Origin of the sequence: Pseudomonas sp. RC10-4-2 (assembly GCF_050433085.1) — a bacterium.
Taxonomy (GTDB): domain Bacteria; phylum Pseudomonadota; class Gammaproteobacteria; order Pseudomonadales; family Pseudomonadaceae; genus Pseudomonas; species Pseudomonas aeruginosa.
This window is the reverse complement of sequence record NZ_JBNPXX010000002.1, coordinates 1,008,352-1,064,176: the sequence shown is the minus strand read 5'-3', so window position 1 is coordinate 1,064,176 and position 55,825 is coordinate 1,008,352. Positions and strand designations below refer to the sequence as shown.

The 55,825-nt window shown below is 66.1% G+C and carries 54 protein-coding genes and 3 tRNA genes (2 of these 57 running past the window's edge); 15 read left to right on the top strand and 42 right to left on the bottom strand.

The annotated features are described in order from the left end of the window. Together FHW81_RS12855 and FHW81_RS12850 are read left to right on the top strand one after the other, a co-directional pair. A protein-coding gene (locus FHW81_RS12855) for a virulence factor family protein (protein WP_023084941.1) crosses the window boundary here: on the top strand, positions 1-1,126 show its 3' portion. 158 nt of this gene lie to the left of the window's left edge; only the last 1,126 of its 1,284 coding nucleotides appear in the window; the start codon falls outside the window, past its left edge; the stop codon is at positions 1,124-1,126. A 160-nt stretch (positions 1,127-1,286) separates the two neighbouring features. Then, positions 1,287-1,835 carry a cytochrome b gene (locus FHW81_RS12850; protein WP_003112597.1) on the top strand — a complete coding sequence of 183 codons (549 nt, stop codon included), beginning with the start codon at positions 1,287-1,289 and terminating at the stop codon, positions 1,833-1,835. A 54-nt stretch (positions 1,836-1,889) separates the two neighbouring features. Here the strand turns inward: FHW81_RS12850 and FHW81_RS12845 are convergent, their stop codons facing one another. Further along, entirely contained in the window at positions 1,890-3,794 is a 1,905-nt protein-coding gene (locus tag FHW81_RS12845; protein ID WP_003104754.1) for a potassium transporter Kup, read from the bottom strand. A gap of 246 nt (positions 3,795-4,040) precedes the next feature. On the opposite strand from FHW81_RS12845, the gene rimO reads away from it, so the two are divergent. From rimO to FHW81_RS12830, 3 genes are all read left to right on the top strand, one after another. Continuing rightward, positions 4,041-5,363 (top strand): 30S ribosomal protein S12 methylthiotransferase RimO, encoded by a 1,323-nt coding sequence (rimO, locus tag FHW81_RS12840; protein ID WP_003086001.1) that lies wholly within the window; start codon positions 4,041-4,043, stop codon positions 5,361-5,363. A 61-nt stretch (positions 5,364-5,424) separates the two neighbouring features. Next, positions 5,425-5,886 carry a DUF1456 family protein gene (locus tag FHW81_RS12835; protein ID WP_003104756.1) on the top strand — a complete coding sequence of 154 codons (462 nt, stop codon included), beginning with the start codon at positions 5,425-5,427 and terminating at the stop codon, positions 5,884-5,886. After that, positions 5,879-6,271 carry a hypothetical protein gene (locus tag FHW81_RS12830; RefSeq protein WP_070698501.1) on the top strand — a complete coding sequence of 131 codons (393 nt, stop codon included), beginning with the start codon at positions 5,879-5,881 and terminating at the stop codon, positions 6,269-6,271. Before FHW81_RS12835 ends, FHW81_RS12830 begins: the two co-directional genes overlap by 8 nt. 49 nt (positions 6,272-6,320) lie before the next feature. Here the strand turns inward: FHW81_RS12830 and mgtE are convergent, their stop codons facing one another. Beyond that, the gene (gene mgtE, locus FHW81_RS12825) at positions 6,321-7,769 is read right to left on the bottom strand and encodes a magnesium transporter (RefSeq protein ID WP_003085996.1); all 1,449 of its coding nucleotides are present in this window, start codon (positions 7,767-7,769) and stop codon (positions 6,321-6,323) included. A 326-nt stretch (positions 7,770-8,095) separates the two neighbouring features. Here mgtE and FHW81_RS12820 point away from each other — a divergent pair, with 326 nt between their 5' ends. Then, positions 8,096-8,611, top strand: coding sequence for a DUF4124 domain-containing protein (locus tag FHW81_RS12820; RefSeq protein WP_003163163.1), 516 nt, complete (start codon positions 8,096-8,098; stop codon positions 8,609-8,611). Between the two features lie 45 nt (positions 8,612-8,656). Here FHW81_RS12820 and FHW81_RS12815 read toward each other — a convergent pair whose 3' ends face one another. The 5 genes from FHW81_RS12815 to FHW81_RS12795 form a co-directional block, all read right to left on the bottom strand. Continuing rightward, the gene (locus tag FHW81_RS12815) at positions 8,657-9,109 is read right to left on the bottom strand and encodes a hypothetical protein (protein ID WP_003159666.1); all 453 of its coding nucleotides are present in this window, start codon (positions 9,107-9,109) and stop codon (positions 8,657-8,659) included. 52 nt (positions 9,110-9,161) lie between these two features. Next, the gene (locus tag FHW81_RS12810; RefSeq protein ID WP_016263812.1) at positions 9,162-9,665 is read right to left on the bottom strand and encodes a phage neck terminator protein; all 504 of its coding nucleotides are present in this window, start codon (positions 9,663-9,665) and stop codon (positions 9,162-9,164) included. 91 nt (positions 9,666-9,756) lie between these two features. After that, the gene (locus FHW81_RS12805; protein WP_003085989.1) at positions 9,757-10,032 is read right to left on the bottom strand and encodes a phage holin family protein; all 276 of its coding nucleotides are present in this window, start codon (positions 10,030-10,032) and stop codon (positions 9,757-9,759) included. After that, a complete protein-coding gene (locus FHW81_RS12800; protein ID WP_003085986.1) occupies positions 10,025-10,399 on the bottom strand; it encodes a phage holin family protein in 375 nt (124 codons plus the stop codon). The genes FHW81_RS12805 and FHW81_RS12800 overlap by 8 nt, the downstream gene beginning before the upstream one ends. Before the next feature lie 164 nt (positions 10,400-10,563). Next, positions 10,564-11,094 carry a hypothetical protein gene (locus FHW81_RS12795; RefSeq protein ID WP_003085984.1) on the bottom strand — a complete coding sequence of 177 codons (531 nt, stop codon included), beginning with the start codon at positions 11,092-11,094 and terminating at the stop codon, positions 10,564-10,566. 170 nt (positions 11,095-11,264) lie between these two features. On the opposite strand from FHW81_RS12795, the gene alpR reads away from it, so the two are divergent. Beyond that, a complete protein-coding gene (gene alpR / locus FHW81_RS12790) occupies positions 11,265-11,978 on the top strand; it encodes a transcriptional regulator AlpR (RefSeq protein WP_003085982.1) in 714 nt (237 codons plus the stop codon). Between the two features lie 97 nt (positions 11,979-12,075). On the opposite strand, the gene FHW81_RS12785 is transcribed toward alpR, so the two are convergent. From FHW81_RS12785 to aruC, 14 genes are all read right to left on the bottom strand, one after another. Beyond that, positions 12,076-12,152 (bottom strand) — tRNA-Arg (locus FHW81_RS12785). A gap of 111 nt (positions 12,153-12,263) precedes the next feature. Beyond that, positions 12,264-12,340 (bottom strand) — tRNA-Arg (locus FHW81_RS12780). Positions 12,341-12,457: 117 nt separating this feature from the next. Further along, positions 12,458-12,548 (bottom strand) — tRNA-Ser (locus FHW81_RS12775). Positions 12,549-12,609: 61 nt separating this feature from the next. After that, positions 12,610-12,795 carry a carbon storage regulator CsrA gene (gene csrA / locus FHW81_RS12770; RefSeq protein WP_003085981.1) on the bottom strand — a complete coding sequence of 62 codons (186 nt, stop codon included), beginning with the start codon at positions 12,793-12,795 and terminating at the stop codon, positions 12,610-12,612. Between the two features lie 184 nt (positions 12,796-12,979). Next, positions 12,980-14,218, bottom strand: a complete 1,239-nt coding sequence (locus FHW81_RS12765; RefSeq protein ID WP_003085971.1) for an aspartate kinase — start codon at positions 14,216-14,218, stop codon at positions 12,980-12,982. A 147-nt stretch (positions 14,219-14,365) separates the two neighbouring features. Continuing rightward, complete coding sequence (gene alaS, locus FHW81_RS12760; RefSeq protein ID WP_003112602.1) at positions 14,366-16,990, bottom strand: alanine--tRNA ligase; 2,625 nt, start codon at positions 16,988-16,990, stop codon at positions 14,366-14,368. A gap of 121 nt (positions 16,991-17,111) precedes the next feature. Then, the gene (gene ltaE / locus FHW81_RS12755; RefSeq protein ID WP_003120729.1) at positions 17,112-18,116 is read right to left on the bottom strand and encodes a low-specificity L-threonine aldolase; all 1,005 of its coding nucleotides are present in this window, start codon (positions 18,114-18,116) and stop codon (positions 17,112-17,114) included. 144 nt (positions 18,117-18,260) lie between these two features. Further along, the gene (gene astE, locus FHW81_RS12750) at positions 18,261-19,259 is read right to left on the bottom strand and encodes a succinylglutamate desuccinylase (protein WP_003112605.1); all 999 of its coding nucleotides are present in this window, start codon (positions 19,257-19,259) and stop codon (positions 18,261-18,263) included. A 13-nt stretch (positions 19,260-19,272) separates the two neighbouring features. Continuing rightward, on the bottom strand, positions 19,273-19,563 hold the full coding sequence (locus FHW81_RS12745; RefSeq protein ID WP_003085959.1) for a hypothetical protein: 291 nt from the start codon (positions 19,561-19,563) through the stop codon (positions 19,273-19,275). Positions 19,564-19,576: 13 nt separating this feature from the next. Then, positions 19,577-20,923: an N-succinylarginine dihydrolase gene (gene astB / locus FHW81_RS12740; RefSeq protein WP_003085956.1), complete on the bottom strand. Its 1,347-nt coding sequence runs from the start codon at positions 20,921-20,923 to the stop codon at positions 19,577-19,579. Next, positions 20,920-22,386, bottom strand: a complete 1,467-nt coding sequence (gene astD, locus FHW81_RS12735) for a succinylglutamate-semialdehyde dehydrogenase (protein ID WP_003123236.1) — start codon at positions 22,384-22,386, stop codon at positions 20,920-20,922. The genes astB and astD overlap by 4 nt, the downstream gene beginning before the upstream one ends. A 42-nt stretch (positions 22,387-22,428) precedes the next feature. After that, entirely contained in the window at positions 22,429-23,451 is a 1,023-nt protein-coding gene (gene astA, locus FHW81_RS12730; protein WP_003112607.1) for an arginine N-succinyltransferase, read from the bottom strand. Positions 23,452-23,462: 11 nt separating this feature from the next. Beyond that, a complete protein-coding gene (gene aruF / locus FHW81_RS12725; RefSeq protein ID WP_003085950.1) occupies positions 23,463-24,479 on the bottom strand; it encodes an arginine/ornithine succinyltransferase subunit alpha in 1,017 nt (338 codons plus the stop codon). A gap of 198 nt (positions 24,480-24,677) precedes the next feature. Further along, positions 24,678-25,898, bottom strand: coding sequence for a bifunctional succinylornithine transaminase/acetylornithine aminotransferase (aruC, locus tag FHW81_RS12720; RefSeq protein WP_003112608.1), 1,221 nt, complete (start codon positions 25,896-25,898; stop codon positions 24,678-24,680). 166 nt (positions 25,899-26,064) lie between these two features. On the opposite strand from aruC, the gene FHW81_RS12715 reads away from it, so the two are divergent. After that, a complete protein-coding gene (locus FHW81_RS12715) occupies positions 26,065-26,388 on the top strand; it encodes a hypothetical protein (RefSeq protein WP_003123239.1) in 324 nt (107 codons plus the stop codon). A gap of 20 nt (positions 26,389-26,408) precedes the next feature. Here the strand turns inward: FHW81_RS12715 and argR are convergent, their stop codons facing one another. The 16 genes from argR to FHW81_RS12635 form a co-directional block, all read right to left on the bottom strand. Further along, on the bottom strand, positions 26,409-27,398 hold the full coding sequence (gene argR / locus FHW81_RS12710; protein WP_003085944.1) for a transcriptional regulator ArgR: 990 nt from the start codon (positions 27,396-27,398) through the stop codon (positions 26,409-26,411). A gap of 32 nt (positions 27,399-27,430) precedes the next feature. Further along, on the bottom strand, positions 27,431-28,195 hold the full coding sequence (aotP, locus tag FHW81_RS12705; protein WP_003085940.1) for an arginine/ornithine transport ATP-binding protein AotP: 765 nt from the start codon (positions 28,193-28,195) through the stop codon (positions 27,431-27,433). 18 nt (positions 28,196-28,213) lie between these two features. Then, positions 28,214-29,326, bottom strand: coding sequence for a M14 family metallopeptidase (locus FHW81_RS12700; protein ID WP_003112610.1), 1,113 nt, complete (start codon positions 29,324-29,326; stop codon positions 28,214-28,216). Between the two features lie 13 nt (positions 29,327-29,339). Next, positions 29,340-30,038, bottom strand: coding sequence for an ABC transporter permease (locus FHW81_RS12695; protein ID WP_003085936.1), 699 nt, complete (start codon positions 30,036-30,038; stop codon positions 29,340-29,342). Between the two features lie 16 nt (positions 30,039-30,054). After that, positions 30,055-30,744 carry an ABC transporter permease gene (locus FHW81_RS12690; protein WP_003085934.1) on the bottom strand — a complete coding sequence of 230 codons (690 nt, stop codon included), beginning with the start codon at positions 30,742-30,744 and terminating at the stop codon, positions 30,055-30,057. Between the two features lie 118 nt (positions 30,745-30,862). Beyond that, positions 30,863-31,642: an ABC transporter substrate-binding protein gene (locus FHW81_RS12685; protein WP_003085932.1), complete on the bottom strand. Its 780-nt coding sequence runs from the start codon at positions 31,640-31,642 to the stop codon at positions 30,863-30,865. A 540-nt stretch (positions 31,643-32,182) separates the two neighbouring features. Further along, positions 32,183-34,138 carry an acetate--CoA ligase gene (gene acs, locus FHW81_RS12680; protein WP_003110260.1) on the bottom strand — a complete coding sequence of 652 codons (1,956 nt, stop codon included), beginning with the start codon at positions 34,136-34,138 and terminating at the stop codon, positions 32,183-32,185. Positions 34,139-34,319: 181 nt separating this feature from the next. Beyond that, a complete protein-coding gene (dctM, locus tag FHW81_RS12675) occupies positions 34,320-35,603 on the bottom strand; it encodes a C4-dicarboxylate TRAP transporter large permease protein DctM (RefSeq protein ID WP_003085927.1) in 1,284 nt (427 codons plus the stop codon). Further along, positions 35,600-36,238, bottom strand: coding sequence for a TRAP transporter small permease (locus FHW81_RS12670; protein WP_003114245.1), 639 nt, complete (start codon positions 36,236-36,238; stop codon positions 35,600-35,602). Before FHW81_RS12670 ends, dctM begins: the two co-directional genes overlap by 4 nt. Positions 36,239-36,286: 48 nt before the next feature. Continuing rightward, positions 36,287-37,282, bottom strand: coding sequence for a TRAP transporter substrate-binding protein (locus FHW81_RS12665; RefSeq protein WP_003117123.1), 996 nt, complete (start codon positions 37,280-37,282; stop codon positions 36,287-36,289). A 113-nt stretch (positions 37,283-37,395) separates the two neighbouring features. Further along, complete coding sequence (locus FHW81_RS12660) at positions 37,396-38,223, bottom strand: HpcH/HpaI aldolase/citrate lyase family protein (protein WP_003123245.1); 828 nt, start codon at positions 38,221-38,223, stop codon at positions 37,396-37,398. A gap of 10 nt (positions 38,224-38,233) precedes the next feature. Beyond that, positions 38,234-39,436: a CaiB/BaiF CoA transferase family protein gene (locus FHW81_RS12655; protein WP_023084556.1), complete on the bottom strand. Its 1,203-nt coding sequence runs from the start codon at positions 39,434-39,436 to the stop codon at positions 38,234-38,236. Between the two features lie 55 nt (positions 39,437-39,491). Continuing rightward, positions 39,492-40,844, bottom strand: a complete 1,353-nt coding sequence (locus FHW81_RS12650; protein WP_070698499.1) for an MmgE/PrpD family protein — start codon at positions 40,842-40,844, stop codon at positions 39,492-39,494. 38 nt (positions 40,845-40,882) lie between these two features. Beyond that, a complete protein-coding gene (locus FHW81_RS12645; protein WP_003085915.1) occupies positions 40,883-41,263 on the bottom strand; it encodes a VOC family protein in 381 nt (126 codons plus the stop codon). A 14-nt stretch (positions 41,264-41,277) separates the two neighbouring features. Further along, on the bottom strand, positions 41,278-42,438 hold the full coding sequence (locus FHW81_RS12640) for an acyl-CoA dehydrogenase family protein (RefSeq protein ID WP_003085913.1): 1,161 nt from the start codon (positions 42,436-42,438) through the stop codon (positions 41,278-41,280). A gap of 45 nt (positions 42,439-42,483) precedes the next feature. Then, the gene (locus tag FHW81_RS12635) at positions 42,484-43,311 is read right to left on the bottom strand and encodes an FAS1-like dehydratase domain-containing protein (RefSeq protein WP_003085910.1); all 828 of its coding nucleotides are present in this window, start codon (positions 43,309-43,311) and stop codon (positions 42,484-42,486) included. Between the two features lie 116 nt (positions 43,312-43,427). Between FHW81_RS12635 and FHW81_RS12630 the strand changes: the two genes are divergently transcribed. Next, a complete protein-coding gene (locus tag FHW81_RS12630) occupies positions 43,428-44,324 on the top strand; it encodes a LysR substrate-binding domain-containing protein (RefSeq protein ID WP_003085908.1) in 897 nt (298 codons plus the stop codon). 133 nt (positions 44,325-44,457) lie between these two features. On the opposite strand, the gene FHW81_RS12625 is transcribed toward FHW81_RS12630, so the two are convergent. Continuing rightward, positions 44,458-45,402 (bottom strand): LysR family transcriptional regulator, encoded by a 945-nt coding sequence (locus FHW81_RS12625; RefSeq protein WP_003105984.1) that lies wholly within the window; start codon positions 45,400-45,402, stop codon positions 44,458-44,460. Between the two features lie 219 nt (positions 45,403-45,621). Between FHW81_RS12625 and FHW81_RS12620 the strand changes: the two genes are divergently transcribed. Both FHW81_RS12620 and FHW81_RS12615 read left to right on the top strand, forming a co-directional pair. Then, positions 45,622-47,817, top strand: coding sequence for an FUSC family protein (locus tag FHW81_RS12620; protein ID WP_003105982.1), 2,196 nt, complete (start codon positions 45,622-45,624; stop codon positions 47,815-47,817). Between the two features lie 268 nt (positions 47,818-48,085). Then, a complete protein-coding gene (locus tag FHW81_RS12615) occupies positions 48,086-48,352 on the top strand; it encodes a DUF2790 domain-containing protein (RefSeq protein ID WP_003085904.1) in 267 nt (88 codons plus the stop codon). 217 nt (positions 48,353-48,569) lie between these two features. Here the strand turns inward: FHW81_RS12615 and FHW81_RS12610 are convergent, their stop codons facing one another. Continuing rightward, on the bottom strand, positions 48,570-50,129 hold the full coding sequence (locus FHW81_RS12610) for a sigma-54-dependent transcriptional regulator (RefSeq protein WP_121417789.1): 1,560 nt from the start codon (positions 50,127-50,129) through the stop codon (positions 48,570-48,572). A 283-nt stretch (positions 50,130-50,412) separates the two neighbouring features. Between FHW81_RS12610 and phhA the strand changes: the two genes are divergently transcribed. The 4 genes from phhA (at position 50,413) to pbpG (ending at position 54,183) form a co-directional block, all read left to right on the top strand. Next, positions 50,413-51,201: a phenylalanine 4-monooxygenase gene (gene phhA, locus FHW81_RS12605; protein WP_003105977.1), complete on the top strand. Its 789-nt coding sequence runs from the start codon at positions 50,413-50,415 to the stop codon at positions 51,199-51,201. Between the two features lie 104 nt (positions 51,202-51,305). Next, the gene (locus tag FHW81_RS12600) at positions 51,306-51,662 is read left to right on the top strand and encodes a 4a-hydroxytetrahydrobiopterin dehydratase (RefSeq protein ID WP_003085898.1); all 357 of its coding nucleotides are present in this window, start codon (positions 51,306-51,308) and stop codon (positions 51,660-51,662) included. Then, on the top strand, positions 51,659-52,858 hold the full coding sequence (locus FHW81_RS12595) for an amino acid aminotransferase (RefSeq protein WP_003145636.1): 1,200 nt from the start codon (positions 51,659-51,661) through the stop codon (positions 52,856-52,858). The genes FHW81_RS12600 and FHW81_RS12595 overlap by 4 nt, the downstream gene beginning before the upstream one ends. Before the next feature lie 392 nt (positions 52,859-53,250). Further along, entirely contained in the window at positions 53,251-54,183 is a 933-nt protein-coding gene (gene pbpG / locus FHW81_RS12590; RefSeq protein WP_003114239.1) for a D-alanyl-D-alanine endopeptidase, read from the top strand. Between the two features lie 22 nt (positions 54,184-54,205). Here the strand turns inward: pbpG and arfB are convergent, their stop codons facing one another. From arfB to FHW81_RS12575, 3 genes are all read right to left on the bottom strand, one after another. Continuing rightward, a complete protein-coding gene (gene arfB, locus FHW81_RS12585) occupies positions 54,206-54,619 on the bottom strand; it encodes an alternative ribosome rescue aminoacyl-tRNA hydrolase ArfB (protein WP_003105972.1) in 414 nt (137 codons plus the stop codon). A gap of 120 nt (positions 54,620-54,739) precedes the next feature. Continuing rightward, complete coding sequence (locus tag FHW81_RS12580) at positions 54,740-55,123, bottom strand: lysozyme inhibitor (protein WP_003085889.1); 384 nt, start codon at positions 55,121-55,123, stop codon at positions 54,740-54,742. A gap of 152 nt (positions 55,124-55,275) precedes the next feature. Further along, positions 55,276-55,825: the 3' end of an amino acid permease gene (locus tag FHW81_RS12575; RefSeq protein ID WP_003085884.1), read on the bottom strand. It continues 869 nt past the right edge of the window; only the last 550 of its 1,419 coding nucleotides appear in the window; its start codon lies beyond the right edge, outside the window; the stop codon is at positions 55,276-55,278.

Genomic DNA, 55,825 nt, shown 5'->3' with positions numbered 1-55,825 from the left:
CGAGAAGCCGCGCTCGCGGGTGGTGGTGATCGCCGCCCCCGAACAGCAATTGAACGACGCCCAGATGCTGAACCTGGCTCACGACAGCGCCGCCCGGGTGATCCAGTACTTCCCTCCGGAAAACGGCGATTGCAGGGCGCAGCAGTCCCGGCTCGAAGCGGTCATTGCCCGCCTCGGCGGCAAGCCGAACCTGGTCGCCGGCATCGGCCCGGGCTCGACCACCGCCTGGCGCTGGCTCGCCAGCCAGGACGACGACAAGGCCAAGGCGCTCTCGGTCGGCTTCGACATTGCCCTGGCCGAGCGCGACTGCGACGCCCCGCTGCCGCACCAGGCGTCGCACGGCCAGTGGCTGCTGGCCTGGAACGACAACCCGGACGACGACACCGCAGTCTTCGTCCGCAAGCAGTCGAGCGCGGAAACCAGCATCAGCGACTACGACACCCCGCTGTCCGACGTGCTCGCCCATCAGTTGCGCCTGCAACTGCAAGGCAACGCCGAGGCCCTGCCGGTACTCGAGGTCCCCGCGGCGAAACCCTCGGACATCGTCACCCTGTTCTATTCCGGCGACGGCGGCTGGCGCGACCTGGACAAGGACTCTGCCGAGCATATGGCCAGCATGGGCTACCCGGTGGTCGGCATCGACACCCTGCGCTACTACTGGCAACACAAGAGCCCGGAACAGAGCGCCGCCGACCTCTCCAAGCTGATGCAACACTACCGCGAGAAGTGGGGCGCGAAACGTTTCGTCCTGGCCGGCTACTCGTTCGGCGCTGACATCCTGCCGGCGATCTACAACCGCCTGCCCGGAAAGGACCAGCAGCAAGTGAAAGCCATGCTGCTGCTGGCGCTGGCGCGGACCGGCAGCTTCGAGATCGAAGTGGAAGGCTGGCTGGGCAAGGCCGGCGAGGAAGCCGCCACCGGCCCGGAAATGGCCAGGTTGCCGGCAGCCAAGGTGTTCTGCATCTATGGCGCCGAAGAAAAGGACGAAAGCGGCTGTACCCAATCCCAGGCCGTCGGCGAGAAGCTCGAACTGCCGGGCGGCCACCACTTCGACGAGGACTACCTGTCCCTGGCGAAGAAGATGCTCCAGGCCATCCGCGACCGCGAGAACGCTCCCGACGCCTGATCGCGATCAAGCTCTCCCCGCTCCGCCCTTCTTGTCCCCGGCCGGCGCCAGCTAGACTGAGCCTGCCGGGGGCATTCAGGCTGGCTTCAGCGGAGCCGCCGAGAATACCGGCCGACCCGCCGCAGAGCGGGCTCCCGAGAGCCGAAGAGAAGGAACCGTGATGAGCTGGAAAAACACCGAATCCCGTTATGGGAGCCTGACCATTGCCCTGCACTGGCTGACCCTGCTGCTGATCGCCGGGGTCTACGCCTGTATCGAACTGAAGGGCAATTTCCCCAAGGGCAGCGAAACCCGCGAACTGCTCAAGCAATGGCACTTCATGCTTGGCCTGAGCGTTTTCCTGCTGGTCTGGTTGCGCCTGCTGGTGCGCCTGGCCACCCCTACCCCGCGCATAGAGCCCGCCATCCCCGCCTGGCAGGCGACGCTGGCCAGGCTGATGCACTACGCCCTCTACCTGATGATGATCGGCCTGCCCTTCGCCGGCTGGCTGATCCTCAGCGCCGCCGGCAAGCCGATACCCTTCTTCGGCCTGGAGCTACCGCCGCTGGTCGACAAGAACCCCGACCTCGCCGGGCAAATCAAGGAATGGCACGAAACCATCGGCAACGCCGGTTATTTCCTGATCGGCCTGCACGCCGCCGCGGCGCTCTTCCATCACTTCGTCAGCCGCGACAACACCCTGGTACGGATGCTGCCGCAACGGCGCTGAGAAACGCGCAAAAAAACGCGCCCAATCGGGCGCGCTTTTTTGCAGCGGAGCGGATCAGATCTCGACCTGGGTTCCCAACTCGATCACCCGGTTGAGCGGCAGGTTGAAATAGCGCAGGTTGCCGTTGGCGTTCTTCAGCAGGAAGGCGAACAACCCCTCGCGCCAGCGCGCCATGCCGATGCGCTTGGATGGAATCACCGTCTCCCGGCTGAGGAAGTAGGTGGTGCGCATCGGGCTGAAGTCCAGTTCGTTGAGATGGCACAGGCGCAAGGCAGCCGGGATGTCTGGCTCTTCCATGAAGCCGAAGTGCAGGATCACCCGGAAGAACCCGTCGCCATAGGCCTCGACCTCGAAACGGCGATCCGGCGAAACCCGTGGGCTGTCTTCGTTGACCACGGTGAGCAGCACCACCTGCTCGTGCAGCACCTGGTTGTGCAACAGGTTGTGCAGCAGCGCGTGAGGCACCGCGTCGGTACGCGCGGTAAGGAACACCGCGGTCCCCTGGACCCGGTGCGGCGGCTGCACGCGCATGCTGGAAATGAACACCGAGAGCGGCAGCGAGCCCTCGTCGAGACGCTCCACCAGCAGTTGGCGGCCACGCTTCCAGGTGGACATCAGGATGAAGATGACGATACCCGCGATGACCGGGAAGGCGCCGCCCTGGATCACCTTGGGCAGGTTGGCGGCGAAGAACAGGCTGTCCACCGCGAGCATCACGCAGAAGAACGGGACGCCCAGCCACAGCGGCCATTTCCACAGGCGCCAGATCACCACGCCCATCAGCAGGGTGGTGATCAGCATGGTTCCGGTCACCGCCACGCCGTAGGCAGCCGCCAGCGACGCCGAGGACTCGAAGCCGAGCACCAGCAGGACCACGCCGACCATCAGCGCCCAATTCACCCCGCCGATGTAGATCTGCCCCTGCTCGTGGCTGGAAGTGTGCTGGATGGTCATCCGCGGCACGTAGCCGAGCTGGATCGCCTGGCGGGTCAGGGAGAAGGCGCCGGAGATCACCGCCTGGGAGGCGATCACCGTGGCCAGGGTGGACAGCGCCACCATCGGCAGCAGCGCCCAGCCCGGCGCCAGCAGGTAGAAGGGGTTGCGCGCCGCCTCGGCGTTGGAAAGGATGGTCGCGCCCTGGCCGAAGTAGTTCAGCACCAGCGCCGGCAGCACCAGCAGGAACCAGGCACGGGCGATCGGCTTGCGACCGAAGTGGCCCATGTCGGCGTACAGCGCCTCGGCGCCGGTCAGCGCCAGTACGGTGGCGCCGAGGATGGCGACACCGATGCCGGGATGCGAGCTGAAGAAACGCACGGCCCATACAGGGTTCATCGCCTGCAGCACTTCCGGCTGCTGGATCACCCCGTAGACGCCCAGCGCCGCCAGGGCGCCGAACCAGAGCACCATGACCGGGCCGAACAGGATGCCGATCCGCGCGGTGCCGTGCTTCTGGATCAGGAACAGGCCGATCAGCACGATAAGCGCCAGCGGTACCGTCCAGTGCTCCAGGCCGTCGAAGGCGATCTCCAGCCCTTCTACCGCCGACAGTACCGAGATCGCCGGGGTGATCATGCTGTCGCCGTAGAACAGCGCCGCGCCGATCAGGCCGGCAACCACCACGAAGGTCTGCAGCCTGCCGAACGGCGCCGCCGCCCGGCGCGCCAGGGCCGACAGCGCCATCACCCCGCCCTCGCCCTGGTTGTCGGCACGCAGGACGAAGATCACGTACTTGATGGAAACGACCCAGACCAGCGACCAGAAGATCAGCGACAGCACGCCAAGGACGCCATCGTGGTTGGCCTGCACCCCGTAGCCGCCGATGAAGACCTCTTTCAGGGTATACAAGGGACTGGTGCCGATATCCCCATAGCAGACTCCAACCGCCCCGACCATCAGGCCGATGGCAGAGCTGGAATGCCCCTCCGACGTCTCCTCGGCACGCGTCGCTGCATCACTCATGAAACGCTTTCCCCCGGAAAAATTCGGCAAATGCTGCGCCCATGCCGTCCGCGATGCAAGCGCCGAGGCCACGGACTGCTATGACTATAGAAGGCCGGGGAGCCGATTGCCGAGCGCCCGCGGTGAGTTTTTCCAGGGCCGGAAAAGAGCTGCACGGGAGACTGGAAAAGCCGCGGCGCTGCCGCTAGAATTGCGCACTTTTTGATCAGAGGCGCCAGCAAGCGCGCCCGCCTACCGAGGTTAGCCATGTCCACCCCCACTCCCAAAGTCGGCTTCGTCAGTCTTGGATGCCCCAAGGCGCTGGTCGACTCCGAGCGCATCCTCACCCAGCTGCGCATGGAAGGCTATGAGGTCGTTCCGACCTACGAAGACGCCGACGTCGTGGTGGTCAACACCTGCGGTTTCATCGACAGCGCCAAGGCCGAGTCCCTGGAAGTGATCGGCGAAGCCATCGCCGAGAACGGCAAGGTCATCGTCACCGGCTGCATGGGCGTGGAAGAGCACGCGATCCGCGACGTCCATCCCAGCGTGCTGGCGGTCACCGGCCCGCAACAGTACGAGCAGGTGGTTACCGCGGTGCACGAAGTGGTGCCGCCGAAGACCGAACACAACCCGCTGGTCGACCTGGTCCCGCCGCAAGGCGTCAAGCTGACCCCGCGCCACTACGCCTACCTGAAGATTTCCGAAGGCTGCAACCACAGCTGCAGCTTCTGCATCATCCCGTCCATGCGCGGCAAGCTGGTCAGCCGGCCGGTCGGCGACGTGCTGAGCGAGGCCGAGCGCCTGGTCAAGGCCGGGGTCAAGGAACTCCTGGTGATTTCCCAGGACACCAGCGCCTACGGCGTGGACCTGAAGTACAAGACCGACTTCTGGAACGGCCAGCCGGTCAAGACCCGCATGAAGGAACTCTGCGAGGCGCTGAGCAGCATGGGCGTGTGGGTTCGCCTGCACTACGTCTACCCGTACCCCAACGTCGACGACGTGATCCCGCTGATGGCCGCCGGCAAGCTCCTGCCGTACCTCGACATCCCCTTCCAGCACGCCAGCCCGAAGGTGCTCAAGGCCATGAAGCGCCCGGCCTTCGAGGACAAGACCCTGGCCCGGATCAAGCAGTGGCGCGAGATCTGCCCGGAACTGACCATCCGCTCGACCTTCATCGTCGGCTTCCCGGGCGAAACCGAAGAAGACTTCCAGTACCTGCTCGACTGGCTGACGGAAGCCCAGCTCGACCGCGTCGGCTGCTTCCAGTACTCCCCCGTCGAAGGCGCTCCGGCCAACGAGCTGGGCCTGGAGCCGGTGCCGGACGAGGTCAAGCAGGACCGCTGGGAACGCTTCATGGCCCACCAGCAGGCGATTTCCGCCGCTCGCCTGCAGCTCAAGGTGGGCAAGGAAATCGAAGTGCTGATCGACGAAGTCGACGAACAGGGCGCGGTCGGCCGCTCCTGGGCCGACGCTCCGGAAATCGACGGCAACGTGTTCGTCGACAGCGACGAGCTGAAGCCGGGCGACAAGGTCCGCGTGCGCATCACCGATGCCGACGAGTACGACCTCTGGGCCGAGCTGGTCTGAGCCCCCCTGAAGAGCCCCGCCCCGCGGGGCTTTTTCATCGCCAACCGTTCCGGAGAGCACGATGCTCAACAACGACGTACTACGCAGCCTGCGCTACCTGCTGGATCTTCCCGACGCACATCTGGCCGAACTGGCCGCCCCGTTCGGCGAGCAAGTCGAAGCGGACCTGCTCGAGGCTTACCTGAAGAAGGAAGACGAAGACGGCTTCCAGGCCTGCCCCGACCGCTACCTGGCGCGCTGCCTGGACGGACTGATCATCCAGCGCCGCGGTCGCGACGAGTCGCGTCCGCTACCGCCGCTGGAGCTGCCGTTGAGCAACAACATGATCCTGAAGAAGCTGCGGGTCGCCTTCGAACTCAAGGAGGAAGACCTCCATGCCATCCTCGACAGCGTCGACTTCCCGGTCTCCAAACCCGAGCTGAGCGCCCTGTTTCGCAAGCCCGGCCACAGCAACTACCGGACCTGCGGCGACCAGTTGCTGCGCAACTTCCTCAAGGGCCTGACCCTGCGCGTCCGTGGCTGAACGCGCGGAGCCACTGCTGGCGGTTCTGCTCCAGGCGCCGCCCTGCGTCGACCCCTGGTTCCTGAAGTGCCGCCAGGATCGCGCCGGCCTGACCATCCTCGTCCGCGACCTCGCCAACCAGCGCACCTGGCGCGTCGAGTTCGTCGAAGTCGAAGGCCTGCGCCAGCTCGACGCTGCCGACCTGCTGGAATTCTGGCCAGCCTGTGCGGCATCCGAGGGTTGGCTGTACCGGGTCGAGCAAGGCGGCTGGCTGGACCAGGAATGCCGTCGCGAGGGCTTCGTCGCCCGCGAGACCAAGGCCGTCGACGAGTATTTCGTCAATGGCGGCGATCGCTGCCTGAGCGTGCTGTCCTGGTCGCCACCGAAGGTTTCCCCGCTGATCTGACCGCCATGAAAAAAGCCGCCCGTGGGCGGCTTCTCGCGTGGCGCTCCGGCTACATCAGGAAGATCGTCGCCAGGCCGAGGAAGATGAAGAAACCGCCGCTGTCGGTCATCGCAGTGATCATCACGCTGGAGCCCATCGCCGGATCGCGTCCGAAACGATGCAGGGTCATCGGGATCAGCACTCCCATCATCGCCGCCAGCAGCAGGTTCAGGGTCATCGCGGCGGTCATCACCACGCCCAGTTCCCAGTTGCCGTAAAGATAGAAGGCCACCACGCCGATCACTCCGCCCCACGCCAGGCCGTTGACCAGCGCGACGCCAAGCTCCTTGCGCAGCAGGCGGTTGCGACTGTTGCTGGTCGGCTGTACCTGGTCGAGCGCGATGGCGCGGACGATCATGGTGATGGTCTGGTTGCCGGAATTGCCACCGATGCCGGCAACGATCGGCATCAGCGCGGCCAGCGCCACCAGTTTCTCGATGGAGCCTTCGAACAGACCGATCACCCGCGAGGCGACGAAGGCGGTGATCAGGTTGGTGGCCAGCCAGGCCCAGCGGTTGCGCACCGACTTCCAGACCGAGGCGAAGATGTCTTCTTCTTCACGCAGACCGGCCATGTTGAGGACTTCGCTTTCGCTTTCCTCACGGATCAGGTCGACCATCTCGTCGATGGTCAGACGACCGATCAGCTTGCCGCCCTTGTCCACCACCGGCGCGGAAATCAGGTCGTAACGCTCGAATGCCTGGGCGGCGTCGTAGCCGTCCTCGTCCGGGTGGAAGGTCACCGGGTCGGTGGCCATGACTTCCAGCACTTGCTTGTCCGGATCGTTGACCAGCAGGCGCTTGATCGGCAGCACGCCCTTGAGCACGCCGTCGTAGTCGACCACGAACAGTTTGTCGGTATGCCCGGGCAGTTCCTTCAGGCGGCGCAGGTAGCGCAGCACCACTTCCAGGCTGACGTCCTCGCGGATGGTGACCATCTCGAAGTCCATCAGCGCGCCGACCTGGTCCTCCTCGTAGGACAGCGCCGAACGCACTCGCTCGCGCTGCTGCGCGTCGAGGCTTTCCATCAGTTCATGGACCACGTCGCGCGGCAGTTCCGGCGCCAGGTCGGCGAGTTCGTCGGCGTCCAGGTCCTTGGTCGCGGCGATGATCTCGTGGTCGTCCATGTCCGCGATCAGGGTTTCCCGGACCGCGTCGGAGACTTCGAGAAGGATGTCGCCGTCGTCCTCGGACTTGACCAGTTGCCAGACCGTCAGGCGGTCGTCCAGCGGCAGCGATTCGAGGATGTGGGCGATGTCGGCGGGGTGCAGTTCCTCCAGCTTGCGCTGGAGTTCTACGAGATTCTGCCGGTGGACGAGGTTTTCCACCCGGTCATGGTGCTGGCCTTCCTGACGATGGGTCAGGTCTTCCACCACCTTGTGGCGATGCAGCAGCTCGACCACCTGCGCTAGGCGGTCCTGCAGGCTTTCCTGCGGCTTCTTGGCTTCTACTTCGGTCATAGCGCGCTCCACCCCCAGTAGCGGAGCACGCCAAAGGGGTCAATCAGAAACGTGATTGGTCAAACGGGAAACTGTTCGAGTTTCTACTGGGTAAGTCCATGGGGGTGTTCCAAGGGCCCTCTCGGGGCAGATACGGATAATGATAACACTCCGCTTGCGTTTTGCGCGTTACAAAATGGCGGCAAGAACAAGCGCTTGCGGCACAAAGTTCATCGTCACTCGACGCCTGACTGCGACGCCGGAAATTTCACTCAGGACACTCGGCCCCGCGGAAAAAGGCAACGCGTTAGCCTGCACTCACCCTTATCCGACCCGGAGTGCCGCCCATGCGTTCCCTGTCCCTCCTTCTCCTCCTCTCGCTGGCGTCCATCTGCGAGGCCGCTGCGGTATTCCGCTGCGAAGACGCCAGCGGCCATGTCAGCTTCACCCAACTCGGTTGCCCCGCCGGGCAGGCCGGCGAGACCGTCGTGGCGGACAACCCGCCGCCGGGAGGCAGGAGCGTCACGCCGAGGGCCGAGACGAAGACGAAAAAGGCGTCCATCGGCCGGAAAAGCGTGCCGCTCGCGGTGATCGGAGAAAGAGAAGATCGCTGCGGCAGACGCCTGGACGAGAAGGAACGCCGCAAGGCGATCGTGGAGCAGCGGATCATGGCGGGAATGACCCGCTCCGATGTGGAGCGGGCGCTGGGCAAGCCGGACCGGGTCAGCGGGAACAATGCGGAGGTGCGTTATCAGTACAAGGCCGACAAGCGACGGGGAGCGAGAAGCGTGAGCTTCGATCAGGAGGGATGTGTGAAGGGAAAGGGAAGGTACCGGGTGGAGCGAGTCGATCCCGGGAGCTAAGGCCGGGCCGTCCTCATACCGATGAAAGCAGGACCGGCATCGCCCTTAGCGTGCCGGGCAGGGTGTCGCCCTGCCTGCATGGAAAAGACGGACGACAGTCTTCAGCAACCTACCGCCTGCCCGCCGCGCACGCCTCTGGCTGGCAGTTATGGTCAGGCTCAATCCTCTTTCTGCGGTTCGCCGGGCAACAACGCGCGTGATGAACAGACCGCGATACAGGTGGAATCCCGTTTGCACGTCCACCGTTTCGGAAGCGCCTTGCAGTGAAGTCAAGGCAGCGATGCCCTTGCGCACACGGCACTCGTTCAACGCGCGGCTGCCTCCCTCCATCGGCAGCAAGGAGGGCAACGGCTCGCCAGCGGGCGCATGGTCGACAATGCTGCCGACGATGGTGATGAGCTGGTCGCCGCGCGCGCTGACGGCAGCCTGCGCGAGGTTTTCGGAAATCACCGCATCCAGGCGAACGATGCCGACGCGACGACTGATCAACATGACCATGGATCTCTCCTCTATGTATGGATGGCATCGCTACGATGCATCGCAACGACCTCTAGGAAGCCGTTCCACCCGTCCCCCCGGAGGCCTGCCCGGGAGCGGTGCGCTCGAGGTCGACGAGCAGCACGTGTTCGTGAGCGAGAACAAGGTCGAAACGAGCCTGCCCCAGCGCCTGGCCATCCTGCACGACGGACAGGTTTTCGATGGGTGTCAGGCGCAGCAGGCTGGCCTTCAGCACGCGCAGGCGCTCGCCGGCATTGCCTGACTGCAGCAGGCAGCGGGCATCCTGCAGGTACTGGTGCGCCTCGGGACCATGCCAGGTCAGGCGAAAGATGCTCTCGCAACTGGCCAGCAGGGACTCCTGCTCGCCACTGGCGGAAAACTCCCGCCGCACCTTGCCAAGCAGGCTCGAGGACACCAGGCGCAAGGTCATGAAGGGGATGGCCGGCGGGGCCAGCAGTTGATCGGCATCGATGACGCTGCCGGCGGGCAGGCCGAACAACTGCCGCAACGTTTCGCGCAGGGCGGCGTGATCCAGGCGCACGGTTGCACTGGACATGTCGAACTCCTTTTTCAGGATGGATGGATGACGGACAGGCACCGACGCGGCGGATACAACCGCCGGCCAGGCCGGAGCGAAGTACGTTCGTTCAATGCAGGCGCAGGACCCGCGCCAGGTTGCCGCGCGCCTGCAACAGCAGGACCAGCAGCACCAGCAGTACCCCGAGCATCCACGGCGAGAGGTGCTCGGCACGATACAACCCGGCCACTATTCCCAGCGCCTGGCAGCCGGTGCACAACGCCAGCAGGTAGGCGCACAGGGAAACGCCGGGGCGGAAACGCGCGCCGGCGCGGCGATAGGTGATCAGGCGCATGCAGATCGCCGAGCAGACCAGCACGGTCAGGGTGGACAGCGGATCAACCATCGGACTTGCCTCCCCGGCGGCGCAACAGCCCGCGCATCCAGTTGGGCAGTTCGCCGCCACGCATCCACTCGAGCATGCCGATGCCGCCGGTCACGCAGAGGGTCGCGGCGACGAAGGCGGCCATGCCGCTGGTCTGGGTCAACCCGCGGCCGAGCGCCTCGATTCCGGCGTAATAGCCGCCGACCCAGGACACCAGCAGGTAGCCGAGGCGGGTCAGGGCGTTGTAGTCACGGGCGAACACGACAAAGAAGATGGCGCCGCCGAAGCCTCCCAGCAAGGCGTTGCCATCGATACCCGGCAGGTACATGGCCAGGCCGACGCCAGCCATTGCGCTGGCAGCGGAGGCCGCAGAGCTTGGCTCGGACATGGATGACTCCCGGAAATGCAAAGGCCCGCCGAAAAGGCGGGCCCGGAACGGCCGAAGCCCGCATCGGCGGGCTTCGGCCAGAGGAATTTCAATCGTGGAGAATTTATACCTTTATCGTCCCATAGCGTCAATATGGGAAAACCCGTTTTCATACAGAAATTTTTTTAGCGCTCGCCCACGATCCCCACCTCCGCCATCGGCTCCTCCAGCCGCTGCAAGGCCTGGCGCAGCAAAGCGACGACCCGCTCGCGCCATTCCTTGTCCCAGCGATGCAGGGTGCTCTTCGACAGCCCGCTGAGTCGCTCGATCTCGCGGATGCTCGACGGCGGACGACGGAACATGCGCATCAGCAAGGCCAGGGTTGCCCGCTGCTCGATCGGGTCGGCCCCGGGCTTCAGCCAGTCGCGCAAAGCCGCCAGGCCAAGGACGAAATCCCGCCCGCGGGCGAACTCGGCCCGCACCACCGCCAGCTCCAGTGGGTGCGCAGCCAACTGGCGCTGGGCGAAACGCACGGTCATCACCGCCTGGGCCTGCCATTCGTGCGGACTCAAACCGCTGGGCAGGTGTTCGATGAAGCTGCGATCGAAGCGCTCGCGCAGGCCATCGATCACCATCGCCGTCGACGACTTCGGTCCCGGCTGGTGCTCGAACATCCAGTAGGCCACGGCCAGCGCCTGCTCGGTACTTTGAAACATGGTATTCCCTCCTTGGCCGGCCCACCTGGCTGGCCGCTCGCATTAGCCACCCGCAGTGGCTGTGTTGGGCCGCCGTCCTACCCGAGGTGAGTAGGAAAGCGCTGAAATTATGGTAATACCCATATACGGAGGCTTGCAATGCCACAGGCACACCCTTAGTCTTGCCCCCTATGGAACTCAAAGATCGCATCAAGGCGGCGCGCAAGCACGCCCATCTCAGCCAGGTCCAGCTTGCCCAGGCGGTAGGCATGACCCAGACCTCCATTTCCGATCTGGAGCGCGGCAAGTCCCGCGCCACCAGCTTCGTCGCGCAGATCGCCGGCGCCTGCGGCGTCAACCCCCTGTGGCTGGCGGAAGGTCGCGGCGAGATGCTCGCCGAGCGCGGCCAGGCGAACGCAGGACCCAATGCCAGTTGGCTTGGCGCAGTAGAGTCATGGGACGACGAAACGCCCCTGGATGCCGACGAGATCGAACTGCCCTTCTACAAGGAGATCGAGCTGTCCGGCGGCAAGGGCAGCACGGTGATCCTGCAGACCGGCGGGCGCAAGCTGCGCTTCGGCAAGTACACCCTGCGCAAGAAGAACATCGATCCGGCCAGTGCCGCCTGCGTCACGGTCAGCGGCAACAGCATGGAGCCGGTGCTGCCGGACGGCAGCACGGTAGGCGTGGACACTAGCGCGCGGACGATCAAGGACGGCGACATGTACGCCTTCGACCACGACGGCCAACTGCGCGTGAAACTGCTCTACCGCCTTCCGGGCGGCGGCCTGCGCATTCGCAGCTTCAACAGCGACGAGCACCCGGACGAGCGCTACGAGCCCCAGGAAGCCGCCGAGCACATCAACGTGATCGGCCGGGTGTTCTGGTACTCGGTGCTGGTCTGACCCCTTCCCGCCCCGCCTGACGACGGGGCCGCATTCCGGCGGAAGAAAAATCCCGGGCAAAGAAAAAGGGCCTGCATTGCTGCAGGCCCTTTCGGTATGGCGCACTCAGGAGGATTCGAACCTCCGACCGCTCGGTTCGTAGCCGAGTACTCTATCCAGCTGAGCTATGAGTGCGTGTCGGTGCTTTTTCCGGCCACCTGCCGGTAACGCTTGTTTTACCGTGAAAGACCGCAACTGTCGATCCTTCGTCCGTCGAGCCCCTGACGAGAGGAACCCTTCGAAATATGGCGCACTCAGGAGGATTCGAACCTCCGACCGCTCGGTTCGTAGCCGAGTACTCTATCCAGCTGAGCTATGAGTGCGTCGTGGGGGCGCATTATAGATTGTGGATTTTATCCGTCAAGCGATTTTTTCAATCAAATCAGTAACTTAGTTACCAAGATGGCTTTCGCCGCCTGAATCAATCTCTAACACTTGAATGGCGGAGAGGGGGGGATTCGAACCCCCGACACCCTTTTGAGGTGTACTCCCTTAGCAGGGGAGCGCCTTCGGCCACTCGGCCACCTCTCCGCAACACGGGGCGCATGATACCCATCTTTACCCCGTTTGCAAAGGGAAAATTAGATAAAAATTAATGGTTTGGCTCTTGATCTTTCTCTTTCTGGATGCGCTGGTAAATTTCCTCCCGGTGTACGGCGACTTCCTTCGGCGCGTTGACGCCGATGCGCACCTGGTTCCCTTTGACACCCAGTACCGTCACGGTGACGTCGTCACCTACCATCAGGGTCTCTCCGACCCGACGAGTCAGAATCAGCATTCCTTTCTCCTCACGCGAATATTTCAGGACAACAGTCTGCAAAAAAGAAATGGCGGCGGATCCGCAGAAATCAAGAGCGCGATCCTTCACCCAGTATTGACCAGTCCCGCCGGAATGAAAGTTCCTGCCAAACGGTCAAAAACGACAAAAGGCGCGGGGTTGCCGCGCCTTTCGCCTGCCAGCGTCACTCACCCTGTCGCGCCGGCGCGTCGAGCTCGAACGCCGTGTGCAGAGCACGTACCGCCAGTTCCAGGTACTTCTCTTCGATCACCACGGAAACCTTGATTTCCGAGGTGGAGATCATCTGGATGTTGATGCTTTCCTTGGCCAGCGCTTCGAACATGCGGCTGGCCACGCCGGCGTGCGAACGCATGCCGACGCCGACGATGGAAACCTTGGCGATGTTGGTGTCGCCGATGGCTTCGCGCGCGCCGATGTTGGCGGCGGTCTGCTTGAGGATTTCCAGGGCGTTCAGGTAATCGTTGCGATGCACCGTGAAGGTGAAGTCGGTGGTGTTATCGTGCGCCACGTTCTGCACGATCATGTCGACTTCCACATTGGCGGCACTGATCGGCCCGAGGATCTTGAAGGCCACGCCGGGGGTATCGGGTACGCCACGGATGGTCAGCTTGGCTTCGTCGCGGTTGAAGGCGATGCCGGAGATGATCGGCTGTTCCATGGATTCCTCTTCATCATCGATAGTAATGAGGGTGCCCGGACCCTCCTGGAAGCTGTGCAGCACGCGCAGCGGAACGTTGTACTTGCCGGCGAACTCGACCGCCCGGATCTGCAGCACCTTGGAACCGAGGCTGGCCATTTCCAGCATTTCCTCGAAGGTGATCTTGTCCAGCCGACGGGCCTGCGGCACTACGCGCGGATCGGTGGTGTAGACGCCGTCGACGTCGGTGTAGATCTGGCATTCGTCGGCCTTCAACGCCGCCGCCAGGGCCACCCCGGTGGTATCGGAACCGCCGCGGCCCAGCGTGGTGATGTTGCCGTTGCCGTCGACGCCCTGGAAACCGGCGACCACCACTACCCTGCCGGCCTTGAGGTCGGCGCGGATGTGGGTGTCGTCGATGTGCAGGATGCGCGCCTTGGTGTGCGCGCTGTCGGTGAGGATACGCACCTGGTTGCCGGTATAGGAGACCGCCGGCACGCCGCGCTTGATCAGGGCCATGCTGAGCAGGGCGATGGTCACCTGCTCTCCGGTCGAGACCATGACGTCCAGTTCGCGCGGAACCGGCTGCTCCATGATCTGGTTGGCCAGGCCGATTAGACGGTTGGTCTCCCCGCTCATGGCGGATACCACCACGACGACGTCATCGCCCGCTTCGCGGAATTTCTTCACCTTCTCGGCCACCTGCTCGATACGCTCGACGGTGCCGACGGAGGTCCCTCCAAACTTCTGTACGATCAAAGCCATTTCAAACCGCCTGATTCCGTGAAGGGCGCCCTTTTGAACCTGCCACATTCTTTCGCTACCCGGACTGGCGGGGCGCACCGCCGGCCGGGCATCAAGGGGCGCTGGCCGCCCGGCCCCGCGTCGCTCTGGCGCGGGGCCGGCATGGCATCAGAGCCCTTGCTCGACGAAGCGCTGGGCCAGGGCCAGGGCCTCGTCCAATTTCGCTGCATCGGTGCCGCCGCCCTGGGCCATATCCGGGCGTCCGCCACCTTTGCCACCAACTGCCGCCGCGGCTTGCTTCATAAGCTCGCCGGCCTTCAGTTGGCCGGTCAGGTCCTGGGTCACGCCTGCGACCAGTACGACCTTCCCGTCCAGCTCGCCGCCGAGCAGGATCACTGCGCGGCCGAGCTTGTTCTTCAACTGGTCGACCAGCGCCAGCAGCGCCTTGCCGTCCAGACCATCGAGGCGCGCGGCGAGTACCTTCGCGCCCTTGATTTCCACCGCCGCCGCCGAAAGGTCGTCGCCGGCCGCGCTGGCAGCCTTGGCCTTGAGCTGTTCCAGCTCCTTCTCCAGCGAGCGGTTGCGCTCCAGCAGGGCGCCGAGCTTGTCCAGCAGGTTGTCGCGGCTGCCCTTGACCAGGCTGGCGGCTTCCTTGAGCTGCTCCTCGGCACCGTTCAGGTAGGCCAGCGCCGCCGCGCCGGTGACCGCCTCGATACGGCGTACGCCGGCAGCCACGCCACCCTCGCTGGTGATCTTGAACAGGCCGATGTCGCCGGTGCGGGATACGTGGGTGCCACCGCACAGCTCGACGGAGAAATCGCCGCCCATGCTCAGTACGCGCACCTGGTCGCCGTACTTCTCGCCGAACAGCGCCATGGCGCCCTTGGCCTTGGCGGTGTCGATATCGGTTTCCTCGGTCTCGACCTCGGTGTTGCGACGGATTTCGGCGTTGACGATATCCTCCAGGGCCTTCAGTTGTTCCGCCTTGATCGCCTCGAAGTGGCTGAAGTCGAAACGCAGGCGCTGGCTGTCCACCAGCGAGCCCTTCTGTTGTACGTGGTCGCCCAGTACCTGGCGCAGCGCGGCATGCAGCAGGTGGGTCGCGGAGTGGTTGAGCGCGGTGGCCTGGCGTACCGAGGCGTCGACCTCGGCCTTGACCGCGCCGCCGACGCTCAGGTTGCCCCGGGCGACCACGCCATGGTGCAGGTGCGCGCCGCCAGCCTTGGTGGTATCGCGCACGTCGAAGCGCACGCCAGCCGCCTCGAGGTAGCCACTGTCGCCGACCTGGCCGCCGGACTCGGCGTAGAACGGCGTCTGGTCGAGGACCACGACGCCCTCCTCGCCCTCCTCCAGGCGCTCGACGGCCTGGCCGTCCCTGAACAGCGCGACGATCTGCCCGGCGCCGGAGACGCCCTGATAGCCGAGGAAGCGGGTCTCGCCGTCGACCTTGACCAGGCTGTTGTAGTCCATGCCGAAGGCGCTGGAAGCGCGGGCGCGCTCGCGCTGGGCCTCCATCTCGCGCTCGAAGCCGTCCTCGTCGATGGTCAGCTCGCGCTCGCGGGCGATGTCATTGGTCAGGTCGACCGGGAAGCCATAGGTGTCGTACAGCTTGAACACCACGTTGCCGGGAATCACGCTGCCCTGCAGTTCGGCGAGGTCCTGTTCGAGGATCTTCAGGCCTTGCTCCAGGGTCTTGGCGAACTGTTCTTCCTCGGTCTTCAGCACGCGCTCGATGTGTGCCTGCTGTTGCTTCAGCTCGGGGAAGGCATCGCCCATCTCGGCGACCAGCGCTGCGACGATCTTGTGGAAGAAGGTGCCCCTGGCGCCCAGCTTGTTGCCGTGGCGGCAGGCGCGGCGGATGATCCGCCGCAAGACGTAGCCGCGACCCTCGTTGGACGGCAGTACGCCGTCGGCGATCAGGAAGCTGCAGGAACGGATGTGATCGGCTACCACCTTCAGCGACGGCGCGTCGTCGTTGGCGCAGCCGATGGCCTCGGCGGAGGCTTTCAGCAGGTTCTGGAACAGGTCGATCTCATAGTTCGAGTGCACGTGCTGGAGTACCGCGCTGACGCGCTCCAGGCCCATGCCGGTGTCCACGCTCGGCGCCGGCAGCGGGTGCATGACGCCGTCCGCGGTGCGGTTGAACTGCATGAACACGTTGTTCCAGATCTCGATGTAGCGGTCGCCGTCCTCTTCCGGCGAACCGGGCGGGCCGCCCCAGATCTCCGGCCCATGGTCGAAGAAGATCTCGGTGCAGGGACCGCAGGGTCCGGTATCGCCCATCGCCCAGAAGTTGTCGGACGCATAGGGCGCGCCCTTGTTGTCGCCGATCCGCACCATACGCTCGGCGGGCACGCCGACTTCCTTGGTCCAGATGTCGTAGGCCTCGTCGTCGGTGGCGTAGACGGTGACCCAGAGCTTTTCCTTGGGCAGGTTCAGCCATTTCTCGCCGGTGAGGAACTCCCAGGCGTAATGGATGGCGTCGCGCTTGAAATAGTCGCCGAAGCTGAAGTTACCCAGCATTTCGAAGAAGGTGTGGTGCCGCGCGGTGTAGCCGACGTTTTCCAGGTCGTTGTGCTTGCCGCCGGCGCGCACGCATTTCTGGCTGGTGGTCGCACGGGTGTAGGCGCGCTTTTCCAGGCCGAGGAAGCAGTCCTTGAACTGGTTCATGCCCGCGTTGGTGAACAGCAGGGTCGGATCGTTCGCCGGGATCAGCGAACTGGAAGCGACACGGGTGTGTCCCTTCTCTTCGAAGAAGCGGAGGAAGGCTTCACGGATTTCAGCGCTTTTCATAGGTTCTTCCACGGAAAATTGGCGGCCACGAATCGCCGGCAAAGGGCCGCATTATATCGGCCCTTGGGCAAGGTTGTAGTGTATTTGCGCGATAGTTATTGCCTATTGCCGACCTTTTCGCTTATGAGCGACGAAAGGCCGCGAAGGCATCCAGTACTTGTCCTATGGACTCGGCGGAAACGTCCAGGTGGGTGACCAGGCGCAAACGCGCCGCCGCGCTGATCCGCACCTCGCGCTCGGCGAGGAAGTCGCGCAGCGCGACCGCCCGCTCGCCGACATCGACGTAGACCATGTTGGTCTGCACCGGCTCCACCGCATAGCCCAGTTCGCGCAGCCCGTCGCCCAGGCGCGCGGCGTTGGCGTGGTCGTCGGCCAGGCGTGCCACCTGGTGATCGAGGGCGTACAGGCCGGCAGCCGCCAGCAGACCGGCCTGGCGCATCCCGCCGCCGACCATCTTGCGCCAGCGACGGGCCTTGCCGATCAGTTCGACGCTGCCGCAAAGCACCGAGCCCACCGGCGCACCGAGGCCCTTGGACAGGCACACCGACACCGAGTCGAAGTGCCGGGTGATTTCGCTGGCGTCTACGCCCAGCTTCACCGCCGCGTTGTACAGGCGCGCGCCATCCAGGTGCAGGGCCAGGCCACGCGCGCGAGTGAAAGCGCGCGCCGCGGCCAGGTAGTCGAGCGGCAGCACCTTGCCCTGCATGGTGTTTTCCAGGGCCAGCAGGCGGGTCCTGGCGAAATGGAAGTCGTCGGCCTTGATCGCCGCCGCGACCTTGTCCAGGTGGAGCGATCCGTCGGCCTCGCCGTCGATCGGCTGCGGCTGGATCGAGCCCAGCACCGCGGCACCGCCGCCCTCGTATTTGTAGGTATGCGCCTGCTGGCCGACGATGTATTCGTCGCCGCGCTCGCAGTGGGCCATCAATCCGAGCAGGTTGCTCATGGTCCCGGTCGGTACGAAGAGCGCCGCGGCGAAGCCCAGGCGCGCCGCCAGTTCGGCCTCCAGGCGGTTGACCGTGGGGTCCTCGCCATAGACGTCGTCGCCCAGTTCGGCCGCGGCCATGGCTTCGCGCATGCCGGCGGTGGGCTGGGTGACGGTGTCGCTGCGCAGGTCGATGACAGGCACGGAGGGCTCCTCGGTTCGGCGGAAAAGCCCGATCCTACGGCGCTCTACCGACAGCCACAAGGGAAGTCGGGAAATCTTCCCGGCCGCAACGGAAACGGAGCGCCGAAGCGCTCCGTCATGATCGAGAGGGAAGGCCGATACGCCTCAGAGCTTGGCCGGCACCACCAGGATTCCGGCACGCAGGCCGTTCTTCACCCGTGGATTGGGGAAGATGATGCGCGCGCCGACCTCGTCCACCACCCAGCGCGTGCCGCCGATATCCTCGGCCAGCAGGTAGCCCGGCGAGAGTTCGGTGAAGTTGGCCACGTCGTCGTCGAGGTGCAGGCGGAAGTGGTCGCTGTGCTTGATCACCTCGCGCGACACACTGAACAGCTTGAGGCCGTCGAGCCGGGAGCCGTCCGGCTGTTCCTCGCTGCCGTCGATCAGCAGCTCCAGGCTCCGCTCCAGGCGCTCCAGGTTGACCTCCTGGTTCTCTCCGAACGGACGTGCCTTGCCCAGTTCCAGGGTAAAGGCCTCGGCGCCGAGCTGGCCGTAGGTGTAGGCGCTGAAGGTGATGCCCGGCTTGTTCTGCAACAGCACCGCCTCGATGCCGGCGTCGCGCAGGCGGGCCAGTTCGCTGCGGGAATGCTGGCGGCCCTCGGCCCAGGGGTAGAGGGCGAACTGCTCGATCTTCGAGCCGCGGATCGCGGTATGCAGGTCGTAGTGCAGGTGGACTCGCTCGGTCTTGCTGAAGAACACCTGGGCCAGGCGCTCCAGCTCGGCGGCACGGAAGGCCTCGTTGCCACTGCCCTCCTCGTGGCGACCGTTGAACAGGCGGTTCATGTCCTGTTCGACGTAGCGCTCGCCGCGGCGGATGGCTTCGGGGTTGCCGAACAGGAAGAGGACCCTGGCGGCAGGCTTGAGGGTGCCAGCGGCGACCTTGCGGATCAGCCGTTCGAGCAGTTCGATGGGCGCGGTCTCGTTGCCGTGGATACCGGCCGAGAGCAACAGGTCGACGCCGTTATCGCGGGCGCCGATCGGCGTGACTTCCAGCGCGCCCTCGGCCAGCCAGTGCAGGCGGGTGCCGTCGGCGGTGAGCTGGATCTTCTCGGTCGGCTCGCGGCCGGCCAGGGTCAAGTCGAGCAGTTTGCCGAGGGCGAGCATGGGATGTCCTCAGTCAGTGGGTGTGGTCGCAGCCGCAGTCGGGGCCGTGCTCGTGGTCGTCGCCCTCTTCGATCGGCTCCATCTCCAGTTGCAGGCTGACCAGGTTGGTCGCCATCGGCCGCAGCAGCAGGTTGGTGTATTCGGTATCGCCGTCTTCGACGTCGACGCCGATCAGCAACTGGCCGTTGCCGGCTTGCTGGACCCACACTTCCTTGCCCTGCCAGACCACGGCGAAACGGGTGCAGGAAGTTTCCAGCTGGGTGCCGTCGGTATCTTCGAGGATCAGTTGCAGGCTATCGGACATGGTGGCGAGGCTCTCAATCGAGTTGGAAGGAATAAACCGAGCCCAGTTTAAGGATCTGCGTCAGTTCATCCAATGCCGTCCGGCACTCCAGCAGCAGTTGGGGGTCGGCCAGGTCGGTCTCGCTCAGGCGGTCGCGGTAGTGCCGGTCGACCCAGGCTACCAGCGTGTCGTACAGGCCGGCGCTCATGATCACCCCCGGATTCACCGCCGCCAGCTCCCGTTCCTGCAGCGCCACGCGCAAGCGCAGGCAAGCCGGACCGCCGCCGTTCTGCATGCTCTGCTTGAGGTCGAAGACCTTCACTTCGCGGATCGGACCGTCGTCGCCGGTGAGCTGGTCCAGGTAGTTCCAGACCCGCGGGTTGTTCCGACACTCCTCCGGTACCACCAGCAGCATCGAACCGTCGGCCTTCGACAGCAGTTGGCTGTTGAACAGGTAGGACTTCACCGCGTCCTCCACCGCGACCTGGTCGCGCGGCACGCAGATGGCGCGGAAGCGGCCGCCGCGGCGGCCCAGCTTGTCGTGCAGTTCGGCAAGGACCTTCTCGGTATCGAGGAAGGCGTCCTCGTGATGGAACAGCACCTCGCCATTGCCCACCGAGATCACATCGTTGTGGAACACGCCCTGGTCGATCACCGCCGGGTTCTGTTGAGCGTAGACCACTCCGGCCTCGCTCAGCCCGTGCAGGCGCGCGACGGCCTGGCAGGCTTCCAGGGTCTGGCGCGCCGGATAGCGTTGCGGCGCCGGGAAGCGACTGTCGAAGGCGCTGCGACCGAAGACGAAGAACTCCACGCCGGCATCGCCATAGTCCTTGCAGAAGCGCGTGTGGTTGGCCGCGCCTTCGTCGCCGAACTGGCTCACTGCCGGCAGCGCCGCGTGATGGGCGAAATGCCGCTCGTCGTTGAACATCGCCGCCAGCACGCGGCTGGTGGTGGGATGCTCGATGGATCGGTGGAACTTGCAGTTCAGGTTGGCCGCGGTGAAATGCACGCGGCCATCGGCGGTGTCGGCACTCGGGCTGACCGTGGCGGCATTGGCGGTCCACATGCTCGAAGCCGAGCTGCAGGCGGCGAGGAGAGGCATCGCTTCCTTCGCCGCGCGGCGGATCACCTCCTCGTCGCTGCCGGAGAAGCCCAGGCTACGCAGCGCAGCGGTATCCGGGCGGGCTTGCGGAGCGAGTACCCCCTGCTTGAAACCCATCTCCATCAGCGCCTTCATCTTCGCCAGGCCCTGCTTCGCCGCTTCCTTCGGGTTGGACACCGCCTGGCTGTTGCTTTGCGAAGCGACATTGCCGTAGGACAGGCCGCCGTAGTTGTGGGTCGGGCCGACCAGGCCGTCGAAATTCACTTCATGGGCATTCATAGGCTGATCCCGGGAGTCAGGGTGGCAGGAAGGGACACGCTGGGGCTTTCCAGCGAGGCGACCGGATAGGCGCAGTAATCGGCGGCGTAGTAGGCGCTCGGCCGGTGGTTGCCGGACGCGCCGATACCGCCGAACGGCGCGCTGCTGGCGGCGCCGGTGAGCTGCTTGTTCCAGTTGACGATGCCGGCGCGGCTTTCCACGAGGAACTGCTCGAAACGCTCGCGGGAATCCGACAGCAACCCGGCGGCCAGGCCGTACTGGGTGGCGTTGGCTTCACGGATCGCCGCAGCGAAATCGGAGTAGCGGATCACTTGCAACAGCGGCCCGAAGAACTCTTCGTCCGGTCGCTCGGCCACCGCGCTGACGTCGAGGATGCCCGGGGTCAGCAGGGCGGCGCCGTCGATCGGCTGGGTCATCGCCAGCAGCGGCTGTGCGCCCTTGCCGATCAAATGCTCCTGGGCCTTGAGCAGGTGCTCGGCGGCGCTCAGCGAAATCACCGCGCCCATGAACGGCGCCGGCTGTTCGTCGAAGCGACCGACCCGCAGGGTAGCGCTGACCGCCACCAGGCGCGCCAGCAGTGCGTCGCCCCAGGCGCCCTGCGGCACCAGCAGGCGGCGGGCGCAGGTGCAACGCTGGCCGGCGGAGATGAAGGCGGACTGGATGATGGTGTAGACGGCGGCGTCGAGGTCGGCGACCTCCTCCACCACCAGCGGGTTGTTGCCGCCCATCTCCAGCGCCAGGATTTTCTGCGGCTGGCCGCCAAACTGGCTGTGCAGCAGGTTGCCGGTGCGACTGGACCCGGTGAAGAACAGACCGTCGAGCCCACGGTGGGCGGCCAGCGCGACGCCGGTTTCGCGACCGCCCTGGACCAGGTTGAGCACGCCGGCCGGCAGGCCGGCCTGGATCCAGGCCTTGAGCGTCAGCTCGGCGACCTTCGGGGTCAGCTCGCTGGGCTTGAACACCACGCAGTTACCGGCCAGCAGCGCCGGGACGATATGCCCGTTGGGCAGGTGGCCGGGGAAATTGTAGGGACCGAATACCGCCACCACGCCATGCGGCTTGTGCCGTAGCACGGCGGTAGCGTCGGCCAGCGGACCGGATTTCTCGCCGGTGCGCTCGCGGAACGCCTGCACCGAGATCGCCACCTTGTTGACCATGCTGGTCACTTCGGTGGCCGACTCCCACAGCGGCTTGCCGGTTTCCTCGCCGATCACTCGGGCCAGCTCGTCGGCGCGGGACTTGAGGGTCGCAGCGAAGCGCTCGAGCAACTCGATGCGCTGCTCCAGCGGGCGCCGCGCCCAGGCCGGGAAGGCCTCGCGGGCGGCGCGCACGGCGGCGTCGACCTGGGTGGCGTCAGCGCCGCGCCCGGACCAGACCACGCCCTGGCCAACCGGGTCGAGGGACTCCAGGGTCTCGCCCTGGCCCGCCAGCCACTGGCCAGCAATGTAATGGGTACTCATCATCGACTCCTCGGGCGCCCTCGCCGGGACGCCTCCATCAGGCTTTCAACCGCGCTTCTGCGCCGACAGCGGCACCGCGCGTACCGAGGCGCCGGCCGACAGGCGCAGGCGCTTGGCAGTCAGCGGATCGACCACCAGGGTGCCGGCGGCGGCCCGCGCCGGCGCGGCGGTGATGCGACAGTCTTCGCGCTTGCGGTTGTGGATCAGGTAGGGCTCGGCGTCGTCACCGGGAGTGCCCACCGCCAGCACCAGGTTCTGGCTCTCGGCGATGGCGCGGATCTTGTCGGTCTCGGCCTCGATCGCCGGGCCGGCGTCGAAGATGTCGACGTAGCCCTGGTAGCTGAAGCCCTCGGCCTTGAGCATGGCCAGCGCCGGCTCGGTGTTCGGATGGACGCGGCCGATCACCCCGCGCGCCTCCTCGGAGAGGAAGCAGGTGTAGAGCGGGAACTTCGGCATCAGCTCGGCGATGAAGGCCTTGTTGCCGACCCCGGTGAGGTAGTCGGCCTGGGAGAATTCCATCTTGAAGAAGTGCCGGCCGAGGCTTTCCCAGAATGGCGAACGCCCCTCCTCGTCGGACATGCCGCGCATCTCGGCGATCAGCTTGTCGCCGAACAGGTGGCGGAATTCGGCGATGAACAGGAAGCGCGCGCGCGACAGCAGCTTGCCGTTGAGGCCGCTGCGGTGGTCGGCGTGGAGGAACAGCGAGCACAGCTCGGAATTGCCGGTCAGGTCGTTGGCCAGGAACAGCGTGGGGATCTCGCGATGGATGTTGAGTTCCTGCGAGGCGCTCACGGTGAGGCCGACCCGGTAGTTGTACCAGGGTTCGCGAAGCCCCACCGCTCCGGCGATGGCGGAGATGCCGACGACCTTGCCGGCGTCGTCCTCGAGGACGAACAGGTAGTCGGCGTCGCCGCGTTCGGCCTCGCCGCGGAAGGCCTTCTCGGCCCAGCTGACGCGATGCTGCAGGCGCTGCTCGTTGGCCGGCAGGGTGGTCAGGCCGGTGCCGGTGCTGCGCGCCAGCTCGATCAGGGCCGGCAGGTCGGCGCTGGTAACAGGACGTACGATCATGACTGGCTCCTTCAGACCGCTACCAGGCGCACGCTGGCGCCTTCGCCGACGCCCAGGGCCTCGGCGGCTTCAACACTCAGGGCCACCGGCTTGCCGGGCGCCCAGTCCAGGTCCAGCACGACCGCGCGGAAGTCCTGCAACTGGCCGTTGGTGACCAGGTATGGACGCCCGCTCTTCGGCGCCTCGCCGATCTTCACCGGAACCACCCGGCTCTGGGCGATCGAGCGAATCCCCGAGGTACGCGCGTGCAGGGTCGGGCCGCCATCGAAGATGTCGATGTAGTTGTCGGTCTCGAAGCCTTCGCGCATCAGGATATCGAAGGTGATCTGCGCTCGCGGGTGGACCTGGCCCATGGACTCCTGGGCGGCATCCGGCAACAGTGGCACATAGATCGGATAGTGCGGCATCAGTTCGGCGAGGAAGGTGCGGCTCTTCAGCCCGGAGAGCTTTTCCGCCTCGATGTAGTTCAGGTCGAAGAAGTTGCGCCCGACCGCGTTCCAGAACGGCGATTCGCCCTGCTCGTCGCTGTAGCCGACGATCTCCACCACCACCGCGTCGGCGAAGCGCTCCGGATGGCTGGCCATGAACAGCAGGCGACCGCGCGAGTTGAGTTCGGCGTAGACGCTCTGCACCAGGTCGCGCTGTACGTAGAAACTGGTCAGCAGGCTGTTGCCGGTAAGGTCGTGGCACAGCGAGAGGACATGGATCTTGTTGTGGATCGACAGCGAGCGCGAGGCGTGCACGAAGGTTTCGTTGCGGAAGCTGTAGAACGGTTCCGAGAACCCGGCCGAGGCGACGATCGCCGAGCAGCCGACCAGCTCGCCGCTGGCGCTGTCCTCGAGGACGAAGAAATAGCTTTCCTCGCCGTTGTAGCTCACCTCCGCGGCGAACGAGGCCTCGGAAGCGAGGATCTTGTCGCGCAGGCGTTCGGCGTCATCCGGCAAGGACGTGACGCCTACCGGGCTGTCCGCCGCCAGACGCTGCACCTGTGGCAGGTCGGCCGCTTGGGCGGGGCGCATCACCAACATGGCGTCACTCCTTTCTCAGACAACGATGATTGCCGCATCCATGCGCGGGACCGCGGCACCTTCCTGTGCCACGGTTTCGAACGTCCAGCAGGGAAGATCCCGCGCCACGCACGGCGGCACGGTTCCCGGCTCCGGCGCGGGCCGCTCCGGGATGTCGCATCGGGTGCCCCGGCCTGCGCCGGGGCCCCGTGGGTTCGCTCAGCCGCGGACCAGCTTGGCCACGGCGCGCTCGAAGCGCTCCAGGCCTTCGTCGATCTCGGCGTCGTCGATCACCAGGCTCGGCGCGAAGCGCACCACGTCCGGGCTGGCCTGGAGCACCATGACCGCCTCTTTCTCGGCGGCGTTGAGCACATCCCTGGCCTTGCCCTTCCACTCGTCGGTCAGCGCCGCACCGATCAGCAGGCCCATGCCGCGGATCTCGTCGAAGATGCCGTACTCCTGGCCGATCTTCTGCAGGCGGGACTTGAAGCGCTCATGCTTGGCCTTCACGCCATCCAGCACTTCCGGGGTATTGATCACGTCCAGCGCCGCCTCGGCCACCGCCGACGCCAGCGGGTTGCCGCCGTAGGTGGTGCCGTGGGTGCCGACCGACAGGTGCTTGGCGATCTCGCCGGTGGTGAGCATCGCACCGATAGGGAAGCCGCCGCCCAGGCTCTTGGCGCTGGAGAGGATGTCCGGGACCACGCCGTAGTGCATGTAGGCGAACAGCTCGCCGACCCGGCCCATGCCGCTCTGGACCTCGTCGAAGACCAGCAGCGCGTTGTGCTCGTCGCACAGCTTGCGCGCCCCTTCCAGGTAGGCCTGCTGCGCCGGCAGCACGCCGCCCTCGCCCTGGATCGGTTCCAGCACCACGGCGCAGGTCTTGTCGGAGATCGCCGCCTTCAGCGCTTCCAGGTCGTTGTAGGGAACGTGGGTGATACCCTCGAACTTGGGCCCGAAGCCATCGGAATACTTCGGCTGGCCGCCGACGTTGACGGTGAACAGGGTGCGCCCGTGGAAGCTGTTGCTGGCGGCGATGATCTCGTACTTCTGCGGGCCGTAGACATCGTTGGCGTAGCGGCGAGCCAGCTTGAAGGCCGCCTCGTTGGCTTCGGCGCCGGAATTGGCGAGGAACACCCGCTCGGCGAAGGTGGCGTCCACCAGCTTGCGCGCCAGGCGCAGGGCCGGCTCGTTAGTGAAGACGTTGGAAACGTGCCAGATGCGCTGGGCCTGCTCGGTGAGCGCCTTGACCAGCGCCGGATGCGCGTGGCCCAGGGAGGTCACGGCGATGCCGCCGGCGAAATCGATCAGTTCGCGGCCGCTCTGGTCCCAGACGCGCGATCCCTCGCCTCGCACCGGAATGAAGGCGGCGGGGGCGTAGTTGGGGACCATATACCGGTCGAAATCGGCACGTTCTACCTGCGCATGGGGAGCGGACATCGGTGTTTCTCCTGCCTGAAGGCGGCTATCGATGAAAGGATTGTAGGGATTGGGACCGGGCCGGCATTGCCGCCATGCGACAACTTGTTATAGCGCCAACCCGGGAATTTCCGCGGCTTTCGGAAATGCGACAGAAAGCATCGGGAAGGCGCAGTGTAAACGCGCGATGCACTCGGGTGCATACTTCTTCTACGCCGCCCCGCGGGCGGGAACAGCAGGGAAACAAGCCATGCCCATCGAGGGAATCGACTACCGTCTCGTCTTCGCCTCCGACGTCAATCCGCGCGACGGCCTCGGCCTGGAGTGCTGGCGCGGCGAACAGCCGCTGTTCGAGGTCTTTCGCGACGACGTCGGCCGGCGTTTCGTGGTCAACCTGTTCGCCAGCGACGTTCCGCTGGAACTGCTGGAGGCGATCATTCCGACGGCCCGTCGCGAACTCGGCGACTTCCCGAGGCGATCCGCCTCCCGGGGCGTCGCAAAGCCCGGCTGAAACCGCCGCGCCGTTGGCGATCAGCCGCGTTCGACGGGAGTGAAGGTCGTCTCGAAGGCGCTGCCGCCGCGCCGCTGGTTGCGGTCCTCGCGCGGAGTGACGCCGAAGAAGTTGCGGTAGGCGCTGGAGAAATGCGGCCCGGAAGAGAAACCGCAGGACAGGCCGATCTGGATGATCGACTTGCTGGTCTGCATCAGCATCTGCCGCGCGCGGTTCAGGCGCAGCTCCAGGTAGTACTGGCTGGGTACGCGGTTCAGGTATTGCTTGAAGATCCGTTCCAACTGGCGCCGCGAAACACACACATGCTGGGCGATCTCGTCGGTGGTCAGTGGCTCCTCGATATTGGCTTCCATCAGCAGTACCGCCTGGGTCAGCTTCGGATGGCTGGAGCCGAGGCGATTCTTCAGCGGGATGCGCTGGCGCTCGTTGCCTTCGCGAATGCGCTCCACCACCAGCTCTTCCGAGACCGCGCCGGCCAGTTCAGCGCCATGGTCGCGGGACAGCAGCGCCAGCAGCAGGTCGAGTACCGCCATGCCGCCGCAGGCGGTCATGCGGTCGCGATCCCACTCGAACAGGTGATTGGTGGCGATGACCTTGGGGAAGCGCTCGGTGAAGTCATCGTGCCAACGCCAGTGCACCGCGGCGCGATAGCCGTCGAGCAGGCCGAGCTGGGCCAGCGGGTAGATGCCGGCGGACAGCGCGCCGATCGCCGCTCCCGAACGCGCCAGTTGCTTGAGCGCCAGGCCCAGCGCTGGCGACACCGCCGCCGGCGCCTCGTCGGCGACCAGGAACAGCCGCGAGCATTGCTCCAGCCTGCCGTTCCAGGCCGTTCCCGGCAGGCGCCAGCCCTCCTCTTCGGCCGGCGCTTCGGCGAGCAGGAACAGCGGCTCGTAGAGCGCCTCGGGGTGCAACCGCCGGGCCGCCCGCAGGGCTTCCTCGGCAAGCGATAGCGTCAGCGCGCGGGTGGCGGGCCAGAGGAGGAAACCGATGCGTTGGGGTTGGGCAGTCATGGGAGCAGCTTAGCCGGCCTCTGCGATGAATGTTACTTGAGGCTGCCGGAGAGGAACTGCTTGAGGCGGTCCGACTGCGGGTTGGCGAGGACTTCCTTCGGGCAGCCGTGTTCCTCGACCAGGCCCTTGTGCAGGAACACCAACTGGTTCGACACCTCGCGGGCGAAACCCATCTCGTGGGTCACCACCACCATGGTGCGGCCTTCCTGGGCCAGGTCCTGCATGACCTTCAGCACTTCGCCCACCAGTTCGGGGTCGAGCGCCGAGGTCGGCTCGTCGAACAGCATCACTTCCGGCTCCACCGCCAGCGCCCGGGCGATCGCCACGCGCTGCTGCTCGCCGCCGCTCATGTGCGCCGGGTAGGCGTCCTTGCGGTGTGCCACGCCGACCTTGGCCAGGTAGTGCTCGGCCTTCTCGATGGCTTCCTTCTTCGACACGCCGAGCACATGCACGGGCGCCTCGATGACGTTCTCCAGGGCGCTCATGTGCGACCACAGGTTGAAATGCTGGAACACCATCGACAGGCGCGAGCGCATGCGCTGCAACTGGCGGGAGTCGGCGGCCTTCAGCGCGCCGTCGCGGCCGGGCACCAGCTTCAGCTCCTCGCCGTTGAGCAGGATCTTGCCGGCGTGCGGCTGTTCCAGCAGGTTTATGCAGCGCAGAAAGGTGCTCTTGCCGGAACCGCTCGAGCCGATGATGCTGATCACGTCGCCCGCTTTCGCCGCCAGCGAGACGCCCTTGAGCACCTCGTGGCTACCGTAGCGCTTGTGCAGGTCTTGGACTTCCAGTTTGTACATGTGTGTGTTCTCGGCTAATCAGTCGCTGAGCAAGCGTCCCTGACGGATCGGTTGACGACCGGCCACCTTGGCCAGCCAGAGTCCCGGCTGCGCGTAGCGCATCCGTTCGATGGCGAAAAGCACGCCGGAAACCCCGGCGCACACGGTGCTGGCACGGTCGGCCAGGGGATCGATGACCTGGAACAGCGGTTCGCCCGCCTCCACCCATTCGCCCGGCCGGCGCAGGAAACTCACCACGCCGGTATGCGGGGCGTGGACGTATTCGGTGCCCTCGAAGGGCAAGCCTTCGCAGCAGGCTTCGGGCGCCGCCGGCCATTCGCCCTCGACGAAGCCCTGCTCGGCGAGGAAGGCCAGGATCGCCGCGGCGTTGGCCTCGGCCTGCTGCACGGTGGTGTCGGCCTGGCCGCCGAGTTCGACGGTGGTCGCCAGGCAGGCCAGCGGCAGCTCGGCGCGCGGATACAGGCGCGACAGGCGCAGCCACGGCACCGAGCAGGCCTCGTCGAAGGAACCGCCGCCGGACTCCTCGGCGAGCAGCCCGACAGCGGCGCCCAGGCGTGCGGCCAGGGAGGCGAAGGCGGGCCATTGCTGCGGCAGGGTATAGAGATGGATGGCGGCCTCGAAGTCGCAATGCAGGTCGAGCACCAGGTCGGCGTCGCAGGCGTGGCGATACAGCAGGCGCTGCATGCCCTCCAGTTCCGAGGTCGCCGGCGGCAGGGCGTCCAGCGCCGCGCGCAGGGCCTGGCGGACCAGCGCGACATTGGCCGCCGGATCGCTGCCGAGACGCTCGCCGACGCTGTCGATCACCGCGTCCAGCAGGTCGGGGAAATCGCGGTTGAAGTTGCGCCCGCTGCTCATTTCGAAGCGTCCCTGGTGCAGCGCCTGGATCATCTGCCCGAGACCGACCGGATTGGCCACCGGCACCAGCTCGACGGTGCCGCGCAGGCGGCCTTCCGCCTCCAGCAGGCGCAACCGCTGCTTCAGCTCCCAGGCGGTGCGCATGCCCGGCAGCTCGTCGGCGTGCAGGCTGGACTGGATGTAGACCTTGCGCGCGCCGCAGCCGAAGCGGAACACGCTCAGGCGCTTCTCGCTTCCCAGGGTGCTCCACGGCAGCAGGTGGTCGATACGCTCCATGCGGTCCTCCGGATCAGGATTTGCGCGGCGCCAGGTAGGCCAGCCAGCGGCGCTCGGCAAGCTTGAACAGGCGCACCAGGATGAAGGTCAGGCACAGGTAGAACAGGCCAGCGGTGATGAACGCCTCGAACGGCAGGTAGTACTGCGAGTAGACGGTCCGCGCGGCGCCGGTGATGTCCACCAGGGTGACGATGGACGCCAGGCTGGTGGTCTGCAGCATCATGATCACTTCGTTGCTGTACTGCGGCAGGGCGCGCCGCAGTGCCGACGGCAGGAGGATGCGGCGGTACATCTTCAGGCGCGACATGCCCATCGCCTTGGCCGCCTCGATCTCGCCATGGGGCGTGGCCTTCAGGCTGCCGGCGAGGATCTCGGCGGTATAGGCGCTGGTGTTGATGGCGAACGCCAGGCAGGCGCAGAAGGAGGCGTTCGACAACCAGGGCCACAGCGCGCTCTCGCGCACCGCGTCGAACTGCGCCAGGCCGTAGTAGATCAGGAACAGCTGGACCAGCATCGGCGTGCCGCGGATCACGTAGGTGTAGAGCCAGGCCGGGAAGTTCACCAGCGGCTGCTTGGAGACCCGCATCAGCGCCAGCGGCACCGCCAGCAGCAGGCCGATCAGCAGGGAGATCGAGAGCAGCTTGAGGGTGACCAGCAGGCCGTCGAAATAGAGCGGAAGGCTGTCCCAGATGACGGAGAAATCGAAGATCACGATAGGGCCCCTTGACTCACAGTTCCGCGGTTTTCACGCCGACCGAATAGCGGCGTTCGAGCAGGCGCAGCAACAGCAGCGACACGCTGGTCACCAGCAGGTACAGGCCGGCCACGGCGAGGTAGTAGGTGAACGGCTCGCGGGTCGCATCGGAGGCCTGCTTGGCCTTGAACATCATGTCCTGCAGGCCGACCACGGAAATCAGCGCGGTGGCCTTGACCAGCACCAGCCAGTTGTTGGTGAAGCCGGGGATCGCCAGGCGGATCATCTGCGGCACCTGGATGCGGAAGAACACCTGGCGGTGGCTCATGCCGTAGGCGTAGCCGGCCTCGCCCTGCCCCTTGGGAATCGCCATGAAGGCGCCGCGGAAGGTCTCCGAGAGATAGGCGCCGAAGATGAAGCCGAGGGTGCCGACGCCGGACACGAAGGGATTCAGGTCGATGTAGTCGTCGTAGCCGAGTTGCGGGGCGACCCAGTTCAGCAGGCCCTGGCCGCCGTAGAAGATCAGCAGGATCAGCACCAGGTCGGGGATGCCGCGCACTACCGTGGCGTACAGGTCGCCGCACCAGGCCAGCCAGCGCACCGGCGACAGGCGGAAGGCCGCGCCCAGCAGGCCGAGGACGATGGCCAGGAGCATGGAAAGCAGGGCCAGCTGGAGAGTCAGCCAGGCGCCATCGACGATGGTCGCACCGTAGCCAGTGATCATCAAAACGGTACCTCTATGCAGCTAATGCAGCGCTAAAGCAGTGGCGTCCAGTCAATAAAAAAGTGGCACAAACAGCGCGAGGCGTCGCGGACGTTTGTGCCACCTCTGACGGATAGCGTCAGTTCGAACCGTAGACGTCGAAGCTGAAGTACTTGTCCTGGATCTGCTTGTACTTGCCGTTGGCGCGCAGCGCGTCGATGGCCGCGTTGAACTTGCCGGCCAGCTCGCTATCGCCCTTGCGCACGGCGATGCCGACGCCTTCGCCGAAGTACTTGGCATCGGTCAGTTGCGGACCGACGAAGGCGTAGCCCTTGCCGGCATCGGTCTTGAGGAAGCCGTCCTCGAGGTTCACCGAGTCGGCGACCACCGCGTCGAGGCGACCGGCCACCAGGTCCATGTTGGCTTCCTGCTGGGAGTTGTAGCGCACCACTTCGACGCCGGCCGGGGTCAGTTCGGCGGAGGCGTAGCGGTCGGCGGTACTGCCACGCAGCACGCCGGCCTTCTTGCCCTTCAGGTCGGCCTTGGGATCGTTGAGGCTGGCGCCTTCCTTCATCACGAAGCGCGCCGGGGTGTTGTAGTACTTGTTGGTGAAGTCGACCGAACGCTTGCGCTCGTCGGTGATGGTCATCGACGAGAGGATCGCATCGATCTTGCGCACCTTGAGTGCCGGGATCAGGCCGTCGAACTCCTGCTCGACCCACTTGCACTGCACCTTCATCTCTTCGCAGAGGGCATTGCCGATATCCACGTCGAAGCCTGCCAACTGGCCGTCCGGGGTCTTCAGCGAGAACGGCGGGTAGGCCGCCTCGATGCCGATGCGCACCGGCTTGTCGGCGGCGAAAGTGGGCAGGGAGAGCACGGACAGCGCCAGGGCGCCGAGAAGTGCGAGCTTCTTCATCTGGAACTCCTTCGAAGGGGATGGCATCGATTGGCAGGAGAAATAGAACCTTGCCCAGGCTGCCGACGGATATGCGTGATCACCGGCTCTTGCGCATGGCGCCTTCTCGTGGACAGGGCGCCAGCTGGGGTGAGCGGCATTCTAGCGACAGGCCGAAAGTGGTTATTTCTTCAATGCGACAACTAATTATAAAAGCACCGAAGAGGGCATTCGGCGATATTGACAGGCAGCGACATTTGTGCCCGGAAAGCGCGAAGTGTAATCAATGAGTAAAGCAAATCTCAAGCCATAAATTGCCAATTCCTTCTCCTTCAATGGCTTGGCCGCTACGACTCGCCTCGACTGCTACCCCGTGTCGCACCTTGGCTGTGCGTGGCGTTTCCTCTCGCCCCAATTATGCGCAGGCGCGCATCACCGAAGTGTTACCGCCGCCCCATTCCCGGCGCGAGCCCATTCGAAACGCCCTCCTCCTCGGCCCGCGCCAAATGAAAGACCCCGCGCGGCTCGCACCGCGCGGGGTCGTTTCGGATCAGGCGGAAGTCAGGCGGCCTGCATCGAGCGATGGGTCTCGATCAGGTGCTGGACCACGCCCGGGTCGGCAAGGGTGGAGATGTCGCCGAGGGTGTCGTACTCGGCCGCGGCGATCTTGCGCAGGATGCGCCGCATGATCTTGCCCGAACGGGTCTTCGGCAGTCCCGGCGCCCACTGGATCACATCCGGCGTGGCGATCGGACCGATCTCGCGGCGAACCCATTGCTTCAGCTCCTGGCGCAGCGCCTCGCTCGGCTCGACCCCGGAGTTGAGGGTGACGTAGACATAGATGCCCTGCCCCTTGATGTCGTGCTGCATGCCGACCACCGCCGCCTCGGCGACCTTCGGGTGGGCGACCATCGCGCTTTCCACCTCGGCGGTGCCCATGCGGTGGCCGGAGACGTTGAGCACGTCGTCGACCCGCCCGGTGATCCAGTAGTAGCCGTCCTCGTCGCGGCGCGCGCCGTCGCCGGTGAAGTACATGCCCTTGAAGGTCTTGAAGTAGGTGTCGACGAAGCGGTCATGGTCGCCGAACAGGGTCCGCGCCTGGCCCGGCCAGGAGTCGAGGATCACCAGGTTGCCCTCGGCGGCGCCCTCGATCAGGTTGCCGAGGTTGTCCACCAGCGCCGGGACCACGCCGAAGAACGGCTTGGCCGCGGAGCCCGGCTTCATCGCATGGGCGCCCGGCAACGGGGTCATCAGGCAGGCGCCGGTCTCGGTCTGCCACCAGGTGTCGACGATCGGGCAGCGCGACTGGCCGACGGTCTCGTAGTACCACTGCCAGGCTTCCGGGTTGATCGGCTCGCCCACCGAACCGAGCAGACGCAGGCTGGAACCGTCGGCACCGGCCACCGCCGCCTTGCCTTCGGCCATCATCGCGCGGATCGCGGTCGGCGCGGTGTAGAGGATGTTGACCTTGTGCTTGTCGATGATTTTCGCCACGCGGGTCACGTCGGGGTAGTTCGGCACGCCCTCGAACAGAATGGTGGTGGCGCCGTTGGCCAGCGGACCATAGACGATGTAGGTGTGGCCGGTGACCCAGCCGATGTCGGCGGTGCACCAGTAGACTTCGCCCGGACGGTAGTCGAAGACCCGCTCGTGGGTCAGCGAGGCGTACACCAGGTAGCCGCCGGTGGTATGCAGCACGCCCTTCGGCTTGCCGGTGGAGCCGGAGGTGTAGAGGATGAACAGCGGGTCCTCGGCGCCCATTTCCTTGGGTGCGCAAGTGCTGCCGGCAACCTTCATCAGGTCGTCGTACCAGACGTCGCGGTGCTGGTTCCACTTGATCTCCGCACCGGTACGCTTGCAGACGATGATCTTCTGCACGCTGGAGGTTTCCGGGTTGGTCAGGGCGTCGTCGACATTGGCCTTCAGCGGAGTGCGCTTGCCGCCGCGCACGCCTTCGTCGGCGGTGATCACCACCTTCGACTTGCAATCGATGATGCGTCCTGCCAGGGCCTCGGGGGAGAAGCCGCCGAAGACCACCGAGTGGATCGCGCCGATGCGGGTGCAGGCGAGCATGGCGACCACGGCCTCGGGGATCATCGGCATGTAGATGGTCACTACGTCGCCGCGGTGCACGTCCTGCCCGCGCAGGGCGTTGGCGAACTTGCAGACCTGCTCGTGGAGCTGGCGGTAGGTGATTTCCTGGTGGTCGGCGGGATCGTCGCCTTCCCAGATGATCGCCACCTGGTCGCCGCGTTCGGCGAGGTGACGGTCGAGGCAGTTGTGCGACACGTTGAGGGTGCCGTCGGCGAACCACTTGATGTCCACGTGATGGTCGTCGAAGGAGGTCTGCTTGACCTTCTCGAACGGCTTGATCCAGTCGATCCGCTGGGCCTGCTCGCGCCAGAAGCCGTCGGGGTTGACGACGGACTGCTGGTACATCGTCTTGTAGGTGGCTTCGTCGGTGAAGGTCCGTGCCACCGCTTCCGGGTGCACGGGGTACAGGGATGCCGCAGACATGGCTTTAACCTCGGTACGTGAGTGTTGTTTTTGTTGTGCCCAGTTGTAGCGAGCGCACACCCCACGAACCATACGACCATGGTCTTACCACTGCGCGACAGCGCCGATAGTAGCTATAAGCCGCGCCGATCGTAGCCTTGCGCCAGCGGCGGAGCGCGTCCCGCGCCCCGCCGCCGCGACCTCAACTCATGCCCAGCAGGCCCGGCAGCCACAGCGAGATCAACGGCACGTAGGTCACCAGGATCAGGAACAGCAGCAGGATCATCAGCCACGGCAGCGCCGCGCGGATGGTCGCCCCCAGCGGCATGCCGGTGACCGCCGAAGTGACGAACAGGTTGAGGCCGACCGGCGGGTGTACCAGGCCGATCTCCATGTTCACCACCATGACGATGCCCAGGTGGATCGGGTCGATGCCCAGCTTCATGGCGATGGGGAAGAAGATCGGCGCCAGGATCAGCACGATCGCCGAGGGCTCCATGAAGCTGCCGGCGACCAGCAGCACCACGTTGACCATCAGCAGGAAGCCGATCGGGGTCAGGCCTTCCTGCACCACCCATTCGGTGATCTGCTGGGGGATCTGCTCGGTGGTCAACACGTGGGCGAAGAGCATGGCATTGGCGATGATGAACATCAGCATGATGCTCAGCCGCCCCGACTCCAGCAGCACCTTGGGACAGTCGCGCAGGCGCATGTCCTTGTACACGAACAGCGCGACGAAGGCCGAATACACCGCCGCCACCGCCGCCGCCTCGGTGGGGGTGAACAGCCCGGAATAGATGCCGCCGAGGATGATCACCAGCAGCAACAGGCCCCAGCCTGCACGGCGTGCGGCGGCCAGCCACTCGCGGAAGCTGGCGCGCGGCTGCGCCGGCAGCTTCTTGACCCGCGCGACGATGTAGATCACCACCATCAGGATCACCCCGAGCAACAACCCCGGAACCACCCCGGCGACGAACAGCTTGCCCACCGAGGTCTCGGTGGCGGCGGCGTAGACCACCATCACGATCGATGGCGGGATGAGGATGCCCAGGGTCCCGGCATTGCAGATGATCCCCGCGCCGAAGGCGCGCGGATAGCCGGAGCGGACCATGCCGGCCACGGCGATCGAGCCGACCGCCGCCACTGTCGCCGGCGACGAACCGGACAGCGCGGCGAACAGCATGCAGGCAAGCACCGCAGCGATCGCCAGGCCGCCGCGGATATGCCCGACGCAGGCATTGGCGAAGTCGATCAGGCGCCGCGCCACGCCACCGGTGGTCATGAACGCGCCGGAGAGCAGGAAGAACGGGATCGCCAGCAGGGTGTAGGCCTCGGAGGTCTCGAACAGCTTGATCGCCAGCGAGCGCACCGAATCCGGGCTGAACAGCAGGATCGTCAGGGCGCCGGACAGCCCCAGGGAGATGGCGATGGGCACGCCGATGAACATGAACAGGAACAGCAGCAGGAACAGGATCAGCACGGTCATGGACGGTTCTCCCCGGCCTCTTCGCCGGCCAGTTTGGAGGCCTCGGCGGCCTCGTCGGCGAGGCCCAGCCCGAGCTGGCGACCGCGCAACAGGTTGACGAGGATTTCCAGGTAGCGCAGCAGCACCAGGCCGAAGCCGACCGGCACCACCACCGCGATGTAGGCCTGGAGGATGCCGAAGTGGTCGAGGTCCTCGGCGCCGATGCCGGCGACGAACAGGGTCTTCACCCAGTCGTAGCTGGCGACCATGAACAGCCCGGCGTAGCCCAGGCAGCAGAGGCAGGCGAGTATCCCGATCAGGCGCTGCAAGGGACGCGGCGCCAGGCGCACCAGGGCATCCACCCCGAGGTGGCCGGCGGTGCGTACGCCGTAGGCGATGCCGAGGAAGATCAGCCAGCCGAACAGCGCCTTGGTCAGCGCGTTGCTCCAGGACATATCCTGGGCTACCCCGAGGATCGCGTCGCCCATCGAGTACAGCGGAGCCCGCAGTGTCGGCAGGCGGTCGCCGAGGTCGTAGAACAGGGTGAAGACGTTGGTCATCACCACATAGAGGAAGGTCACCAGCGTCATCGCCGCCAGCAGGAAGGCGATAGCGCCCTCCTCGAAGCGGTTCCAGACGCGCACGAGTCGATTCATCGCAGCGTTCTCCACAATGCCCCGCCCGGCCGGGCGGGGCCGGACGGGTCAATCGGGACGGTTGGAAGCTTCGGCGGCCTGGAGCAGATCGGCACCGACATTGCCGCGGAATTTCTGCCATACCGGCTGCATCGCCTGGCGCCAGTCGGCGCGCTGCCGCGGGCTCAGGGTATGGATCTCGCTGGCGCCACTGGCGAGGATGCGCTGGCGGGCGTCGCGGTTGAGGCGCTCGGCCTCGAGGTTCACCTGCACGGTGACCTCGTCCATGATCCGCTGCAGTTCTTCGCGGATGTCCGCCGGAAGGCCATTCCAGAACTTCGCGTTGGTGATCACCATGTAGTCCACCAGGCCGTGGTTGGACTCGGTGAAATACTTCTGTACCTCGTTGACCTTCTGGCTCTCGTAGTTCGACCAGGTGTTCTCGGTGCCATTCACCACGCCGGTCTGCAAGCCCTGGTAGACCTCGGCGAAGGACATCTTCCGGGAGATCGCGCGGAGCTGGCGGAACTGCTCGTTGAGCACGTCGGACGCCTGCACGCGGAATTTCAGCCCGCGCGCGTCTTCCGGCTCCAGCAACGGGCGATTGGCGGAGAGCTGCTTCATCCCGTTGTGCCAGTAGGCCAGGCCGAGGATGCCCTTGCCCTGCATGCTGGTCAGCAAGGCGCGCCCCTGCGGGCTGCGCTGGAAGCGGTCGACCGCCTGGATGTCGTCGAAGAGGAACGGCAGGTCGAAGATCTGCACCTTGCGCGTGTACTGCTCGAACTTGGCCAGGGACGGCGCCAGCATCTGCACGTCGCCCAGCAGCAGCGCCTCCATTTCCTTGCCGTCGCCGAACAGCGACGAGTTGGGATAGACGTCTACCTCGACCCGGCCGCCCAGGCGCTGTTCGACGAGTTTCTTGAACAGCAGCGCGCCCTGGCCTTTGGGCGTGTTTTCCGCGACCACGTGGGAGAACTTGATGACGATCGGCTGCGCGGCATTCGCCAGGCAGGAGCCACCGATCGCCAGGGCGCACAACAGCGCCCGTACCATCGTCTTGAACATTTCGTGACCTCAGATTGTTGTTGTGCTTTCGAGGTATCGACGAGCCTGACGCAGCCGGCGCGTTCGGAGAATTCGCCATTGCTCAAGCCCGCGTTCGCGTCTGTCGAACGCGTTCAGCCACCCTCCCCGGCCCGCTCCAGCAGGCGTCGCGCGCGTCCCAGCACCGGCGCGTCGACCATCTCGCCGTCGACCACGAAGACGCCGGCACCGGAGGCGCCGGCCTCTGCAACCCGACGCGCCCACTCCAGTTCCGCGGGACTCGGCATCAATGTCTGGTGGATCGGCTCGACCTGGCTCGGATGGATGCACAGCAACCCGCCGAAGCCCATGTCGCGAGCGAAGCGCACTGCCTCGACCAGTCCGGCACGGTTCTGGATCGCCGGATAGACGCCGTCCAGCGGCGGCGCCAGGCCTGCCAGGCGCGATTGCAGGAGCAGCGCGTAACGGGCGTGACCGAGAATCTGTTCGGCGGCGTTGCTGCCGCTGTTGAGATCGAGGTCCAGGGCCAGGTCGAGGCTGCCGAAGGACAGCCGCTCGACCCCCGCGGCGGCGGCGATCTCGCCCAGCGCGGCAAGGCCGCGGGCACTCTCGACGATGGGCCAGACCGGCTTGCCGCTGGCCACGGCGGCGTGGCGCACCTGGGCGGCGCTCTCCACTTTCGGCAGGAGCAGGCCGATCACTCCGGCGTGGTCGCGGCACAGCGCCAGGTCGTCGGCATGCCCGGGATGCTCCGCCGCGTTGATCCGCACCAGCACCCGGGCTTCCGGCGTATCGACGAGGAAACGCCGGAGATTGGCCCGCGCCTCGACCTTCAGCCCCTCCTCCACCGCATCCTCGAGGTCGACGATGACCCGGTCGGCGCCGCTGGCAAGGGCCTTGGGGATCCGCTCCGGGCGGGTCGCCGGGACGAACAGCGCGCTGCGCACGATCTGTCGGTTCATGTCTGCCTCCTCATACCGTTCCGATCGCGCGCAGGCGCTGGATATCGGCCGCGGTACAGCCCAGTTCGGCAAGCAGCGCGTCGCTGTCGCCGCCCAGCGCCGGCACCGCATCCATGCGCGGAACGAAGGCGCTGCTGCTGGCCGGCGGCAACAACGCCGGCAGGCGCCCGGCCGGGCTGTCGATGGAGGTCCAGCGTTGCCGCGCCTGTAACTGCGGGTGCGCCCAGACCCCGGCCATGTCGTTGACGTGGGCGTTGGCGATCTGCGCCTGTTCCAGGCGCGCCACCACCTCGGCGGCCGGCAAGGCGGCGAAGGCTTCGACGATCAGCGCACGCAGCTCTTCGCGGTTGGCCGAGCGCTTGAAGTTCGCCGAGAAGCGTTCGTCGTCGGCCAGCTCCGGGCGGCGCAGGACCTTGTCGCAGAAGGCCCGCCACTCGCGCTCGTTCTGCAGGCCGAGCATCACCGTGCCGCCGTCGCCGGCGGGGAATGGCCCATAGGGGTAGATGGTCGAGTGCGAAGCGCCGGCGCGCGGCGGCGGCGGCGCGTCCTGGTAGGCGTAGTACATCGGGTAGCCCATCCACTCCACCAGGCTCTCCAGCATCGACACGTCGATGCGGCTGCCCTCGCCGGTGCGCTCGCGCAGCAGCAGGGCCGAAAGGATGCTGCTGTAGGCGTACATGCCGGCGGCGATATCGGCGATCGAACAGCCGGCCTTGGCCATCTCGTTCGGCCCGGCGCCGCCGGTCACCGAAAGGAAGCCGCCCTCGCTCTGGATCAGCAGGTCGTAGGCCTTCTTCTTCTCGTAGGGACCGCCTTCGCCGTAGCCGGAGATATCGCAGACGATCAGTCGCGGGAAGCGCTCGCGCAACGCCTCGTAGGACAGGCCCAGGCGCGCGGCGGCGCCCGGCGCGAGGTTCTGCACCAGCACGTCGGCGCCGGCCAGCAGCTTCTCCAGCAACGGCAGCGCCTCGGCCTGCTTGAGATCGAGGCTGAGGCTCTGCTTGGAACGATTGGTCCAGACGAAGTGCGACGACAGGCCGTTGACCCGCTCGTCGTAACCGCGGGCGAAATCGCCGACGCCGGGGCGTTCGATCTTGATCACCCGCGCGCCGAGATCGGCCAGTTGGCGGGTGCAGAACGGCGCGGCGATGGCGTGCTCCAGGCTGACCACGGTGATGCCGTCGAGCGGGCGCGGTCGGTGGGATTGTGTCATGGGTCGGACTCCCTGCCCTCGTCCGTCGAAGACGAGGTGCGGCTGGTTCGGTTGATCAGATCAGCGGCGCTACGGAAGGCGCCTGGCGCAGGCCCCAGGCGCGCTGGATGAGGATTTCCGCCTCGGCGTCGGTGGCCGCGCCGGAGAACGTCAGCAGGCGGCGGAACTTATCGGCCAGTTCGTCGCGGCTGAGGGTATTGCCGGGATCGCCCTTGGGTTCGTCGATGGCGGCGGTATGGCGCCGCCCCTGGCGATCGAGTACTTCGACCCGCCCGAGCCAGCGCTGCGGATAGGCGGCATCGACCTCCGGGTCCAGGCGCATCTCGACCCGCTCGCGGAACGCTGCGACCCGCGGGTCGCTCAGCGCATGCCGATGGAACTCGCCGAGGCCGGCCTTGCCGTACACGGCGATCAGGCCCAGCACGGTGCCCATGGAGAACTTCGCCTGGTGCACGGTCTGCGGCTCGACCACCCGGCCGAGCACGTCGATGGCGCCCTGGTGGACCCGCGCGGTGACCGCGGCGATCTGCGAGTGATCGAGCCCTTCGCGCTGCATCAGCGCCAGCAGCGCGTCGGCCGCGGGATGGGTATGGCGGCACGAGGCGTGGAACTTGAACGAGGTTTCCAGCAACGCCCAGCGGCTGCCGAGGCGATCCACCAGGCGCTCGGGGTCGGCGTCGCTGGACATCCCGGCGGCCATCCCCTGCTCGCCTTCGAGGATGTGTCGCGCGCCGCTCAGGCCGTCGGCGGTGAGATAGGCGGCGAGCAGCCCGTCGGCGGCGGCCTTGGCGGTATGCAACTGCTTGGAATCGGCGGCGTCGCGGAGGAACTCCCAGAGCCCGGCGGCCTGGGTTCCGGCGCTGCCGAGCAGGTCGACGAAGCGCTCGCGGTCGAAGTCCATCAGCTTGCCCACCGCCACTGCCGCGGCGAGGGTGCCGACCGTGGCAGTGGTATGGAACACCCGGTAGTGGGAACGGCCGAGGAATTCGCCGATGCGGATGCCGGCCTCGTAGCCGGCCACCGCCGCGAGGATCAGCTCGGCGCCGCTGCGGCCGAGGTCCTGGGCCGCGGCCAGGGCAGCAGGGAAGACCACCGCCGCGGGGTGCAGCACCGAGCTGTTGTGCAGGTCGTCCTGCTCCACCACGTGGGAAGCCGCGCCGTTCACCAGGGCGGCGAAATACGGCGAGCTGCGCCGCCGGCTGGGCAGGATCTGCGCGCTACCGTCGGCCGGGCCCATGCGTTCGGCGTAGCGCTCGAACAATGGGATCGGATGCTGGCCCTTGCCGGCCAGCGCCGAGCCGAGCCAGTCGAGGAACAATTCTTCCATCCGCGCCAACACCGCCGGCGGCAGGTCCTGGTAGCGCAGGCCGGCGAGAAAGCCGGCGAGTTGCTGGGTGTAGTCGGTCATGACCAACGCTCTCTTGTAGTTGTCCCGAGGCACGCGGCCTACAGCGGGTTGCTCAGTTCGATCAGGTTCAGGTCGGGGTCGCGCAGGTACAGCGAGAGGATCGGCCCGCCGGCGCCGGTGCGCTGCACCGGGCCCTCGAGGATTTCCACGGCCTGCTGGCGCAGTTGCTCGGCCACCGCCTCGAGTGGCGTGGCGACGATGAAACAGAGGTCGGCGGACCCTGGCGTAGGTCGCTCGGCCTTGGGTTCGAATTCGCCCCCGGCCTGGTGCAGGTTGATCTTCTGCGCACCGAAGGCGAGGGCCTTGCGACCCGCGCCGAAGGTAACGGCGCGCATGCCCAGCACGCGGGTGTAGAAATCGATGCTGGCGTCGATGTCGCGGACGGTGAGCACCAGGTGGTCGAGACGGTCGATCTGCATGGGCGGCTCCCGCTTCAGAACGAGCGCGGCAGTTCGAGCAGGTGCTCGGCCACGTAGGACAGGATCAGGTTGGTGGAGATCGGCGCCACCTGGTACAGGCGGGTCTCGCGGAACTTGCGCTCGACGTCGTACTCGCAGGCGAAGCCGAAGCCGCCGTGGGTCTGCAGGCAGGCGTTGGCCGCCTCCCAGGAAGCTTTCGCCGCCAGGTACTTGGCCATGTTCGCGCTGGCCCCGGCGTTGAGCCCGGCGTCGTACTCCTGGCAGGCGCGCCAGCGCATCAGGTCGGCGGCCTCCACTTCGATGTGCGCCTCGGCGATGGGGAACTGCACGCCCTGGTTCTGCCCTATCGGCCGGCCGAAGACCACGCGGTCGCGGGCATAGTGGCTGGCCTTGTCGATGAACCAGCGGCCGTCGCCGATGCATTCGGCGGCGATCAGGGTGCGCTCGGCATTGAGGCCGTCGAGGATGTAGCGGAAGCCCTTGCCTTCCTCGCCGATCAGGCTATCGGCGGGGATCTCCAGGTTGTCGAAGAACAGCTCGTTGGTCTCGTGGTTGACCATGTTGGCGATCGGCTGCACGGTCAGGCCCTTGCCGATGGCCTCGCGCAGGTCGACGAGGAAGATCGACATGCCTTCGGACTTGCGCTTCACCTCGGCCAGCGGCGTGGTGCGCGCCAGCAGGATCATCAGGTCGGAGTGCTGGATCCGCGAGATCCACACCTTCTGCCCGTTGATCACATAGCGGTCGCCCTTGCGCACGGCGGTGGTCTTGATCTTGGTGGTATCGGTGCCGGTGGTCGGCTCGGTCACCCCCATCGACTGCAGGCGCAGCTCGCCGCTGGCCAGCTTCGGCAGGTAGAAGCGCTTCTGCGCCTCGCTGCCGTTACGCAGCAACGTGAACATGTTGTACATCTGCCCGTGCACGGTGCCGGAGTTGCCGCCGCAGCGGTTGACTTCCTCCAGGATCACCGAGGCCTCGGCCAGGCCCAGACCGGAACCGCCGTACTCCTCCGGGATCATCGCCGAGAGCCAGCCGGCGTCGGTCAGGGCCTTGACGAAGGCCTCGGGAAAACCGCGCTGCTCATCGATGCGGCGCCAGTAGGCGGCGTCGAATTCGGCGCAGAGGGCACGTACGCCCTCGCGGATCGCGTTCAGCTCTTCGCTGTTCGGATTCATCGGTGACTCCTCGATTCTTGTCGTTGGATGGGCGCTGGGGCCCTTTCAGTCGAATTCCACGTCGCCGCGCTGGGCCAGGCCGGCGCCATTGCCGACCCATACCTCGGCCTTGCCGGCAGCGAGCAGGCGGCCGCCGACCTCGAACGGCTCGGGACAGATCAGCGGGCGCAGGCCGCGATAGGCGAAGCGACGCAGGCGCGCCTGCGGATTGGCCCGGCAGAACGCGCGCAGGGCCAGGGTGGCGATCAGCGGACCGTGCACCACCAGGCCCGGATAGCCTTCGGCATCGGTGACATAGGGCCAGTCGTAGTGAATGCGGTGGCCGTTGAAAGTCACCGCCGAGTAGCGGAACAGCAACACCGGATCGGGCTCCAGCGCCTCGCGCCAGTCGCCCTCGGGCAAGGCCTCGGTACCGCCGAGCTTGGGCGGGGTCGGTTCGCGGTAGACGATGTCGTGCTCTTCGCTCAGCGCCAGTTGGCCGTCCTGGCGGTAGTCGTGGCGCAGGGTGACGAACAGCAGCGCGCCGCTGCGACCGTGCTTCTCCTCGACCCGGAGGATGGTCGAGGTGCGGCTGGCCTCGCCGCCGACCCGCAGCGGCTGGTGGAACTCCAGGCGCCCGCCGGCCCACATGCGGTTGCGATCGTCCGCCGGCGGCAGGAAACCGCCGCGCGCCGGGTGGCCGTCGACGCCGAGGCCGGCGGCCTCCACCGGGTCCTGGAAGAACGCCCAGTGCCAGAGCGGCGGCAGCGCTTCGCCGTGGGCCGGGGTCGGCTCGCCGAAGGTGGCGGCGATGCGCTTGACCAGGTTGCGGCTCAATTGATCGTGGGTTTCTTCCTGGCGACCGATCCAGGGGGCGAAAGCGGACTCACTCATGCGTGGCTTCCCATGACCTAGGGGGTGATGGGAGGAGAATGATAGGATGCTAGCGTTTTGAGAATTTGCAATTACGCAATGGCGCGTTCGGATTTGCCGAACGCCATGGAGTGCCCATGCATTTCGATCTCGCCGACCTGCGCCTGTTCATCCATATCGCCGAGTCGCCCAGCCTGACCCAGGGCGCGCGCCGCGCCTTCCTTTCCCCGGCCGCCGCCAGCGCGCGGGTCAAGGCGCTCGAAGGCCAGCTTGGCAGCCGCCTGCTGTATCGCGACAGCCGCGGCGTCGAACTGACCCCGGCGGGCCAGCGCCTGCTACAGCACGCGCGGCTGATCATGCGCCAGGTGGAATACCTGAAGAGCGAGTTCACCGAGTACGGCAGCGACGCCGCCGGGCATATCCGCATCTTCGCCAATACCACCGCGGTCACCGAATTCCTTCCGGAAATCCTCGCCGGCTTCCTCGCCGCTCGTCCCGGGGTCACCGTCGACCTGCAGGAACGCCTCAGCCGCGACATTGTCCGCGGCGTGCTGGACGGCTCCACCGACCTCGGCATCATCGCCGGGCCGGTGGCGGCCAGTGGCCTGCAGGTCCTGCATTTTAGCACCGACCGCCTGGTGATGGCGGTGCCCCAGGGCCATCCGCTGGCCGGACAGGCCAGGGTACGCCTGCGCGACACCCTGCAGTTCCAGCATATCGGCCTGCCCGAGGGCACCACCCTGCACGCCTTCCTGTACGAACGGGTGGAGCAGATGGGCGAGCAGCTATCGCTGCGCATCCAGGTCTCCAGCTTCGAGGCGATCTGCCGGATGATCGAGGGCGGCGTCGGCATCGGCGTGATCCCGCAGTCCGCCGCGCGCCGCCACAGCCGGACGATGAAGCTGGCGACCATCGAACTCGACGAGCCCTGGGCGATCCGCGAGCGCAGCCTGCTGGTACGCGACCTGGAAGCACTGCCGAGTTGCCTGCGGGCGTTGATCGAGGAGTTGCAGAGGGTGGGAGACAGCCTGTAGGGCGGATAACGCCCCTGGCGTTGTCCGCGGGGCTCCGGAGAATCGGCGGACAACCGCCAGGCGGTTATCCGCCCTACGACTCCCGACAAGCCGGGGTGCGATCGTCGCGAAGGGCGCCGCCCACCACTCCCGCTCAGTTCGCCAACCCACCGCTCTCCGCCAGGCTGTGCTCGTCCGCGGCGAGCATCGCCGGCATGTGCTCGCGGAGGAACTCGACCCAGGTGCGGATCTTCGCATCCAGGTACTGCCGCGAGGGGTAGAGGGCGTAGACGTTGAGATGGAACAGGCTATAGCGCGGCAACACCCGCACCAGGCTGCCGTCCTTCAGGCCGTTGACCGCCGCGTACACCGGCAGCGCGCCGATACCCATGCCGGAGACCACCGCCTCGGTCATGGCGTCGGCGGTGTTGACCTGGAAATGCGTCTGGTTGATGCAGGCCAGTTCCTGGCCGTCGGGACCGTCGAACAGCCAGCGGTCCAGCGACATCACCGAGTTCACCAGGCGCAGGCAACGGTGCGCGGACAGCTCCGCCGGCAGCTTGGGGAAGCCATGCGCGGCAATGTAGCCCGGCGAGGCGCAGAGGATGCTGTAGGTCTGGCCGATGCACTTGGAGACGAAACCGGAGTCCGGCAGCTCGGGGGCGATCACCACGGAAATGTCGTAGCCCTCGTCGAGAATGTCGGTGATCCGGTTGGCCAGGGTCAGGTCGAAGCCAACCTCCGGGTAGGTCTCGCAATATTGCGAGATGGCCTTGATCAGGTAGTGCTGGCCGATGCCGGTCATCGCGTGGACCTTCAGCGTGCCCGACGGCCGCGCATGGGCGTCGCCCGCCTCGGCCTCGGCCTCCTCGATGTAGGCGAGTATCTGCTGGGCGCGCATCAGGTAGCGCTGCCCGGCTTCGGTCAGCGCGATGCGCCGGGTGGTGCGATGCAGCAGGCGGGTCTGCAGGTGGGCCTCCAGCTTGGCCACCGCACGGGAGACATAGGCGGTCGTCAGGTCCAGGCGCTGGGCGGCGGCAGTGAAACTGCCGGTCTCCGCGACGCTGACGAACGCGCGCATATTGAACAGGATATCCATCACGGCCCTCTAGGCTCTGACGCTTATGGCGCGTCTCTTTTCCACGCAACCCGGAGGACACCCCAAGGCGGCGCAGATTCTGTCACGAGTCAACCCACCTATTATTGCCTTTTGTGACAAAAATTTTTCACCTATCCGAGCTCTTATCCGCAAGCGCGGGCGCTCCTAGAATTCCCAGCCGTTTCGGCCTCCCCTCGCCGTCGTTCAGGATTCGCAGCAGTGCCCCGCGCCACCCGGAAAGGTCTCCCCCTGGTTCCACCGGCTCCCCTCGCGTTCTTTCCCAGCCCCGACGAATTGCGCCGCGCCCTGCTCGAATGGGCGCGTAGCGACGGCGTCGCCTGGGTCTTCGTGTTCAAGGCCCTGCTCACCGCCAGCCTCGCCCTGTGGCTGGCCTATCGCCTGGAACTGCCGCAGCCGAGCACGGTGCTGGTGACGGTCTTCATCGTCATGCAGACGCAGAGCGGGCAGGTCCTGGCCAAGAGCTTCTACCGCATCGTCGGAACCCTGATCGGCCTCAGCGTGATGGTCACTCTGATCGCCCTGTTCGCCCAGGAGCGCGTGCTGTTCCTCGCCTGCCTGGCGCTCTGGGTCGGCCTGTGCACCGCCGGCGCCGCGCGCTACCGCGATTTCCGCGGCTACGCCTGCGTACTCGCCGGCTACACCGCGACCATGATCGGGATTCCAGCCACCGCGCACCCGGAAGGCGCCTTCATGGCGGCGCTGTGGCGGGTCCTGGAAATATCCCTGGGCATCCTCTGCACCGGTACCGTCAGCGCCATCTTCCTGCCGCAGACCAGCGGCGCCGCCCTGCGCAACACACTCTACGGGCGCTTCCGCGACTTCGCCGGGTTCGCCGCCGAAGGCCTGCAGGGCAGCCTCGACGGCGAGCGCTTCGGCGAGCTCAGCGCGCGCTTCGTCGCCCAGTCCGTGGGCCTGGAAAACCTGCGCAGCGCCACTACTTTCGAAGATCCGCACATGCGCCTGCGCAGCGGCCGGCTGATTCGCCTGAACAACGAATTCATGGTCATGACCAGTCGCTTCCACGGCCTCCACCGCCTGCTCGAACGCCTGCGCGGGCGCGGGGCGCAGAATGTCCTGGAGGTCCTGGCGCCCTGCCTGGCGGAGCTTGCCGGGCTGCTCGCGCCGATTCGCGAACGGACGCCCACCGACGCCGACGCCGCGCGCCTGGCCGAACGCATCGAGGCCTACAAGCCGGAACTGATGCAGAACATCCGCCAGGCCCGCCAGCGCCTGGTGGAGCAGCGCCCCGGCGAGAACGACCTGCTGGATTTCAACACCGCTGCCGAACTGGCCTTCCGTTTCACCGACGACCTGCACAACTACGCCCTGACCCACGCTTCCCTGGCCGAACACCACCATGCCCGCGAGCAATGGAAGGAAAGCTTCGTCGCCCGCGCCAACCCGGTCGCCGCGCTGGTCGCCGGAGCGCGCAGCGCGCTGATGATCGGCCTGCTCGGCACGTTCTGGATCCAGACCTCCTGGCCCCACGGCGGCACCTTCGCCCTCACCGCGGTACTGATCTCGGCGCTCTCCTCGACCTCGCCGAATCCCGGCCGGTTGTCGCTGCAACTCACCCTCGGGACCCTCGCCGGGGCCTGCACCGGGCTGTTCGTGCTGCTCTACCTGCTACCCCACGTGGACGGTTTCCCGATGCTGCTCTGCTGCCTGCTGCCGGTCTTCGCGGTCGGCGCCCTGCTGCTCTGGCGGCCGCAGTGGAACGGCTACGGCGTCGGCCTACTGGTGTGGTTCTGCTTCGCCTCGCTGCCGGCCAACATGGCGCGCTACGACGCCCTGGCCTTCTTCAACGAATACCTGGCACTACTCTTGTCGATGGTCCTCGCCACGGTCGCCGCCATGGTGATCCTGCCGCCGAACCGGCCGTGGATGTGGAAGCGCCTGGAGCACGACCTGCGCGAGCGGGTGGTGTTCGCCATCAGCGGCAAGAGCAAGGGCCTGGTCTCCGGTTTCGAAAGCGGCACCCGCGACCTGCTGAACCAGGCCTACACCTTCTCCGCCGGCCGCCCGGACGTGCAACGCCGGTTGCTGGGCTGGATGTTCCTGGTGCTGGAGGTCGGCCAGGCGATCATCGAGCTGCGCCTCGAACAGCAACGCCTGCCCCAGGAGCCCTGCTACGCCGAACGCACCGCCTGGCGCCGGGCGATCCGCCTGATGGGCCGGGCGCTGATCCGGCTGTTCCTGCAACCCGGGCCGAGCAACCGCCAGCGCGCCCTGCACGCGGTGAACCAGGCGATCATGGCGGTACGGGCGGCGCCGGAGCCGCGCGCACCGCAGTTCGATACCTCGCCGCTGCGACGGGTGCTCAGCTACCTGCACTTCATTCGCAGCGCCCTGCTCGACCCGCAATCGCCCCTGGGCCAGGAAAGAAACCCGTGAGCCGGTCGCAAAGCCGCGGCGCAGAAGGCCACAGGGATATTGTTACCGATCCGTACAAGGTTCTTGTCTTGACTGAGTCTATATGTCGCAGCCTATCCCAACTTACAATAAACCCAACAGCCGAAGTTAACTCCCGTTGAACTTCGACTCCGCAACTTGATTGCAGACTTACTTACCCAGCCTTGTTTATCGAGTTGCCCCGGTGACCTGTCCGCCTGTCTTCCGACGGCAGATCGTACCCACTCAGAAACTACTCAGGTAAATAGTAATGAAGGCTTTCGCCCTGATGGCCCTGTTCGCCTGCTCGCCGCTGGTGATGGCGGCTGGCGCCCAGGATCAACCTGCCAGCCAGCAGGAAAACGCTGTTGAAGAATATGCCTATGGCATGCAACTGGATGTGGCTCGCGTTATATCTTCAACCGACACTTCCAATGCCTGCGGCATCGTTCCCGCACGCATGACCTACGAAGATTCGAACGGCCAGAAACATACCGTCGAATATCAGGTCTGGGGCAACGGCTGCACTGGCGGCTAAACTCTGCTCGACTTCCGGGTCGACCTCCGAAGGATCGCGCCACGAGGGGCAGCTCGCCCATCCGGCGCGATCATTGTGTACTCGGCGGCGACAATCCCGCCCCTCGGCGAACATCCTGGCCGTCCTCCCCACGCCTCATCGTGCTGCCGCCCTTTCACAAGGGCCGACGCCTCCACCGTTTCTTTCCCAGCCTGCAACAAACCGGCAAGCATGCCGCTCAGCCCTCGCCTTGCCCCACGCCATGCTGGCGCAGCTTGTTCGCCGCCGTGGTATGCGAAACGCCGAGGCGCTTGCCCAACTGGCGGCTGCTCGGATGCTCGCGGAACAGGCGCTCCAGCACCGCCTTCTCGAAGCGCCCGACGATGGCGTCGAGGTCTCCTTCCAGGGAAAAATCCCCCAGCGGCTGCGGCGCGCCGTAGTCCGGCAGGCGGATGTGCTCGGCCTTGACCCTTCCCCCTTCGCACAGCGAAACCGCCTGGAACAGCACGTTTTCCAATTGCCGCACGTTGCCCGGCCAGTGGTAGCGTTCGAGACGTTCCAGCGCCTGCGCGGAAAGCTTCGGCAGGCCGCAGCCGATCTGCCGGCTGGCCTGGTCGAGGAAATGCTCGGCGAGCGGCGCCAGGCCATCCAGGCACTCGCGCAGCGGCGGGATGTGCAGCGAGAGCACATTGAGACGGTGATAGAGGTCCTGGCGGAATTCGCCCTTGGCGCAGAGTTCGGACAGGTCTACCTGGGTGGCGCAGATCACCCGCACGTCCAGGTACACCTCCTCGTCGCTGCCGACCCGGCGGAAACAGCCGTCCTGCAGGAAGCGCAACAGCTTGGCCTGCAGGCGCGGGCTCATCTCGCCGACGCCGTCGAGGAACAGCGTGCCGCCGGCGGTAAGCTCCAGCAGGCCGAGCTTGCCCTCCGGGCGGGCGCCCTCGAAGGCTCCCGGACCATAGCCGAACAGCTCGGTCTCGGCCATGGATTCCGGCAGGCCGGCGCAGTTCAACGCCATGAACGGCGACTGCCCGCGCGGGCTGGCCAGGTGGCAGGCGCGCGCCAGCAGCTCCTTGCCGGTGCCGGTCTCGCCCTCGATCAGCAGCGGCGCGTCCAGCGGCGCCATGCGCCGCGCCTCGCGGACCACCGCGGCCATTACCCGCGAACTCTGGAAGATACTGTCGAAGCCACGCAGCTCCTGCTTGCGCACATGGTAGATGCGCTCGCCGACGCGATCCGCGCGATGCAGGGTCAGCACCGCTCCAGCCAGCGCCTCGCTCTCGTCGTGCTCGGATTGCAGCGGCGCGATGTCGGCGAGGAACACGTCGCCCTTCACCTTGACCCGCAGCCCGTTGATCCGCGCCTTGTTGGCGCGCACCAGTTCGGGCAGGTCGAGGTCCTCCACATAGCGCGACAGCGGAATCCCCGGCACCTCGTCGACGCGCACGCCGAGCAACTGCGCGGCGGCACGGTTGGCGGCGACGATCTGCCCGCCCATGTCCACCGAGAGCACCGGGAAGTCCAGGGCGGCGAGCAGCGCGTTGAGTTCCAGGTGCCGGCGCTCGCTGGGCATCAGGCCGACGCGCTTGACGCCGAAGACCCCCGGCACCGCCTCCAGCTTGGGCCGCAGCGACTGCAACTGGAGGTTGATCATGTTCGGACAGAGCAGGTAGATGGCGTTGCCCTGGTCGCCGCCGACTTCGCCGCGATTGACGTTGATGCCGTAGTCGACCAGCAGGTTGAGGATGTCGCGGAGGATGCCTACACGGTTCTGGCAGTGCACTTTGATACGCATGGCGTGGCCCGGTGTTGTCGTTCTGATGGGCTCGCGGCCGGTTTTTTAACTCCCGGCCGGAAATTTCCGTCAAGAATATGTGACAGTTAGACTCACCAGCAACAATGCCTGACCCAATGAACAGGCGACCCAGGCCAATTCGTAAGGAAAACTTTACGAAAACGCCGATTCCTCCCCGTTGCCCGGTCCCTATCCGGGGCTGCACGGACCGTCCCGACGCGGTATCGATAAGGCAACGACAACAACAAAGACCCCGCGGCCACAAGCCGCTCATGGAGTCCGTATGAAAACGACGCAGTACGTGGCCCGCCAGCCCGACGACAACGGTTTCATCCACTATCCGGAAACCGAGCACCAGGTCTGGAATACCCTGATCACCCGGCAACTGAAGGTGATCGAAGGCCGCGCCTGTCAGGAATACCTCGACGGCATCGAACAGCTCGGCCTGCCCCACGACCGGATCCCCCAGCTCGACGAGATCAACAGGGTTCTCCAGGCCACCACCGGCTGGCGCGTGGCGCGGGTTCCGGCGCTGATTCCGTTCCAGACCTTCTTCGAACTGCTGGCCAGCCAGCAATTCCCCGTCGCCACCTTCATCCGCACCCCGGAAGAACTGGACTACCTGCAGGAGCCGGACATCTTCCACGAGATCTTCGGCCACTGCCCACTGCTGACCAACCCCTGGTTCGCCGAATTCACCCATACCTACGGCAAGCTCGGCCTCAAGGCGAGCAAGGAGGAACGCGTGTTCCTCGCCCGCCTGTACTGGATGACCATCGAGTTCGGCCTGGTCGAGACCGACCAGGGCAAGCGCATCTACGGCGGCGGCATCCTCTCCTCGCCGAAGGAGACCGTCTACAGCCTCTCCGACGAGCCGCTGCACCAGGCCTTCAATCCGCTGGAGGCGATGCGCACGCCCTACCGCATCGACATCCTGCAACCCCTCTATTTCGTCCTGCCCGACCTCAAGCGCCTGTTCCAACTGGCCCAGGAAGACATCATGGCGCTGGTCCACGAGGCCATGCGCCTGGGCCTGCACGCGCCGCTGTTCCCGCCCAAGCAGGCGGCCTGACGAGAAACGCCGCCGCCGCGGCTGACCCCGCGGCGGCCTTGTACTATGGTGGACGGGCACGGCCCGTCCGCCGCTCCCACATGCGACAACCAAGGACTCCCACCATGACCGCACTCACCCAAGCCCATTGCGAAGCCTGCCGCGCAGACGCCCCGCACGTCAGCGACGAAGAACTGCCCGTGCTGCTGCGGCAGATCCCGGATTGGAACATCGAAGTCCGCGACGGCATCATGCAACTGGAGAAGGTCTACCTGTTCAAGAACTTCAAGCATGCCCTGGCCTTCACCAATGCCGTCGGCGAGATATCCGAGGCCGAAGGCCACCATCCGGGCCTGCTGACCGAGTGGGGCAAAGTCACCGTGACCTGGTGGAGCCACTCGATCAAGGGCCTGCACCGCAACGACTTCATCATGGCGGCGCGCACCGACGAGGTAGCGAAAACCGCCGAGGGGCGCAAATGAGTCATTTCGCCAAGGTCGCCCGCGTACCGGGCGACCCGATCCTGGGCCTGCTCGACGCCTACCGCAACGATCCGCGCGCGGACAAGCTGGACCTCGGCGTCGGTGTCTACAAGGATGCCCAGGGCCTGACCCCGATCCTGCGCTCGGTGAAACTCGCCGAGCAGCGCCTGGTCGAGCAGGAAACCACCAAGAGCTACGTCGGCGGCCACGGCGATGCGCTGTTCGCCGCGCGCCTGGCGGAACTGGCGCTCGGCGCCGCCTCGCCGCTGTTGCTGGAGCAACGCGCCGACGCCACCCAGACGCCCGGCGGCACCGGCGCCTTGCGCCTGGCCGGCGACTTCATCGCCCATTGCCTGCCCGGCCGCGGCATCTGGCTGAGCGACCCGACCTGGCCGATCCACGAGACCCTGTTCGCCGCCGCCGGCCTGAAGGTTTCCCACTACCCCTACGTCAGCGCCGACAACCGCCTGGATGTCGAGGCGATGCTTGCTGGCCTGGAGCGCATTCCCCAGGGAGACGTGGTGCTGCTGCATGCCTGCTGCCACAACCCGACCGGTTTCGACCTGAGCCACGACGACTGGCGCAGGGTGCTCGACGTGGTGCGTCGCCGCGAGCTGCTGCCGCTGATCGACTTCGCCTACCAGGGCTTCGGCGACGGTCTCGAGGAAGACGCCTGGGCGGTACGCCTGTTCGCCGGCGAACTGCCGGAGGTGCTGATCACCAGTTCCTGCTCGAAGAACTTCGGCCTGTACCGCGACCGCGCCGGTGCGCTGATCGTCTGCGCGCAGAACGCCGAGAAGCTCACCGACCTGCGTAGCCAACTGGCCTTCCTCGCCCGAAACCTCTGGTCGACCCCGCCGGCGCATGGCGCCGAGGTGGTCGCGGCGATCCTCGGCGACAGCGAGTTGAAGGGACTCTGGCAGGAAGAGGTCGAAGGCATGCGCTCGCGCATCGCCAGCCTGCGCATCGGCCTGGTCGAAGCCCTGGCGCCGCACGGCCTGGCCGAGCGCTTCGCCCATGTCGGCGCGCAACGCGGGATGTTTTCCTATACCGGACTGAGCCCGCAGCAGGTCGCTCGGCTGCGCGACGAGCACGCCGTTTACCTGGTCTCCAGCGGCCGGGCCAACGTCGCCGGTCTCGACGCGCGCCGCCTCGACCGCCTGGCGCAAGCCATCGCCCAGGTCTGCGCGGACTGAACCCTCACGGTTACCCTGAGCCGGCTGTGATGGCCGGCTTTTTTTCGCCCCAGCGAATGCCGCGCACTCCCGCCGAGGCGGCGGATAACCGCGTTGCGGTTATTCGCCCTACCGCACCACAACCACGCGGGCGTTATTCGCCATTGACCCGCCGAGGTGGCGGATAACCGCGTTGCGGTTATTCGCCCTACCGCACCACGACCTTGTGGGCGTAGGGCGAATAACGCCACAGGCGTTATCCGCCGAACCTCTCTGAACCGGGCCAACCATAAGTCAGCACTTTCAAAGCCCTACGTGCTTTTCCTACAAAAGAGCATAAAATGCTCAATTATGGGCACCAGTTCACACTGCGCCCCACGGCCCCCACTTTCTCGTCTTAGTGAGCAACGCACGTGAGAAACCGTCTCCTGTCACTGGTCACCCTGTTCCTGTCCCTCAGCGTTGCCACCGCGGTATCCGCCTCCCCGCCGCCCAAGGCCGGGCTGCCGCTGCAACAGGAGCTGGCGTCGGGCAGCGCGCTGGTTACCGACCAGAACACCGGCAAGGTACTCTACTCGCGCAACCCCGACCTGGTGGTGCCGATCGCCTCAATCACCAAGCTGATGACCGCCATGGTCGTGCTCGACTCGAAACTGCCGCTGGACGAGGTACTGCCGATCGCCATCAGCGAGACCAGCGAAATGCGCGGGGTGTTTTCCCGGGTGCGGGTCGGCAGCCAGATCAGCCGCCGGGACATGCTCCTGCTCGCCCTGATGTCCTCGGAGAACCGCGCCGCCGCCAGCCTCGCGCAGAACTATCCGGGCGGCAAGAACGCCTTCGTCAAGGCGATGAACGCCAAGGCCCACGCCCTGGGAATGAAGAACACCCGCTACGTCGAGCCGACCGGGCTGTCGCTGCACAACGTCTCCACCGCTCGCGACCTCACCCGCCTGCTGGTGGCCAGCCGGCAATATCCGCTGCTCAGTCAGTGGAGCACCACTCCGGAGAAGACCGTGGCCTTCCGCCACCCCAACTACACCCTGGGCTTCCGCAACACCAACCACCTGATCAACAACAAGACCTGGAACATCCAGTTGACCAAGACCGGCTTCACCAACGAGGCAGGCCACTGCCTGGTGATGCGCACCACGATCAACCGCAGTCCGGTCAATCTGGTGGTGCTGGACGCCTTCGGCAAATACACCCACTTCGCCGACGCCACGCGCCTGCGACGCTGGCTGGAAACCGGCCAGGTCACTGCGATCCCGGCCGCGGCCAAGGCCTATCGCCTGCAACGCGACCGCGAGCGCGGCCTCGGCCAGCCGGTGGCCCAGGCCGTACGCTGATCCGTCGCGAAGACCGGCCGGCTCAGAAATCCACCTTGCCGCGCCCGGCCTTCACCGCGCCGCGCTTGGCCTTGCCGTCCAGCCGGCGCTTCTGCGAGCCGCGCGTAGGCTTGGTCGGGCGCCGCGCCTTCTGCACCTTGGCCACGCTGCGGATTAACTCCGCCAGGCGCTCCAGGGCATCCTCGCGGTTCTGCTCCTGGGTCCGGTACTGCTGGGCCTTGATCACCACCACGCCGTCGCCGCTGATGCGCTGGTCGTTCAGTGCCAGCAGACGCTCCTTGTAGAACGGCGGCAACGACGAGGCCTGGATGTCGAAGCGCAGGTGCACCGCGCTGGAGACCTTGTTGACGTTCTGCCCGCCGGCGCCCTGGGCGCGAATGGCATTCAGCTCGATCTCATGGTCGGGCAGGTGGACGGCATTGGAGATGATCAGCATGGGGCGGCACGGTGGACCAACGGGCTGCCAGCATAACCCCTTTGCCGAGCGGAAAAGCAGGCAAAAAGAAACCCGGCCGCGGCCGGGTTCCTTCATTTCGGCTAAGGCGCCAGGTCGAACTCAACGCTCCTTGCAGGCGACCCCGTCGGTGGGCTCGCCGCCCTTCCAGTCGCCGTAGAGGGTGGCTTCCTCGCCCTTGGTCCACCAGATGTACTGGCCGGCGGCGTACTTGGCGCCGGAGGCGGAAATCACATTGCTGAAGACCAGCGTCGAGTTGTCGCTGACCGGCACCACGGCGAGGCTGTTGTCGCCCTTGTTCAGGTACTGCACGGTGAACTTGCGACCGTTCTCGCACTTGTAGTCGACGCTGCGGGTATCCAGCTTGGCATCCCCCGGCAGGGCCAGGTAATCGACCTGGGCGGTCTGCTTGTCGTCGTCGCTGCCGCCGCAGGCGACCAGGACCACGGGAACGGCAGCCAGAAGCAGCCAGAGCGCTTTTTTCATGGAAATCCCTCTAACGAGAAAAAATGGCGCTGCCACTGTAGGAATTCGGCACCTGCCGCGTCAACGACAGGCGCCCCTAGAAAAAGTCTTGTGGGCCGCCGGGACACGCAAAGGAGCGCTCCCCTCTCCTCTGCGCGCCGGCGCCCCATCGATCACTCGGTGACCGGCTTCACCCGCAGGCCCGGCATCGGCCGCGGGGCTCCCTTGAGTCGGTAGCAGGCCCACATCACCAGCAGCCAGACCGGGATGGCATAGACCGAGACCTGGATGCCGGGGATCAGCAACATGACGCCGAGGATGAACACCACGAAGGCCATGCACAGGTAGTTGCCGTACGGATACCAGAACGCGCGGAAGTGCGTGCGGGTGCCCTGGCGGTCCATCTGCGCGCGGAACTTCAGGTGCGCCATGCTGATCATCGCCCAGTTGATCACCAGCGCCGCCACCACCAGCGACATCAGCAGCTCCAGCGCCTGGTGCGGGATCACATAGTTCACCACCACCGCGAGGAAGGTCACCAGCGCCGATACCACCAGGGCGCGTACCGGTACGCCGCGCTTGTCGACCCTGGCCAGCGCGCGCGGGGCATCGCCCTGCTCGGCCAGGCCGAGAAGCATGCGGCCGTTGCAATAGGTGCCGCTGTTGTACACCGACAGTGCGGCGGTGAGCACCACGAAGTTCAGCAGGTGCGCGGCAGTGCCG

Bases quoted from the DNA above. Each gene is read 5' to 3' on its own strand.
- FHW81_RS12745 (WP_003085959.1), bottom strand. From the start codon at position 19,563: ATGTCCGATAGCCTGCAACTGATCCTCGAAGATACCGACGGCACCCAG.
- FHW81_RS12715 (WP_003123239.1), top strand. From the start codon at position 26,065: ATGCACTCGGGTGCATACTTCTTCTACGCCGCCCCGCGGGCGGGAACA.
- FHW81_RS12645 (WP_003085915.1), bottom strand. From the start codon at position 41,263: ATGCAGATCGACCGTCTCGACCACCTGGTGCTCACCGTCCGCGACATC.
- csrA (WP_003085981.1), bottom strand. From the start codon at position 12,795: ATGCTGATTCTGACTCGTCGGGTCGGAGAGACCCTGATGGTAGGTGAC.
- FHW81_RS12685 (WP_003085932.1), bottom strand. From the start codon at position 31,642: ATGAAGAAGCTCGCACTTCTCGGCGCCCTGGCGCTGTCCGTGCTCTCC.
- FHW81_RS12610 (WP_121417789.1), bottom strand. From the start codon at position 50,129: ATGCGTATCAAAGTGCACTGCCAGAACCGTGTAGGCATCCTCCGCGAC.
- FHW81_RS12650 (WP_070698499.1), bottom strand. From the start codon at position 40,844: ATGACCGACTACACCCAGCAACTCGCCGGCTTTCTCGCCGGCCTGCGC.
- FHW81_RS12815 (WP_003159666.1), bottom strand. From the start codon at position 9,109: ATGGTCATGTTGATCAGTCGTCGCGTCGGCATCGTTCGCCTGGATGCG.
- FHW81_RS12665 (WP_003117123.1), bottom strand. From the start codon at position 37,282: ATGTTCAAGACGATGGTACGGGCGCTGTTGTGCGCCCTGGCGATCGGT.
- FHW81_RS12640 (WP_003085913.1), bottom strand. From the start codon at position 42,438: ATGAATCCGAACAGCGAAGAGCTGAACGCGATCCGCGAGGGCGTACGT.
- FHW81_RS12655 (WP_023084556.1), bottom strand. From the start codon at position 39,436: ATGACACAATCCCACCGACCGCGCCCGCTCGACGGCATCACCGTGGTC.
- phhA (WP_003105977.1), top strand. From the start codon at position 50,413: ATGAAAACGACGCAGTACGTGGCCCGCCAGCCCGACGACAACGGTTTC.
- FHW81_RS12595 (WP_003145636.1), top strand. From the start codon at position 51,659: ATGAGTCATTTCGCCAAGGTCGCCCGCGTACCGGGCGACCCGATCCTG.
- FHW81_RS12795 (WP_003085984.1), bottom strand. From the start codon at position 11,094: ATGTTTCAAAGTACCGAGCAGGCGCTGGCCGTGGCCTACTGGATGTTC.
- FHW81_RS12690 (WP_003085934.1), bottom strand. From the start codon at position 30,744: ATGATCACTGGCTACGGTGCGACCATCGTCGATGGCGCCTGGCTGACT.
- FHW81_RS12625 (WP_003105984.1), bottom strand. From the start codon at position 45,402: ATGGATATCCTGTTCAATATGCGCGCGTTCGTCAGCGTCGCGGAGACC.
- aotP (WP_003085940.1), bottom strand. From the start codon at position 28,195: ATGTACAAACTGGAAGTCCAAGACCTGCACAAGCGCTACGGTAGCCAC.
- FHW81_RS12630 (WP_003085908.1), top strand. From the start codon at position 43,428: ATGCATTTCGATCTCGCCGACCTGCGCCTGTTCATCCATATCGCCGAG.
- aruF (WP_003085950.1), bottom strand. From the start codon at position 24,479: ATGTTGGTGATGCGCCCCGCCCAAGCGGCCGACCTGCCACAGGTGCAG.
- acs (WP_003110260.1), bottom strand. From the start codon at position 34,138: ATGTCTGCGGCATCCCTGTACCCCGTGCACCCGGAAGCGGTGGCACGG.
- FHW81_RS12850 (WP_003112597.1), top strand. From the start codon at position 1,287: ATGAGCTGGAAAAACACCGAATCCCGTTATGGGAGCCTGACCATTGCC.
- aruC (WP_003112608.1), bottom strand. From the start codon at position 25,898: ATGTCCGCTCCCCATGCGCAGGTAGAACGTGCCGATTTCGACCGGTAT.
- astB (WP_003085956.1), bottom strand. From the start codon at position 20,923: ATGAATGCCCATGAAGTGAATTTCGACGGCCTGGTCGGCCCGACCCAC.
- dctM (WP_003085927.1), bottom strand. From the start codon at position 35,603: ATGACCGTGCTGATCCTGTTCCTGCTGCTGTTCCTGTTCATGTTCATC.
- argR (WP_003085944.1), bottom strand. From the start codon at position 27,398: ATGACTGCCCAACCCCAACGCATCGGTTTCCTCCTCTGGCCCGCCACC.
- rimO (WP_003086001.1), top strand. From the start codon at position 4,041: ATGTCCACCCCCACTCCCAAAGTCGGCTTCGTCAGTCTTGGATGCCCC.
- FHW81_RS12700 (WP_003112610.1), bottom strand. From the start codon at position 29,326: ATGGAGCGTATCGACCACCTGCTGCCGTGGAGCACCCTGGGAAGCGAG.
- FHW81_RS12600 (WP_003085898.1), top strand. From the start codon at position 51,306: ATGACCGCACTCACCCAAGCCCATTGCGAAGCCTGCCGCGCAGACGCC.
- alpR (WP_003085982.1), top strand. From the start codon at position 11,265: ATGGAACTCAAAGATCGCATCAAGGCGGCGCGCAAGCACGCCCATCTC.
- FHW81_RS12635 (WP_003085910.1), bottom strand. From the start codon at position 43,311: ATGAGTGAGTCCGCTTTCGCCCCCTGGATCGGTCGCCAGGAAGAAACC.
- FHW81_RS12820 (WP_003163163.1), top strand. From the start codon at position 8,096: ATGCGTTCCCTGTCCCTCCTTCTCCTCCTCTCGCTGGCGTCCATCTGC.
- mgtE (WP_003085996.1), bottom strand. From the start codon at position 7,769: ATGACCGAAGTAGAAGCCAAGAAGCCGCAGGAAAGCCTGCAGGACCGC.
- FHW81_RS12615 (WP_003085904.1), top strand. From the start codon at position 48,086: ATGAAGGCTTTCGCCCTGATGGCCCTGTTCGCCTGCTCGCCGCTGGTG.
- FHW81_RS12660 (WP_003123245.1), bottom strand. From the start codon at position 38,223: ATGAACCGACAGATCGTGCGCAGCGCGCTGTTCGTCCCGGCGACCCGC.
- astA (WP_003112607.1), bottom strand. From the start codon at position 23,451: ATGATCGTACGTCCTGTTACCAGCGCCGACCTGCCGGCCCTGATCGAG.
- FHW81_RS12580 (WP_003085889.1), bottom strand. From the start codon at position 55,123: ATGAAAAAAGCGCTCTGGCTGCTTCTGGCTGCCGTTCCCGTGGTCCTG.
- arfB (WP_003105972.1), bottom strand. From the start codon at position 54,619: ATGCTGATCATCTCCAATGCCGTCCACCTGCCCGACCATGAGATCGAG.
- FHW81_RS12805 (WP_003085989.1), bottom strand. From the start codon at position 10,032: ATGGTTGATCCGCTGTCCACCCTGACCGTGCTGGTCTGCTCGGCGATC.
- FHW81_RS12765 (WP_003085971.1), bottom strand. From the start codon at position 14,218: ATGGCTTTGATCGTACAGAAGTTTGGAGGGACCTCCGTCGGCACCGTC.
- astD (WP_003123236.1), bottom strand. From the start codon at position 22,386: ATGATGAGTACCCATTACATTGCTGGCCAGTGGCTGGCGGGCCAGGGC.
- FHW81_RS12670 (WP_003114245.1), bottom strand. From the start codon at position 36,238: ATGAATCGACTCGTGCGCGTCTGGAACCGCTTCGAGGAGGGCGCTATC.
- FHW81_RS12845 (WP_003104754.1), bottom strand. From the start codon at position 3,794: ATGAGTGATGCAGCGACGCGTGCCGAGGAGACGTCGGAGGGGCATTCC.
- alaS (WP_003112602.1), bottom strand. From the start codon at position 16,990: ATGAAAAGCGCTGAAATCCGTGAAGCCTTCCTCCGCTTCTTCGAAGAG.
- astE (WP_003112605.1), bottom strand. From the start codon at position 19,259: ATGCTCGCCCTCGGCAAACTGCTCGACTTGACCCTGGCCGGCCGCGAG.
- FHW81_RS12800 (WP_003085986.1), bottom strand. From the start codon at position 10,399: ATGTCCGAGCCAAGCTCTGCGGCCTCCGCTGCCAGCGCAATGGCTGGC.
- FHW81_RS12810 (WP_016263812.1), bottom strand. From the start codon at position 9,665: ATGTCCAGTGCAACCGTGCGCCTGGATCACGCCGCCCTGCGCGAAACG.
- FHW81_RS12835 (WP_003104756.1), top strand. From the start codon at position 5,425: ATGCTCAACAACGACGTACTACGCAGCCTGCGCTACCTGCTGGATCTT.